Here is a 53,315-nt window from a genome sequence, read left to right as displayed (position 1 = left end):
GCAGTCCGCAGCACCTTTTCCGCCTTCTGTTCATCGCTATGAGTCCTTCCGCCACCAAGACAGCTCAACCGGACATCGTCCTGCTGGCCAATGCCAATGGAGAGCTGAAGGAGGTGACATCCGTCAGCAAGGCGGAGACGAAAAAGGCACCCGCGAAAGCACGGACCAGCCGATCAAAATCCAGTAGCAAGGATCTGAGCGCCGCCGCCGATGAGCTGCTGGCGGCAGCCGATCAGGCCTCGACCGACAAGGCCGCCAAGACGTCAACCTCCGTGAAGAAGGCAGCCTCCAAGACGGCGACGAAGAAACCCGCGGCCACGAAAGCTGCGGCAGCCAAAGCGAAGCCGGCCCGGAGTTCGGCCGCCAAGAGCAAAACCGGCGCCAAAGCCAGCGCAGCAACAGCCAAAGCCAAGGACGCCGCCTCCAAAGAAGCGGTAGCCACAGTTTCTCCAGAGGAGAAAGCGAAGGCAGCTGCTGCGGAAAAGGAGGCCAAAGCCAAGGCCCTGGCCAGCATCAAGATCGGTCCGAAGGGGGTCTACACCGAAGACTCCATCCGGGTTTACCTGCAGGAGATCGGCCGGATCCGTCTGCTGCGGCCGGACGAGGAGATTGAACTGGCGCGCAAGATCGCCGACTTGCTCCATCTCGAGGAGTTGGCAGCACAGTTCGAAAGCGACAACGGCAAGCATCCCGACACCAAGGAATGGGCTGCTCTGGTGGAGATGCCAGTGATCCGTTTCCGACGCCGGCTGATGCTGGGGCGTCGGGCCAAGGAAAAAATGGTGCAGTCGAACCTGCGCCTGGTGGTCTCGATCGCCAAGAAGTACATGAACAGAGGCCTGAGCTTCCAGGATCTGATTCAGGAAGGGAGCCTCGGCCTGATCCGTGCGGCTGAGAAGTTCGATCACGAGAAGGGCTACAAGTTCTCCACCTATGCCACCTGGTGGATCCGACAGGCGATCACCCGCGCCATCGCGGACCAGAGCCGCACCATCCGTCTTCCCGTTCACCTTTACGAGACGATTTCCCGGATCAAGAAAACCACCAAGGTGCTGTCCCAGGAATTCGGTCGCAAACCGACAGAAGAGGAGATCGCCGAATCGATGGAGATGACCATCGAGAAGCTGCGTTTCATCGCCAAGAGCGCTCAGCTGCCGATTTCCCTGGAAACACCGATCGGAAAGGAGGAGGACTCCCGCCTCGGCGATTTCATCGAAGCCGACATCGAGAATCCAGAGCAGGACGTGGCCAAGAATCTTCTTCGCGAAGATCTCGAAGGTGTGCTCGCCACCCTCAGCCCAAGAGAGCGCGATGTGCTGCGTCTGCGCTACGGCCTGGATGACGGCCGCATGAAGACCCTGGAGGAGATCGGACAGATCTTCGATGTGACGCGCGAACGGATCCGTCAGATCGAGGCAAAAGCCCTGAGAAAGCTGCGCCACCCCAACCGCAACGGCGTTCTCAAGGAATACATCAAGTGAAACGATCCGATTGACACGGATTCGATGCCACAAAAAAAGACCGCCAAATGGCGGTCTTTTTTTGTGGCTGACTGAAGTGGTCAGCCATCAGACGAGACTCACTCGTCGGTGGTCTCCTCTTCATCGGTACCACCAACGGGGATCAGACGGATCTGCTTGCGACCCAGCTTGATCTCAAACTCATCTCCGGGATTGAGCTCGAGCATGGCCGTGTAGGCCTTGCCGATCAGAAGGTTGCCATTGCCTTGAACAGTGGCGATGTAGGAGAGCTTGCGTCCACCCTTGCCGATACCAGCGGAACCACCGCCCAGGTCAATGCCCTTGGCATTGAGCAGAGCCTCGTAAAAGGCCGTGAAATTCACGCGATCGGAGCCATCCTTTTTCTTGGAGACATAACCACAGGCCGTGGCCAGGTCAGTCTTGGACACATCACCAAGTTCCTTGACCTTGGTGAGAAGATCAGCGCCGGTCAACATGAGAAACAAGCAGGAATAACGCAACCATACATCACATCTGGTGCCTGTCCAGAGGATCAACCACCAGATATGGCGTGTTACCAACTGATCAAAAACGCTGCGACTCCAACTCTCGAGCTCGCAGATCAACCCCGATCAACTTCATTCTGCAGCCTGACAACAAATCGTGCCAGCTGCGTTGTGGACAGTACAGCGCAGCGTTGCGTCGCCAACGCATTCGATCTGATTTGGGGAGCAGGATCTGATCGCCATGGCAATCAGAACATGCACCACTACCAACTGAACTGGAACTTCGCCTCCCAGGAAGACAGCTGGGCCGCCGGAGTCGCCTTCGCCGATTACATCCGAAGCGGTAGTCCTGCCGACCGTTTCGACGGATTTGAGGTGAAATATCGCGTCTGTGATCCTCAAGGCGGCTGGGGCACGGCGATTGTGTGCGCAGACCACATCAGCAAGGTCTGGCAACACACCGCTCCCTGGATCAAGCATTTCAAGGTTCAGATCGAAATCAACCCTGTGATGAGCGACGACGAATTCGTCGCCAACCAGGAAGCCGTCTACGCAGCAGCAGGCTGAAAATCACGTAAGTACATCTTCTGCTTCCATTCAGCAGGGCAACCCCCTATAAGGGTTGAGAGGGAATTGAGACGCCCTCCTCACACGGAAGAGATCACGCCCCGGCGAGACGTCGGGGTTTTTTTTGAGGCTCCGATCAGACGGTGAAACGCTTGGCTCAGACAGGCTCCTGCTGGTCTGCGTCGAAACTCTCCGTGAACTCCTGAAACGCCCGTTTCAGGCGCTCGACAGGGGTCTCTTCAAGCGGACATTCCTGATCGGTCATCTCCGCATAGATCTGGACGAGCCGGGAATCAGGCTCCAGCACAGACGCCAGGGCTGTCTTGAACAGAACGACATTGCGTTGAGGCGTCAGCCCCTCAAGAAACGGTTCCAGGCGCCACGGCAACGGCTGTCCTGGATCCGCCAGGCAGACCCGTCGTGGCCGGATCAATTGGTAAGCGGGATCTCCATCACGATCGGTGGTGTTGCGAAGACGCGCCATGAGCAGATCACCGCTCGTGAGCAGTAACAAGCGGATACTCCCCTCCGACATCAGGCTGAGATGGGTCTCCGAATCCGCTTCATCCATCAGCTTTTGATTCAGGGAAGCCGATTGACGCACTCCGCTCACCACTGGTCCCGGCATGACCGAATGTGCTTTGGGGAATGTTACGCAGTTTTCAGATCCCTTCGTCGCCACCTGATGGGTCGCCCCACCTTCACATTCGGGAAAGTCGTGACCCTGCCTGCGTAGTCTGACGGGCTGATTCGCCCTGTCCATGGCCCTCACCGAACTGCGCATCGCCTCCCGACGCAGCCAGCTGGCCATGGTGCAGACCAACTGGGTGAAGGCCGAACTTGAGAAGGCCCATCCCCAGCTCACCGTCAGCGTCGAAGCGATGGCGACCCAGGGAGACAAGATCCTCGACGTCGCCCTGGCCAAGATCGGTGACAAGGGTCTGTTCACCAAGGAGCTGGAGGCCCAGATGCTTGTGGGACGTGCTGACATCGCGGTCCATTCCCTCAAGGACCTCCCCACGAATCTTCCGGAAGGCCTGATGCTCGGTTGCATCACCGAGCGGGAGGACCCCGCCGATGCCTTGGTGGTGAACGCCAAAAATGCCGATCACACTCTCGAGACCCTTCCGGAAGGGGCCGTCGTCGGCACCAGTTCTCTGCGGCGCCTGGCCCAGCTGCGCCATCACTACCCACACCTGGAATTCAAAGACGTCCGCGGCAATGTGATCACCCGTCTCGAGAAGCTGGACAACGGTGGATACGACTGCCTGATCCTGGCCGCTGCAGGACTGGGTCGCCTTGGTTTCGCCGACCGCATTCATCAACTCATTCCTGGAGACATCTCTCTTCATGCCGTCGGCCAGGGAGCTCTCGGCATCGAATGCGTGGAAGGCCAGCCGGAAGTTCTGGAGATCATCAAGGTGCTGGAGCATGCCCCCACATCCCAGCGATGCCTGGCGGAACGGGCTTTCCTGCGGGAACTGGAGGGGGGCTGTCAGGTGCCCATCGGGGTCAACACCAGGTTCGAAGGCGATCAGCTCGTCCTGACCGGCATGGTGGCCAGCCTGGATGGACTGCGTCTGATTCGGGATCAAGCCAGCGGTCCTGCCGCTGATCCTGAGCCGATCGGCGTGGCCCTCGCCAACACTCTCAAGCAGCAGGGAGCCGGTGAGATTCTCCAGGAGATCTTTGAAGCCGTGCGGCCGGAAGCCTGATCAGTTTCTGATCTCCACGGTCGTCCCGACATCAACGACCTCAAACAGCTGACGCACGTGGTCGTTGAGCATGCGCACACAGCCCAGGCTGACCGCAGCACGGGTCCTGACCCAGTGGGGCCAAGGGGTGCCATGGATTCCAAACTCTCCCCGGCCGTTGCGATGGAACGCCAGATAACGATCCCCGATCGGGCTGGACGGACCCACCAACTCACGACGCTGTCCATTTTTGTGCGTCACATAAACCGGATTGACTTTTTTGGTGAGGATGGCGAATTCACCCAGTGGGGTGGGCGTCGAGGGATCACCGATGGCCACCGGCCAGGGGCCGAGCCTGCGGGCTCCGCTGACGACACTGATTTCACGCCGGCTGAGATCGAGAACAACCCGGGATGAGGAGGACGATCGGCGCATGGCCAGCTCAGCCGCTGCCGCGGAGACAGGGAGCGCTGCGATGGACGCCAGAGCGACCCCGGAGAGAAGCAGAGGAAGACGCATCTGCAGGACTCATGAGTCTTATTGGTCTCAAGTTATGCATCACTGGCGAGGTAGCCAGCCATTTTCAGGGCAGTTCGGCAACTCTTAAGGGTCTCTTCGTCTCAATCTGAGACAGTGCTGGGCGTCCGATGCTCTTCGCAGAACGCTGTACCCTTCCCAGGTCCGTTCCGGCAGAGGACGTCCGCCCTGGCCCACGCAGTGTCAGCTCTCCCGAACCAGGCCGCGCAGCCGACACTGCCGAGCCTGCTGAGCGGCGAGGACCGCCAACGTGAAACCGAAGCGATCTGTTTTCCGTTCGATGGCATCTGCCGAAGCAGGCGCCTGTTTCTCAAGGCAGCCTGGACCCTTCGTCGCCAGGGCATCATCCTGATCTCCGAGGTGCTGAACCCGGATCAGCTCGAACGCTTTCAAGGCCAGATCAATCTGCTGCTCGACGCCATCACCAACCACGAGACATCGGGTCTGGATGACATCGCGTATCTGAACCTGCCGGATCAGCGGGTGCTCAAGGGTTACAACACATTCGTGGATGCCGATCGCGCGGTGATCAATCACCGCATCAAGCGTGCCGACGGACGCAGCGGCAGCGACGCCGGCATGATCGATATCTTTCATCCCGAGCGGTTATCGGATGAGATCAAGGATCTGGTGGCCACGAGCCTCCAGGAACCGATCATCCGCCGCCTGGTGATGACCTCATGTCTCACACCCCTGCACGTGAAGTGCCGCAACCTCTACATCAACCGCGGCGTCCAGGACACCCGAAGCTTTCACTGCGATGGACGCTCCCTCAAGTACAAGTCCTTTCTCTTCCTGACCGAGGTCAACAGCCTTGCTGACGGCCCCTATTGCTATGTGAAGAGGTCCCACAGGGATCGAAGCAGCTGGAAGCGGAGCCGTCGTTTCAACCTGGAGAATGAAATCGGGCTGTACGAATACAGCCAACTCGGAGGCTGCGAAGCCCTGCCGATGTTTGCAAAAGCCGGCGACATGGTGATCTCCTCTCAGAGAGGAGCCCATCGCGGGCTGCCTCAGCAACCCGATGCCGAACGGGCCGTTCTGGTGAACATGTATCAGAGATGAAGGGCGGGGACAGCCCCGCCCTCGCTCCGCCGGATCAATCGACCAGTTTCGGTGCGATCTCCTGCATGTAGCGGGCTTCGCAGGACTTGATGATCTCAACGGCTTTCTCGGTTCCGAAGAACCCGTTCACTGTGCACGTGCCGGGCTTCTTCAGATCCTTGTAGTGCTCCCAGTAGTAGGTGGTCTCCTTCTTCCAGTGCTCACCGAGATCCTCGAAGCTTTTGATGTGGTCCATCCGCTTGTCATCGGCCAGGACGGCGATCACCTTGTCATCGACTTCACCGCCGTCATCAAAGGTCATCACCCCGATGATGCGTGCTTCAACGATCGAACCAGGGACAAGGGGCTCCGTGACACTGACGATCTCGATGTCGAGCGGGTCACCGTCCTCGTCCCAGGTGCGGGGTATGCAGCCGTAGGCAAAGGGGTAAGCCAGTGAGGAGTAGCCGACGCGATCCAGCTTCAGATGCCCGGTCTCGGTGATCAGCTCGTATTTGTTGATCGTGTTGGAGTTGAGCTCCACGATCGTGTTGAGGCGGAGCTCGGATTCGTCAGCGAAGGCCGGCAGCACGTGCAGCAGGTTGGGCATGCTGCGGCTGGGAGCCTGATCGAGGTTGGCCATGAACGGCGGTCAACAGCGCCGGGATCCTACGGGGGACCGCCGGCAAGCCCCCGGGACGGTCAGAACAGGGCAATCGCCCCCCTGTCTGCCAGGGTGCTCAGCTTGCCCTCGAGATAACGAAGGAAGGGAGCACTGCTCAGGGGGGCACCACTGACCTGCTCCACCAGATCCTCAGCATTGACGGCTCTGCCGACGGGATGAACGTGCTGACGCAGCCAACTCAGCAGGGGTCGCACATCACCACGGCCCACATGATCCTCCGGAGCTCCGATCTCAGCGGTCATCGCCTCGCCCAGCTGGGCACTGATCAGGTGACCCAGGAGGTAGGAGGGGAAGTAACCGAAGAGCCCTTCACTCCAGTGGACATCCTGTAGGCAACCTTCGGCGTCATTGACGGGAGTGACACCAAGCAGCTCGGTGTAACGGCGGTTCCATTCAGCCGGCAGGTCAGCCACCTTCAGACCCTGCTCAAGAAGAGCGATCTCAAGATCGGTTCTGATCAGGATGTGCAAGCCGTAGCTGAGTTCATCCGCTTCCACCCGATTCAGCCCGGGAGCGAGTGGATTCATCGAGCGCCAGAGATCTTCACCACAGGTCAGCGGCGCTCCCACGTCGGCGAAACGCGTCCACCACCGTTCCGCGAAGGATCGGCTGCGCGCGACCCGGTTTTCCCAGAACAGGGACTGGCTTTCGTGCACAGCCATGGATGTCGCCTGGCCGAGAGGCCAGGCGAACCATTGATGACTCTGATTCGGAAGACCCTGCTCATACAGCGAGTGCCCCCATTCATGAGCCGTTGCCAGAAAACACGAAAGCGGCTGACCGCTCACCACCCGGGTGGTGATGCGGTAGTCGGATGGGCCGAGGGTGATGGAGAACGGATGGGGAGAACGGGCCAGACAGGTGATCGAGGGATCTCGTCCCCACTCCTGCAGCAATTCCTCGCAGAGCCGCTGCTGAGCTTGCTCCGGCAGGTCCCAGCCAGCGGTGGACGGGCGCTGCTCCCGATCCAGACTGTCGATCAGTGCCGGGAGTCGCTCCCGCAGAGGTGCAAACAGCTGCTGCAGCCGGTCAAGGCTCAGATCGGGCTCAAACGGTTGTGCCAGCGTTTCCCAGCAGGAGCGAGGCTCCGCCAGCTGACGCGCCTGCTCCTGACGCAGATCGATCAGGGTTTGAAGCGCTCCACTGAACAGGCTGAAGTCCGAGCGCTGGCGTGCCACCTGCCAACGGGCGTAACCATCGGCCTTCGCTGTGGCCAGGGAGGCCACCAGGGAAGGATCCAGCGCTTGCTGCCGTCTCAGATCCTCTTCAAGCAGATCGAGATTCCGGCCATGCCCGCCACTGCCGTTGACATCGTCGGTACCGGACCATTCCGAGCGCGCATCGGCCAGCAGATCTGCATAGGCCTCTGAGCTCTGACGGGCATGCAGCTCGCTGGCCAGAAGCGTGAGCTGCTCACCGCGCCAGGTTGCCCCCCCACTCGGCATGCGGGTGTTCTGATCCCAGTAGAGCGCCGACTGGATCGATCCGAGCAGCTGGGTTTTTCTGAGATGGTCACCCAGGCGCTTCCAGGCCGTTGACGCCACGGGAGATCCACAACTGTTTCGACCCTAACCAGCCTGATCGACTCTCAAGGGCTGACAGCGATCTGCACACAGCACCTCCAGACTCTGGCGCCCGGTGACCTGCAGACGCCGTGCAGCCCAGACGCGATAGGCCCAATCCGCCAGGGTCCCGATCAACGGCCAGCGCGTGGGGGCATAGATCCAGCCCAGGCCGATCAGTCGATAGGCCTCGCGGAACACCGCCACATCCCGAAGGATGGTTCCATCGCCCGTGATCGCATGGATGCGGCCCATGGCCTCGCGATAACTGACTCCTTGATGAAGGTCCGGGTCGTAATCCGACGCATCGATGTCGACGAAAGCCATGCGTCCATCGCGGTCACGACGACGCAGAAAGTGAACCTCGCGAAGACAGAGAGGACAGCCGCCATCGAAGAGAAGTGTGAGATCCGCTGGCGTGGATGCGGACATGGACGGGGTGCGGAACGGCACCAGCCTGCAGCAGACAGGCGCTTGATCGCGAGCAGCGCCACGCTGAAGAGAGCATGTCCATTCCGTCATGACGTCTGGAATCACTCCCCTGAGCCATCAGGCACTGCAAACGCTGGACTTCAGCACCAACGGTCGTGGCTTTTCCCGGATCGATCCGGCCCTGAGCCGCTGGATCGCCACCAGTGGCATCGCCCGAGGGGTGCTGAACCTCACCTGCCTGCACACGAGTGCCAGTCTCACCATCAACGAGAACGCTGACCCCCGGGTTCTCAAGGACCTCGCCGCCTGGATGGATGACATGGTTCCGGAGTCCAGGGCTTACCTCCACGACGATGAAGGGCCGGACGACATGCCGGCGCACATCCGGACAGCTCTCACCTGTCAGGCCCTCAGTCTCAGCGTGGAGAACGGACGGTTGCTGCTCGGCACCTGGCAGGCGGTCTACCTCTGGGAGCACCGCCGAGCTCCCCATCAGCGCCGCATTGCCTGCCACCTCATCGGCACCCTGAAACCTGACGTGCAGCAGCCTTCCCGCTCCAGCGACACGACCACACTGCTGGCCCGTCGCAACAGCACGCGGCTCAACGAAGCGATCCAGGCCCGACATGACCCGGAGGCCTGGGCCGGCGACGGTGGTGTCAACACGGAGGTGGATCTGCTGGTGGACCGACTGCACGACCTGGCAGGAGAATGAACTCACCAGGATCCCCCTCTCGGCATGCCGACCCTGCTCACGCCTGAACAACGCCAGCAGCTTCAACAGGAGCGTCCCGCCTGGGAGGTGGGCGACACCGCCATGCGGCGCAGCGTTGTGTTCAGCGACTTTGTGGAAGCCTTCGGTTTCATGAGCCGCGTAGCACTGCTGGCCGAATCCCGTCAGCACCACCCCGACTGGAACAACGTCTACAACCGAGTGAAGATCGAACTCTCCACCCACGATCTGGGAGGCCTGAGCACGATGGACGCCGAGCTTTCGGCAGCCATCGACGCTCTGCTGCCAGCATGAGCTCAACAGGGCAGATCTCATGACTGCAGCATCAGCCCCGGTTGGGGTCCCGGTGACGATTCTCACGGGCTTCCTCGGTGCCGGGAAAACCACTCTGCTCAACCACATTCTCAGCAATCAGCAGGGCGTGAAGACCGCTGTGCTGGTGAATGAATTCGGTGAGATCGGCATCGATAACGAACTCATCGTCTCCACAGGAGAGGAGATGGTGGAGCTGAGCAACGGCTGCATCTGCTGCTCGATCAACGACGAGTTGATGCAGACGGTGGAGCGGGTGCTTGAACGCCCAGAGGCCTTGGACTACATCGTTGTGGAGACCACTGGTCTGGCCGATCCTCTGCCGGTGGCGATGACCTTCCTCGGCAGCGAGTTGCGCGATCAGACGCGACTGGACTCGATCATCACGCTGATCGATGCGGAGAACTTCGACCAGAGCGTTCTCGACACCCAGGTCGGGCGGGCCCAGGTGGTCTACGGGGACATCCTGATGCTGAACAAGTGTGACCTCGTGGAGGAGGAGCGGTTGCAGACCGTTGAACAGCAGCTCCGGGAGGTGAAGAACGATGCCCGCATCCTGCGGTCCACCCAGGGGGACGTGCCGCTGCCTCTGCTGCTCAGCGTCGGTCTGTTCGAGTCGGACAAGGTGTCGACGCAAGACGAGCATCACGACCACAACCATCACGACCACGACCACGACCACGACCACAGCCACGACCACGACCACGACCACAGCCACAGCCATCACGACCACGGCCACAGCCACTCGGATCACCTCGCCGTCGACGGTTTCACGTCGCTGTCGTTCCAGAGTGATGGGCCTTTCGCCCTGCGAAGGTTCCAGAACTTCCTGGACAATCAGCTGCCCGCTGAGGTGTTCCGCGCCAAGGGCATTCTCTGGTTCAACGAAAGCGAACGACGTCACGTGTTCCATCTCGCAGGAAAGCGCTTTTCGATTGACGACACCGACTGGACCGGCGAACGCAAGAACCAGCTTGTGCTGATCGGACGCGACATCGATCACGACACCCTGCGGCAACAGCTCCAGGCCTGCGTGGATGAGGAAGCCGCCGGTCACCCCTCCGCCGGATCGAGCGGAAACGGGCTGAACTGACTAGTGTGTCGTGATGGAGAACACCCCCATGGCAGAGCCCATCACCCTGGTTGCCCTTCTGCTGGTGACAAGTCTGCTGCTCTGGCTGCTGGCCGATTCCGACGATGACAACAGCGGTGGTGGCCTGCGGGAGCCTGTTCTGATTCCGATCCCGGTTCGCGACCAGCGTCGCTGATTCCTCGAAGCAATCAACTCGATTCACCACTCTTCCCTCGCCTCTGGCGGGGGATTTTTTTCGTCGTGTAACAGCCGAACGGAGAGACCGCGGAGCGGGGTATCGCTATTGCGTATCGTTCGCAAAGAGCAACGCCGCGAATGCATTTCATTCTCAATAAGTACCGCTTTTGCAAAGCGGCGGCACAGGCCTCTCTGGCCGTGTCCATCGCGATCCTGCTGATCGCCTGCGACAGCAAGGAATCGACGGAGATCGGTGTCTATTCAGGACGCCACTACAACACCGACAAGCAGCTTTACGACCGCTTCACGCAGGAAACAGGCATCCAGGTGAAGCTCCTGGAAGCCAAGGATGACGCCCTGATTCAACGTCTCGCCAAGGAAGGTGCGGACTCCCCTGCGGATGTCCTGATTCTTGCGGATGCGGCCCGTCTCGATCGCGCGACCGGGATGGATCTTTTTCAGCCCATCGAGTCGGAAACGCTCAACCGGTCGGTTCCGGCCGATCTGCGCGACAGCAAGAACCGCTGGTTCGGTTTCACACGCCGGCTGCGGGCGCCGATGTTCAATGCCGAGAAGGTGAAGGCCAACGAGGTGAGCCGCTATGAAGACCTGGCAGCTCCAGCTCTCAAGGGCAGGCTCTGCCTGCGAAACCGTCGCAGCGTCTACAACCAGTCGCTGGTGGCATTCATGCTGGACACCCGCGGGGAGCAGGAGACGACTCAATGGATTCAGGGAATGGTGGCCAACCTGGCTCAGCCGGTGTTCAGCAGTGACACGCCCATGATCCGGGCCGTCGCTCAGGGCGACTGCGGCGTCGCTCTGGCCAACAGTTACTACCTCGGCCGCATGCAGGCTGGTGACAAGGGCGACGCTGACTTGGCCCTTTCCAGCAAGGTGTCAGTGCGCTGGCCCGACCCCGTCCACGTGAACATCACCGGTGGTGGCGTGACCCGTGCCAGCCGCAACCCCGACGCCGCCCGACGCTTCCTGGAGTTCCTCAGCTCCGATCAGGCTCAGGAGGGCTACGCCACGGCCAATCATGAATATCCCCTGCGCGACCTCGGCAACAATCCTGTTGTGAAGGCCTGGGGCCCGTTCCAGCCGGCAGCGGTGTCGGCGCAGCGGCTCGGTGAGCTGAATGCCAAAGCCGTCGAGCTGATGGCTGCCAACGGCTGGCAATGAGTCGTCGGCTGCTGGGACTCACCGCTGCCGGGCTTGCTCTGCTGGCGATCTGGCCCCTGCTGAACCTCATCGGGGAGGGACTGCAGGGAATCCGCGACGGTCTCGGCAGCCTGGGCCCGGATGGTGGCCTTCAGATCCGCGGCACGCTGAGCTTGCTGCTGGGCAGTGCCATCGCCGGAACCTTGATCGGCACCGCCAACGGCTGGCTGCTGATCAACTGCCGATTTCCCGGCCGTCGCTGGCTGCGCATCGCTCAGCTGATCCCCCTGGCCACCCCGGCCTATCTGCTTTCAGCGACGCTGGTGGATCTGGGCAGCCGCCAGGGCTGGCGCATCCACGGCCTGGCCTGGGGCATCGCCGTCATGGCTCTGTCCACGTATCCCTACGTGTTTCTGCTCAGCACAGAAAGTTTCGCGATGAGCGGCAGACGGCAGCTGGAGGCCTGCCGCAGCCTCGGGATCGGTCCATGGGCCGCCTTTCGGCGGGTCGCGCTGCCGATCGCGCTTCCGGCGATCGGAGCCGGTGTCGCCCTGATGGGCATGGAGATCGTCAACGAGCTGGGAGCCGTTCAGCTCCTCGGCATCCCCAGCCTGTCGGCCGGCATCCTGGAGGCCTGGCAGGCCGAAAGCGATCCAACCGGTGCCATCACCCTGGCCCTGATCACCCTGGTGATCGTGCTGACTCTGGTGGTGTGCGAACGGCGGCTGCGGCGTCGCAGCCGCCGCTGGAGTGACGGTGTGGCCGGAGGCGATGCCACAGCCTGGACATTGCAGGGGCCTCGGGCACTCGTGGCCCAGCTGCTGACTCTGATTCCGCCTTTGCTGAGCCTGGGGACGCCGCTGATCTGGGCCGCCACGAATCTCGAACAGCTGGCAGGCAACCTGGAGGCCGACCTCTGGCAGCTCAGTCTCCGCAGCCTGTTGCTGGCGCTGGCCGCCGCCGTCCTGGCTGTGGTCACGGCCCTGCTGTTGGCGATCGCCAAGCGCTGGAGTGAAGCCCGCTGGCTGCAGAGCCTCACCTTCCTGGCCGGCATGGGCTACGCCGTGCCCGGCACCGTGCTGGCACTGGCTCTGCTGCTCACCGGCGGCCCCTGGCAGCTGGCCCCGCTGGTCCTGCTGCTCTGGGGCTATGGCGACCGTTTCCTGGCCGTGGCCAAAGGCGGCCTGGATGCCGCCCTGGAACGCATCAGCCCCAGTCTCGATGAAGCGGCCACCGGGATGGGGTTCAACTGGCAGCAGGTGCTGCAGCGGGTGCATCTGCCGCTCCTGCGGGGTCCCCTGACGGTGGGACTGCTGCTGGTGTTCGTGGACACCGTGAAGGAACTGCCGCTGACCTTCGCTCTGCGGCCCTTTGATTTCGACACGCTCTCCGTGCGTGTCTATCAGTACGCCAGTGACGAGCGGCTGGCGGAAGCGCTGCTGCCGGCACTGATGATCCTGGTGCTGGGGCTGGTGGCATCGATGGCCCTGGTGCCCAGCCTCGATCAGGCCTCCAGCAAAGGCTGACCGTTGAGGCGGCGGATCGCCACGACGCCCGGGCGGGGGGGCCGGCCCGGAGCCTGAGCCGGCCAGTTGGACCCCAGCGGCACTGTGCGCAGTTGCTGGAAAACGCCACCATCACGATCCTGCAGCTCGTGGGCCTGAACCTCCTCATCCCCCCGAGCCCGGCTGCCGTTCACCTCACCGGGATGCTGAACCGCCAGAAACAGCGACGACTCGGCCTGATCGAGGCACACCCCCGTCACCTCGCACTCCATCGGTCCCGTGGCAAAGCAGGCCGCCTGTTCCTCCTGGCTGCCCTTGCGGGGAACGAACCAGCAGCTGTTGTTGCCGAACACATCGCCCGCTGACGACTTCATCGAACGGTCGGTGACGATCCAGAGGTTTCCCTTGCTGTCGAGCGCGACATTGTCGGGATTGGTGAAACCGAGACCGCCGGCCCAGGGGGTTCCACCGGTCACAGCCATGCGCCAGGTGAAGCGGTTCTGGCCGGACTCACTCAGGCGCATCACCCATCCGTTGGGCCAGCTGCTCTGTCCGTCGGGTCCCTGGAACACGGCAGGGTCAGCACCCCCTGTCGATCCGGGGGATCCGGAGGTGAAAGCGATCAGCAGATCTCCACTGATCGGATCGATCTTGGTGTCCTCCGGACGGGCCGTGGGGGTCGCCCCGATCGCGCTGGCCGCCAGGTGGGCATCCACCAGAATCGCCCCCTGCAGCGCCTCGCCCTCACCCCGGTACAGATCCGACAGGGTGGCGAAACGGCGGCAGTAGTCCTCGACAGCCGCATCCTCCCGGAAGAGTTCCGCTCCCGCCTGACTGCGATCGCTGTGGGGCAGCTCCACAGGACAGCCGAGATCCGCATCGCTGAAACGGCTTGGACGGAAAGGATTCACCTCGGCCTCCGGTGTCACCGCCAGCCATTCACCACTGCCATCGGCACGGAAGCGCGCCACCTGAAGCTCGCCGGCCTCGAACAACCGTGAATTCCGCTTGTCCTGGACCGTTTCGACACGGTCCGTGCTGACGAAGCGATAGAGATGCCCACCGCGGCGATCACAGCCCGAATACACCTGAAGCGGCTTGCCGGCTTCAGCCCGGACCGCCACGGCTTCGTGGCGGAAGCGGCCGAGGGACGTGTGCTTCACCGCTGCCCGGCCAGCCGAGGTCGGATCCACCTCCACCATCCAGCCGTACTTGTTGCCCGCCAGTCCGTAGACATTGCCCAGCCCACCCAGTTTTCCTTTCCGGCAGACCAAGGGACGCTGTGAAGGTGCGGCCGCACTGCCATCGGCATAAACCGGTTCCGGCACCTGGGATTGGAAATTCTCCTCAGCGCTGAGCACCGTTCCCCAGGGCGTGATGCCACCGCCGCAGTTGGCGAAGGTGCCGACGATCCTGTCGCCCAGGCCATCGTCGTAGCCCTGCCGTTTACCGGCCGTGAACACCGCGGTTGCCGGACCGGTGCTGAGCAGCTGCTGCTTGGGGTCCTCAAGACCACTGATCCCCGTGATACGGCGATCCTGGGCGCCCTGCGCCCGTTGCCACTGACCCTGACCATCCCGCTGCAGGGTCATCACCCCGATCCCGAGATCGGTCATCGCTTCATCCGCGACCGCACGGATCTGCTGCAGACGTCGGTCGCCGGCCGGCAGTTCACCGCAGTCGATGACGCCATCGCTGGGCTGCAGAACAGACACGAGGTCTGCGAAGGGCAGAGGCTTACCCACCACCTCCTCGAAGCCCTGCACCCAGGGCACGGCGCTGATGTATTCGAAGTTCACCGTCATCGATGCCCGGTCCGGACCGTGCTGGACAAAGCCGAGGTGATCGTTGTTGAACCCGAAGCGGCTGTCGCCGAGTGGATCGCCCCATGCCGCCAGCAGCTGGGACCGAAATCCCTCCGGGACCGTCAGCCGGTCCTCCACCGCCAGCTCCCGGTAGGTGGCCCGCTGCTCCGAGGCGTTGAGGCCATCACTGTCCACCGGCAAGGGCACCCGCACCGGATGAAACGGAAATCCTTTGGCCGCACTGCTGTTGCCCCCTTGCACCATGCAGCCCGACAGTCCTTTGGCCGTCAACACACCGGCTCCGCCGAGGCCGAGCAGGGAGAGCACGGAACGACGGCGCATCGGTCAAGCCTCAATCGGTGCAAGCAGCGGTGCGGCGGGGAGTCAGCACCGCAATCCAGCTTGACTGAAGCGGATTGAAGTTGTCATCACTGGCCAACACCAGCGTCTGTCGTCCATCCGACAGCGTGGGGCCCACCGCCATGGCTTCCCAGTTATCTGGAGGCAGGCCAGCCTCCAGCAGGTTCCAGCCGATGATCGGCTGCAATGGAGGACCCTGCGGATCGGGAAAGGCGAACAGCTGAAGCCAGGCCGACCATTGATCCGGCATCTCAAACCCCCGCCGCAGTCCCAGCAGCTGCTGCCGAAGTGGCAGGGCGAGCAGTTCCGTCAGTCCGTCATGGCGGCCGTAGGCACCCGAATCAAGCGCCCCTGCGGAGCGGATCGCGTCACCGGGACGGCGGCGCATCAGGCTGATTCCATCTCCGGGTTGGTGCTGCAGCAACGGCGCCTCCGCCGCCAGCAGAAGGTCCCCGGGGCCGAGGGCCGTGAGTGATTCCGGGCCTTTGTTGGAGCCAAGGCCCTGCCCAGTGGTGGCCCGCCAGGCCTCGGGCATCGGCAGCTCCTGCCGCAGCCGACCGCTGCCGAGGTCAATTTGGATCAACCGGGGCGGACGTTCCAAGGAACGGCGCCCCTCACTGGCGATCCAGGCCTGACGGCCCTGAACCACCAGCCCCTCTCCATCGAAGTCCTCGGTCAGAGGCTGGCCATCGCCTCCCTTCAGCAGCACTCTGCGGCCGGGTCGCAGCAGGTCCCGTTGGCCCCGGAGCACCTGGGCGAGTCCACCCCAGGGCACCAGATGCCCCATGGGTGCATCGCTGAGCAACCAGAGGCGATCCTGCTTCCGCTGGTAGGCCGCCGCTGAGACCCCACCCAGGGGCCGACCATCAGCGAGGGTCCTGGGCAGCTCGATCGTCCGCACCAGCTCCCAGCCGGCCTGCAGCGGACAGGGGAGCGGCAGCGGAGGCGCGGCATCCATGGCAGTGATCAGGGATGGGCCTTCAACCGTCGCAGCAGGGCGCTGTCGGCGGCAACCGACAGCGCTGCGACGACATCCGCCAGGGTGGAGATCACCCGGTAACTGAGCACGGCGGCCAGGAGTGGAGCTTCCGGCACGGTGCTGCCGAGACGCAGCAGCAGCGTGGCTTCGAACACACCAAGTCCTCCAGGTGCCCCAGGCACCACCAGACCCACGGCATAGGCCAGAGCGAAGGCCGCAAGCCAGACAGGCAGGGAGGGTTGCTGCAGTTGAAATGCCTGAACGCAGCAGAGAAAACCGGCGAACCGGGTGAGCACGAATCCCAGCTGAGCAGCCAGCGGCGCCCAGGGGTAGTCGCCGCGCCCGCTTCCAGATGCATGCTCGGCAAGGTCTCCACCGGCAGAGCTCTGCAATTGCTCCGCCTTGCGACGTTCCAGTCTCTGCAGCAGCGGCTCCCGCCAGCGCGGCAGCATCAGCAGGGCCGGCAGCGGCGCCAGCAGCATCAGACCTCCCTGCCAGCCCCCGAGAGGCAGAAGCAGCAGCGACGCCACCACGATGAGCAGCGGATCCAGGATCACCGTCGCCAGGGCGGGGCCCGCCCCGATGGAGCCGCGCAGCACCCGGACCCGCTCCAGCAGATGCCAGATGCCACCTGGCAGGTACTTGAGAAGGTTGCTGCGGACGAACAGCGGAACCAGAGCGACTTCATCCGGCGGATGACCGAGCCAGGCCACCAGCACGCACCAGGCCAGACCGTTGAACAGGATGCTGGCCCAGGTCAGGCCCATCCCGAGCAGCAACCAGGCCCAACCCCGGCCATCAAGGCTCTGGTCCATCAGCTGGCCGGACTGCTGATGCAACGCCACGGCCATGAACCCGAGGCTGGCCAGGGTGATCCAGAGGCTGGGCTTGCGAAGCCAGCTCATGTCCAGGACCAGGGCTGATCACTGCTGAACGCCCAGCCAGCGTGGGAGGCCCGCAGGGCGGCGATGGTCTGTCCGCTGTCCTGACTGAGCCGCTGCAGATCATCTGCCTCCGGCTTGACCGTGCAACTGCCGTCCGGACGTCGGACCTGCTTGGCCCGGAGCGCGCCCCAGGGCGTGTGAAGGATGCCGTTTCGCCGGGGCAGCAGCCAGCGCCCCTGATCCCGTTCCCGCAGACCGATCGTGGGGCTGCTGCCGAACCAGATCTCACGCAGGGCGGCAGCCCGATCCGGAAGCACCAGAGCCGTGACCGACTGACCGGGGCGCCCCTTCTTCATCTGAAGCGGCGTCGAGGCCGCATCCACGGCACCTCCCCGCTGCAGCGCCGCCAGCAGCAGAGCGAGGTCCTCCGGTGTCGCATCATCGATCCAGGCTTCCTGCACCACCAGCGGCTGCCAGCGCGGGACCGGATCAGAGCCATCGGTTCCCGAGAATGCAGGCTCCTGCTCAGGGATCTGGGGCTTCAGCTGAATAAGCCGCAGCAGGTTGGGACGATCCAGTTCCCGATGGCCGAGACCGATGCCGATCGCCCCTGGTGTGAGCCGCTGGGGCGGGGAGAAGTGATCCACCAGCACCGACAGCAGGGCCAGACCGGTGGGTGTGGTGAGCTCACCGGCCGGCAGATCACCGTCATGACGCAGCGGGATCTGCCGGCGCCGGGCCATCTCCAGCACCGCCGGCACAGGAACAGGCAGCTGCCCATGGGCTGACCTCACGCTGCCGTGTCCTGCAGGAGGTGCCGTGCAGGTGACACGCAGGGGCGCCAGATGCTCCATGGCGGCACAGACCCCCACCACGTCCACCAGCGCATCCATGGCACCCACTTCATGGAAGTGCACCGATTCGGGGCTGGTGCCATGCACTGCGGCCTCCGCCTCCGCCAGAGCCTCGAACACCGCCAGCACGCGTTGCTGCAGAGCGGGAGTCAGCGGTGCTGCCTCGATCCGCTGACGGATGTCCGCCCACTGACGATGGGGGGGCTCCGGCTCGAGAGCCTTCACCGTGATGCGGAGACCCCGCAGGCCGGAACTGCGACTCTCCTCGCTCCGGAGCTGGTAGAGACCGGCGAGGCCCAGATCCGCCAGAGCCGTCTCGATCACCGCCTCAGGGACGCCAAGATCGAGCAGGGCCGCCAGCAGCATGTCCCCCGCCACCCCTGTCGGACAGTCGATGTGAAGAGGACGACCATGGAAGGGCGGGGAGCCGTTCATCGTCCGAGCCTCGGAGCCTCCGCCAGAAGCGTTCCGACGCGATCCTCCAGCTGGGAACGGTCCTGGCGCAGCTGCTGCTCGATTTCGCGGCGGGCGCGACGCTGCTCCCGCTGCGCCGTGGCGACGTCATGCCCCGAGAGCCCCCAGAGGCGGCCCAGCAGGGCCCTGTCATCGGCACCACCCCGAGCCGAGCCGTAGATCACGGTCTCAGCGGCGATGCCGGCCTGAAGGACACGGCTCCAGCGTCGTAGATCCTCCAGCGGCATCCGCACACTCTCCGGAACGGTGAACTCCGTGGCTCCACTGCTGCGCAGCCCCGCGCGCAGACACGCCAGGGTTCCCACCATCACCCGCTGTACCGGAAGCTCCTCCGCTTCGGCGATGAGCAGATGACCCGCCTCATGAACGGCGATGCGGCGCAGTCGCCCCTCACCACCGGGCATCGCTTCAGCAAGCAGATGACCACCCATCCCCTGCCAGCTGGCGGCATCGACACTGAGAGCCACCAGACCGCCTCCGACCACCACGACAATCCAGGCCGGGGAGATCCCCATCACCGGGCCGAAGGCACCGAGCCCCGTGATGGCTGCGACGACGATGGCGGCCCTGAGGGTGCCCGTGGATCCCTGGCCCTCCGCCATCAGCCGCGGGCCCGGGTGCTCCGGGGTGCCGCCGCACCGCGCCGCCCCCCCTGGCCGCGCCCCCCCTTGGTCTTGCCACCGCGCGTGGGCATCGGTGCGATCACCTCATGACGCTCGAGATGCAGCTCCTGCCCCTGCCGGCGGATGTCCAGACTGACGAAATGACGCAGATGCTCCAGGGGGAGTTCGCCCTTCATCTGCAGCTTGAAGGGAAGCGGGCGGGTTCCATCCGCACGGGGTTGCTGACGCACCTTCACCACAAGCTCACCCGTTTCGGGTTTGGTGAAGATCAGTTCACCTCGGATTGAGAAGTAGTCATCCCCTTCCGGCAGGGTGTCATCGGCATCACTCTGATCCGGGTCGAGGGTGCTGGGCTCCCAGATCCCGGCAATCTGCAGGTGCAGTTGATCGCTCTCCCTGCAGCGTGGGTAGACCACCCAGAGATGGGACTGATCCATGGCCAGATGCCGACGCATCAGGGTCAGCACCCGTCCGAGCACCACTGTCTCCAGTTCGACGCCGTTGCTGTCGAGCAAGGCTCCTCGCGTCAGTTGCTCGGGCTCTTTCGGGGTGTAAGTCCCGCGGACCAAACCGATCGCCCGGTACTGCAGCGGTTCGGTGACCGGGGGAATCGGGTGGTTGCGCATGAAATTGATTGGGGCGGCGGCAAAACCCGCAGGCCGACTGTAGCCAGCACCCTGAATCCTCTTCAGACTTCCACTCACAGACAGCGCTGTGATGCCCCGCCCGCTCCGCCTGATCCTGCTGGCGGGAGCTCTCCTGGGAGCCGGCCTGGTGGGCTGGCTCACGGCCGCATCATTCGCTCCGCAGACAGCAGCCCGCGGCAGCCGTCTGGTGGTGGACCGGGAGGTCAGCGATCTGATGCAGAAGCTCGGGGATGAGCAACTCGATGACGAGGGTCAGCGCCAGCTTCTGGAGAGACTTCTGGCCCTGGGCCGACTTCAGGAGGCGCAGCAGGTGCTGCACCCACTCCTGGAGAAGGAACCGGGATCCCTGGGACTGGCTCTGCTGATGGCGGACCTGCGTCGGCTGAACGGCGACAGCCGTGGAGCCCGAACGGACCTCGATCAACTGCTGCGGCTGCACCCCGATCATCCGGAGGTGCTCAAACTGCGCGTTCTCGTGGAGATCCAGGACGGACGCACGACCCAGGCGCTTCAGTTGCTCACACAACGCTTCCAGAACCTTGGGCCAGGGCGACGTGGGGACATGGGAATGCTCCTCGCGGACCTGCAGCGCCGGAGTGGGCAGGTCAACGCCGCTGCCGGGCTTTATCAACAGCTGGCTGAGGAGTCACCGACGGATGCCCGGCCGCTTCTGGCTCTGGCCATGCTGCGCCAGGAACAGGGGAAGGCGGATGAGGTGAGTGATCTGCTTGAGAAGGCACGCGAGAGACGAGGCAACGATGGTGACGCCGATGAGCTCATCGACACGCTGGCCTCATCCTGGGGATTGAGTGCCCTGCGGATCAGGGCTGGGCGACCTGCTTCTCTTCCACAGGCTGCAGTTCCAGCGCCTTGAGCGCGGCATCGATGGCGTCGGCAGGGGGTGTGGCGTCGTCGAGAGAACCTGCCTGTCGGATGCGGTTGATCAGATCCATGGGGTTGGTGGCATCGAGGATCGAACCGCTTTCGGAACCCTGAGCGCCGTTTCCGTAGATCTCACGCTCCTCCCTGTTCTGGTACTGGGTTTCCACCTGGGCCTGAACCGCAGGGACCTGGGCGAGCAACACCAGAGCGACGGAGGTGAACCGGAGGATCATCCCTGCAGATAACGATCGTTGAATGCTAAGCGTCTCGACCAGACGCCACAGCGCCGTGCAGATCGCCTCCTGGAATGTCAATTCCGTGCGCACCCGGCTTGACCAGGTGCTGAGCTGGCTGGAGACCAACCAGCCCGATCTGCTCTGCCTGCAGGAAACCAAGGTGGATGATCCGCAGTTTCCCCTCAAGGCCTTTGAAGCGGCGGGGTGGCGGGTGAGCATCCATGGTCAGAAGGCCTACAACGGTGTGGCCATGGTGAGTCGCGAGGCGCTTGAGGACGTCCGCTGCGGATTCATCGGCGAGCTTCCCGATGATTCCGACGCCAGAACCCTGAGCGAACAGAAGCGGGTGATCAGCGCCAGGCTTGACGGTGTCCGGGTGCTGAACCTCTATGTGCCCAACGGTTCAGGGCTCAAATCGGAGAAATACCCCTACAAACTGAGCTGGCTGGCCTGCCTGCGTCGGTATCTGGACGCGCAGGCGGAACGGGGAGAGCCCCTGTGCATGGTGGGGGACTTCAACATCGCGATGGAGGCCCGCGATATTCATGACCCCGACCGACTGACGGGGGGGATCATGGCCAGCTCAGCCGAGCGCGAGGCACTCAAGGCCGCTCTCGGTGACCGGCTGCAGGATGTCTTCCGGGTCTTCGAACCCGACAGCGGCCACTGGAGCTGGTGGGACTACCGCACCGGAGCCTGGGACCGGGACCGCGGCTGGCGCATCGACCACATCTATCTGTGTGATGAACTGCTGGAACTGGCACGCTGCTGCGTCATCCACAAACAGGAGCGGGGCAACGAGCAGCCCAGTGATCATGCCCCCGTGTCCGTCGATCTCGACTGGCCACCCGCCGATGAGGAGGACGAAGACGACCTGCTGATCTGAACGGACAGCAGGGGAATCAGAAGACCTCAACCCCGGTGGGAAGCGTCACCGATCGCTTCGCGGACTCGCCGCAGGTCCTCGGAGTCGGAAGGACCTTGCCCGGATTGGCCCGGCCATCCGGATCGAAGGCGCTGCGCAGCAGAGCCATGGTCTGGAGATCGTCCGGCTCGAACATCCAGTCGAGGTAGCACCGCTTGTCCGCCCCGATCCCGTGCTCGCCGCTGATGCTGCCACCCACTGCCAGACATTCCTTCAGGATGGCGGCGCCCAGCTGCTTCACCCGCGACTCCGCCTCCGGCTCACCGGCGTCGTAGAGAATCAGGGGGTGAAGGTTGCCGTCGCCGGCGTGAAAGACATTGGCGACGGGAAGTCCGTGATCCTGGCTCAGGCGTTCGATGGCGGCCAGCACGGACGGCAGGCTGCTGCGGGGAACAACACCATCCTGAACGTAATAGGTGGGAGTGATCTTTCCCACGGCGGAGAAGGCCGACTTGCGCCCTTTCCAGAGCACCGCGCACTCCGTGGGGTCCTGAGCAAGGCGCAGGCCGCGGGCCCCGGCATGACGACACAACTGCTCAGCCCGCTCCGCTGAGGCCTGCACTTCCGCCACCTGGCCATCCAGCTCGATCAGGAGCACCGCGGCCGCATCGCGGGGGTACTCGTCGTAGCCGAAGAAATCGTCCACGGCGTTGATCGTGACGTTGTCCATGATCTCCATGCCCGCCGGAAGCAGTCCTTCCGCGGTGACGGCCCGCACCGCCTCGCCGGCAGCCTCCATCGTCTCGAAGTCCGCCAGGAGAACATTCACGCACTCCGGCGCCCGCAGAAGACGCAGCGTGATCGCCGTCGCGATCCCGAGGGTGCCCTCGCTGCCGATGAAGGCCCCTCGCAGATCCAGCTCAGCTGATTCCGCCAGTCCATTGCCGAGCTGCGTCACCGTTCCATCGGGAAGCACCACTTCCAGGGAGAGGACGTGGTTGCTGGTGACCCCGTACTTCAGGCAGTGGACCCCGCCGGAATTCTCCGCGACGTTGCCACCGATGCTGCAGACCACCTGACTGGACGGATCGGGCGCGTAGTAGAACCCATCTCCCGCAACCGCCCGGGTCACCCAGCTGTTGATCACGCCGGGTTGAACGGTGATGCGCTGGTTCTCCAGATCGAGATCAAGAATCCTGCGCATGCGGCTGGTCACCACCAGCAGGGCCTGCTGATCGACCAGAGCGCCTCCTGAAAGACCGGTTCCACTGCCGCGGGCCACGAAAGGAACCTGGTGATCCCGGCACAACCGCAGCACGTGAGACACCTGTTCGGTGGTCTCCGGGAGCACTGCCAGCGGGGGCCGATGGCGTTCAAGTGTCAAACCGTCACAGTCGTAGCTGAGCAGGTCCTGACGCTTCGCCAACACGGCTCGCGACGGCAGATGACGGCGGAGATCCCTCTCCAGCGCTGTCCAGTCGTGGGGCACACCTCAACCTGCGCTGGGGTCAAGCTAAACAGCTTCGGGGTGCCGCGGCCGCGATCGAGACACACTCCAGACGCATCCGGACGTTCCTGGGTCAGGATGTTGCACGGTTTGCATCAGCCTCTTGGCGTCGGTTCCCGTGACAACTTCCGTGTTGAACACCAGCCGCTCCCAGGCCATCTTCGGCGAAGCCCAGGGCCTGATGCCCGGTGGAGTCAGCTCGCCGGTGCGTGCGTTCAAGTCCGTGGGCGGACAGCCGATCGTGTTCGATCGCGTCAAGGGCCCCTATGCGTGGGACGTGGATGGCAACAAGTACATCGACTACATCGGCAGCTGGGGACCGGCGATCTGCGGGCATGCCCACCCCGAGGTGATCAGTGCCCTGCAGGAAGCGATCGAGAAGGGAACCAGCTTCGGAGCTCCCTGCGCCCTGGAAAACACCCTCGCCGAGATGGTGATCGACGCCGTCCCCAGCGTGGAGATGGTCCGCTTCGTGAACAGCGGCACCGAAGCCTGCATGGCGGTGCTCCGCCTGATGCGGGCCTTCACAGGCCGGGACAAGGTGATCAAGTTCGAAGGTTGCTACCACGGCCACGCGGACATGTTCCTGGTGAAAGCGGGCTCGGGGGTGGCGACCCTCGGACTGCCCGATTCACCCGGAGTGCCGCGCAGCACCACGGCCAACACCCTCACCGCCCCTTACAACGATCTGGAGGCGGTCAAACAGCTGTTCGCCGAAAACCCTGACGCCATCTCCGGGGTGATTCTCGAGCCGATCGTCGGCAACGCCGGATTCATCCAGCCGGAGCCCGGCTTCCTGGAGGGGCTGCGGGAGCTCACCAAGGAGCACGGCGCCCTGCTGGTGTTCGACGAGGTCATGACCGGCTTCCGGATCAGCTATGGAGGAGCGCAGGCCCACTTCGGCGTCACGCCGGACCTCACCACCATGGGCAAGGTGATCGGCGGCGGCCTTCCCGTCGGTGCCTACGGAGGCCGGGCCGACATCATGGCGATGGTCGCTCCGGCCGGGCCGATGTATCAGGCCGGCACGCTGAGCGGCAATCCTCTGGCGATGACCGCGGGCATCAAGACCCTCGAACTGCTCCGCCAGCCAGGCACCTACGAGAAGCTCGCGGCCACCACGGAGACCCTGATCAACGGCATCAAAGCCGCCGCCGCCGAGGCCGGGCTGCCGATCACCGGCGGAAGCGTCAGCGCCATGTTCGGCTTCTTCCTCTGTGAAGGCCCTGTCCGCAATTTCGAGGAAGCCAAGGCCACCGACTCCGAACGATTCGGCAAGCTGCATCGCGCCATGCTCGAGCGCGGGGTCTATCTGGCACCCAGCGCCTTTGAAGCGGGCTTCACATCCCTGGCCCACTCCGACGCAGACATCGACGCAACCCTGAATGCATTCCGCGAGAGCTTCGCGGCTGTTGCCTGACCGCTTCCGATGCTTCTGGCGGCGACTCCTGCGGTTCCTCCGCTTCTCTGCACCATCGAGGCCGTCCAGAGCCGATGGTCGCCCGGCCCCATCCCAGGGGTGCGTGTGGTGCAGGGCCAGACCTTTGAGGTGCATCGGGAGGGAGCTGTTCACGTTTCACCCCGCTACGTCATCGAGAGCAGGCTCTCTGTGCTGGCCGACGACCTGCTCGCACCGAACGGGGTCGTTGCAGAGGACGGAACCGTCAGCTACCGCTGGTCATTCCAGGCCCTGATCGGCCCTGTCGCCACCGCCGTCAACCAGCAGCCCCGCGATGCCAAGGCCGTCGTGGAGGGCGATCTGAGCATCGGGTCGGATCTGCGGTTCAGTCTCCGCAACAGATCCACGCTGGTGGCGATCGGCCAGCACACACCCTTCACCCGTCTGGATGAAACAGCATCAGGTCGCTGCCTTGACCGATCCTGAACAGCTGCTGATCCGCGCCCGCTCTGCAGCACAGCGGGCCCATTGCCCCTACTCCAATTTCCGGGTGGGTGCGGCGGTTCTCTGTGCTGACGGCAGCGTCGTCGATGGCTGCAACGTGGAGAACGCCAGCTACGGGTTGAGCATCTGCGCCGAACGGGTGGCTCTGACGAGCGCTCTTGCCCAGGGAAAGCGGCCCACATCCCTTGCGGTGAGCTGCATCGATGCCAGCGACGAAACGGATGATCAGGCGGACACCGCAGCCCTGCGCATGCCCTGCGGAGCCTGCCGGCAGGTGATGCTGGAACTGCTGCCCAGCGATGCGGAGATCCACATCGACGGCGTCGGAAGCCGCCGCCTTGCAGCGTTGATCCCTCAGGGATTCCGTCTCAGCTGACAGCGGCCGTTGAAAGAGATCCGTCGTTCCGGGCCCAGCGTGCAAGGGCTTTGGAGGGATCGCCGATGGACGCCAGGCTCTCGTGAACATGGGCCTGCCAGTCCTGCTCCGGCAGGCCTGCGAACAGCATCAGATTGAGCGGGTAATGCTCGGAGTCCGTGCAGCGGCGGAAGTCGTCGCGGAACAGAAAGATCGGCTTGCCGAGAGCGATTGCGACGCCCAGTTCCACCATCACCCCCTCATCGGGAGGCGTTCCGTTCACGATGGCGAACAGCGCATCGGCATCCCGCACGTCCTGAACATCACGCTGGGCCACGCGATAGGCCCAGCCGGGTTCCGCCAGATCCACCTGACCGTTGCGGGAGAAGGGCTCCCAGACCTCCAGCCCAAGGGCTTCAAGCGCCTGGATGAATTCCGGCAGCAGCAGTCTCTTCCACTGTTCGGAGAACCCATACGGCGAGGCGAGGTAAATGGTCTTTGCCGCCATCACACCAGTCCACGAGCCCGTCGATAGGCCTGTTCGTCCACTCCGGCACGCTCGGCGTTCTCCCAAGGGAACACCAGCCAGTCATCGCGATCCGTGACTTCCACCGCCTCCCACCACTGCGTTGGCTGCTTGCTGACCCAGACCGCGAAGACTGCATCGGGCAGCTCCTGCCGCATCGCCGCCAGGGTCTTCCCTGTTTCATAGACCTCATCCACCACCAGACATGCCGAATCCGGGGTGGACAGCATCGGGAGTTCCAGCGCGTGGCTGAGGGCGACCGCAAGACACAGTCCACCCCGTGGAATCCCATGCACACCAGTGAAAGGATGTCCCTGAAAACGCTTGCTCAGAACGAGCACAGCCTGATCAAACTCGTTCCAGGTGAGCCGCCTCATGGCCGGAGCATGGCACAAGTCAATCTGAGATCAAGACGGCGAGCCGTCCTGCTTTTGGTGGGAACGTTTCTGATCATCCCCACCGTCAAAGCAGGGCCAACGCTGGGCCCGGACACGTGGCAGGACTTCATGGCCATGGCTGCAGTTCTGGAGCAGCAGGGGAACCAAAGGGATGCCTGTCGAACCGCCATGGCCATCGGCAGGAGCCTTGATGAGCATGAGGAAACCGAGCTGGAGCTGGCCTGGATGCCATCCGTCGGCCGGTACTGCGGTGCGATGCCGGCCGTTGAGACCCCGTCGAAGTGATCGGGATCAGCGGTAGTTCTCGAACTGCAGAGGGACATCCAGTTCATCCTCCTTGCTCTTCACCAGCTGGATCGCCACCTGGAGGTCGTCCTTGCTCTTGCCGGTGATGCGAACGCTTTCCCCCTGAATCGCCACAGTGACCTTCTTCAGCTCATCGCGCACGATCTTGCTCAGCTTCTTGGCGATCTCCTGGCTGAGTCCCTTGCGAAGCTTCACCACCTGCTTGACCCGGTTGCCACCGACGCTCTCCGGGTCCTGAAAGTCGAAGATCTTCAGCGAAAGATTGCGCTTGGTCGCCTTGGCGCGAAGCACGTCCTCCACCGCCTGAAGCGTCATATCACTGGCGGTGGTGATCACCAGTTCGGTCTCCTCGAGGTCGATCTCGGTCTTGGAATCCTTGAGGTCGTAGCGGGTTCCCACATCCCGACGCACCTGATCAAGGGTGTTCACCAGCTCCTGCCGGTCGAAATCGGACACCACATCAAAGGAGTAGGTGCTGGCCATGGCTCGCGTTTGCTCGACTCTTCAGCTTAGAAACCCTCCTGTTACGGGACCGCTCTCCATGTCGCTGCTGCAGTTGTTCACCGCCACGGATGCCGCGCCCTACGCCTGGTCCCTGGTGCTCGCAGGAGGGACGGTGCTGGCCAGCCTGATTCCCCTGGGCGCTGCCCGCTCAGCTGCCGACTTCGAGATCCAGGACATGGCGGCTCCCCGCGCCATGTTCGAACGCTTCCCGGACTGGGGGAAGCGGGCCAGCTGGGCTCATCAGAACAGCTTTGAAGCGTTCACCCTGCATGCGCCGGCTGCGCTGCTGGCTCTGATCGGCTCCCTCCATAGCGGAGCGCTTCCCGCTGCTGCCATCGTTGCCGCCTTCGCCCACCCAGCGCTTCGGGTGGCCTACATCGCTGCTTACGTCGGCAATGTTCCGCCCCTGCGTGGACTCTGCTGGGCCAGCGGACTCATCTGCAGCGGGCTTCTCTACAGCGAGGGACTGAAAGCGCTGATCAGCAACTGATCAGTCGAAATAGAGCAGACTCACCACCTTGCCCATGTCCTCGGCGGTGCGACAGCTGGCCAGAAGGGTTTCACTGTCGTGAAAGGCCAGACAGATCAGCTGATCGCAGCGGTTGATGATCTCCTGATTGCAGAGGCTGCTGGCCATCGGCAACGGCAGATCATCCTGCTCGGGCTTCTCGATCAAGTGCAGCACCCGATCCAGCAGATCACGGATTTCGACCGGCTGACGATCCAGGCTCTGGGGAAGCAGAACCGTGAGCTGGGACGGTTCGATCTCCAGAACGCCACGGATGACGGCCGCATTGACCCCCTGCGAGCCGGACGTGATCAGCGAATGCCCCTCCTGTACAAGGGAGCGCGCCACAAGCTCGATCAAATGGATCGCAACCACCGGCACATGGCGGCTGCCGAGCACAGCGATGCGGCGCTTTCCCTTGTCCTGCAGCAGCGCCAGCTCCTGAGCCAGGGTGTCCACCCGATCAAGAGAAGGAAGATCTAAAGACTGACCCAAGGACAACCCACCGGTCCTCATCGGAAACTAGCAACGTTCAAACCGTTGCTGCCTGCAGGTTCAGTGCTGCGAACAGACGATCCAGGCGGCAGTGCTCCTCGACGAGCCGGAAGGCATAGGTGGCTTTCACCGCTTCATGCAGCCGCACATGGCCGAAGGCCTGCTCGATCACCTCGACCGTCGCCAGCGTGTCGTGCTCAACCTTCAGCAGCGGAACATCCAGTTCTTCTGCCCGGCTGATCAGCTGTGGCAACGGTTCTCCAGCACCGGTGAGAATCAGACACTGGGTCGAGGCCTCGAGAGCCGCCAGCTGGATATCCGTGCGGTCAGCCCCGGTCACCACCGCCATGTTGCGGCGCCTCCGGAAGAACTCCATGGCGGAATTCACATTCATCGCGCCGATGCTCAGCGTCTCCACCAGCAGCTCCTGACGATCGGCGCAGCAGATCACCCGCGCCTCCAGACGTCGCACCAGTTCTCCGACGGTGACGCTGCGCAGCAGCGGCGAGCGGGGCATGACTCCAAACACCACCAGGCCGAGATTCGCCAGAGCCGGCACCACCTGCCGCTCGAGGCTTTCCACCTCATCAGGGGTGACGGCGTTGAGCACAACTCCCACCAGGCGGTCGCCGAGGATCTGTTTCGCCGCCAGCAAGGGCTCCACGCTGCGGCTGTCCTGCCAGAGATGCACCAGCACCACCTTGGCTTCGAGACCCTCGGCCAGCTGCGGCAGGCTCAGTCCGTAGAGCAGACCTTCCTGCAGGGACCCGGCGCACTCCAGCAGGGTCAGGCCTGGATCGTTCGCGACCTGTTGACGCAGTTGGTCGAATCCTTCACCAGGGTTCAGCTGACCCTGACCGAGACGAAGGGTGGCCGTCGTCGGTGACAGCAGATGGAGCGAGGAGATCAGTCGATCGGAGGACAGCCCCAGGGTGTCACCGACGAAACGCACGTCATCGTCGATCAGGGGCTGAGGTAGAGGTCCCTTGTCGGGGTCCCAGTCGAGGCTGGTGGCCAGGGGCTTGCCAAAACGGATCGGAAGTCCGGATTGAATCAGCTGCTGGGCGATGCCCAACACCAGGGCCGATTTGCCGCTGAAGGGTTCACAGGATCCGATCAACAGAGTCGTTCCCATGAACTGATGCCGATCCGCCTTCCGTATCGAATCTAGGCGTCAGCTGCGGAAGGATCAGCACCCGTCAGCAACCATCTCCAGAAGCTGTCGGGCAGATCCGAGCCTGCCCCCCCGGAATCGGAACGATCCATCAGCCAGTCCACGAGCTGATGGGTGAGCAGCTCGAAGCGGTACGTGATGTCGGGCTGATCGGGGAACGCCAGGTCACAGTGCGCGATCTCCAGCGGCGCATGCACGGCGCTCCAGCTCAACCGGAAGCGATGACCACGCCCCCCATGAACGGGACGCAGGCCGTCCAGACGGCGACCCGCCATCACCTGGAGGGCCTCCTGCAAGTCCTGTTCCCTGGAGAGGCCTCCGCAGTAGGGAGCGAACAGTGCCAGCAGGGCGGCATCAGACAATCGCGGCGCCATCTGCGTACTGATGAGCCAAGGATGCCCCAAGCTGATGCCATGGCCCAGACCCTGCGATCCGAGACGCGCTGGAGCGGACGCCGCATCGGCATCACCGGGGCCCGGGGCAGGCTTGGACAAGCTCTGGGGCTGGAACTCCAGGCCCGTGGGGCCCATGTGGTCGGCCTCACCCACAGTCCTGAGCGCTCATCCTCCGCATCCGCTCCTGACTTCGAGTGGGTGGTGTGGCGGTGCGGGGAGGAGAAGGCACTTGATGACTGCCTGGCTGCACTGGACATCCTTGTCATCAATCACGGCGTCAATCCGCAGGGTGCACAGGACCCGGAGACCTTGAACCGGGCGATCGAGGTCAATGCCCTCAGTGCCTGGAGACTGATGCAGCGGTTCGAAGCCTGCGCGAAGGCATCGGCAGGGGGGAACCGCCGCGAAGTGTGGGTGAACACCTCGGAGGCTGAAATCCAGCCGGCGGTGAGTCCCGCCTATGAGCTGAGCAAGCGCCTGATCGGTCAGCTGGTGAGCCTGCGCGGCGCCAACCTCGACCCGAACCTGCGGGAGCATCTGGTGATCCGCAAGCTGGTGCTGGGTCCATTCCGATCGGAGCTCAACCCGATCGGCGTGATGTCAGCGGAGTTCGTGGTGCGCCAGGTGCTGATGCAGGTCGGTCTCGGTCTGCGGCTGGTGATCGTCACACCGAACCCGTTGACCTATGTGCTGATGCCGCTGACGGAACTCGGGCGATGGGTGTACAGCCGTTCGCTCAGTCGCCACGGTCCGTGAGGATCTCGCAGCCATCACTGGTCACGAGGACCGTGTGCTCCCACTGGGCGGACAGCGACCCGTCACGGGTGACCACGGTCCAGCGGTCCCGGAGGGTGCGGCAGACCTTGCTGCCCGCGTTGAGGATCGGCTCGACCGCGAGGGTCATGCCAGGCCGCAGGGTGAGGTTCGGCAGTTCATCGGTACGGAAGTTGAACACCGAAGGCTCTTCATGCAGATTCCTGCCGACCCCGTGGCCGGTGTAGTCCTCCACCACGCTGAAACCGTTGGCCCTCACGTGATCTTCGACGGCACCTGCGATATCGAGAAGGGTGTTGCCGGCCTTGATCTGGCCGAGACCGGCCATCAGAGACTCCCGCGCGACGCGACTGAGGGTCTGAGCCTCGGGAGAGGCCTCCCCGACGCAGATCGTGACGCAGCTGTCGCCGTGGTAACCCTCGAAATAAGCACCTGTGTCGACCTTCAGCAGATCACCCTTGTGAATCACCCTCTTGGGGCTGGGGATGCCATGCACCACTTCGTTGTTGATGCTGGCGCAGATGCTTGCGGGGAACCCGTGGTAACCCTTGAAACTGGGGGTGGCTCCCATCTCGCGGATGCGGCGTTCGGCGAAGGCGTCGAGATCGCCAGTGGTCTGACCGGGCTCCACCATCGCCATCACTTCGCGGAGCACGGTGGCCACGATGCTGCTGGCCTGGCGCATGATCTTCACTTCCCGGGCCGATTTGATCTCCACACCCCGGCGTTTCTGGATGCGTGGACCGGTGGCGGTGGCACGGGAGGTCTGCGTGGTGCTGAGCAATTCGGCGAACAGGTTCATCACCCAACTCCATATCCGTCACGCTATCAACAGCGATTGAAGCGGTGACAGTCATGAGCCTGCTTGTGCGCGTGCGCGAACTGCATCGGCGCATCGCCCCCCTTGTGGTGCTGCCCCTGCTGATCACCGTGTGCTCCGGTGTCAGCTATCGACTGGCCCGGGACTGGTTCGGCGCCAGCCGCGACCAGGTGCACTGGCTGATGGCTCTGCATGAAGGTGAATGGCTCGGGGCGACGCTGGAGCCGGTGGTGGTCCTCCTCAACGCCATCGGTCTGCTCTGGATGCTGGTGACCGGTGCAGGAATGCTGATCGGGCAATGGCGCCGGAAGGTACACTGATTGTTTGGCGATTCAACGCGGAGCTGGGATGGCAGCCGATCCGAAGGACACGACGGTGGCGGACGAGAGCACGGAGACCTCGGAAGAGGTGGTGACCACCGAGGCGCCGGCGGAAGCCAGTGCGGCACCAGCCCGCAGACTCAGCCCGGAAGAGCTGATCCGCGGTTTCGAGGCAGACCAGCTGAAGGCGGAACTTCCCGACATCTACGTGGGTGACACGGTGCGGGTGGGCGTGCGCATCAGCGAGGGCAACAAGGAGCGGGTGCAGCCCTACGAAGGGGTGGTGATCTCCAAGCGCCATGGCGGCATGAATGAAACGATCACCGTGCGCAGGATCTTCCAGGGCATCGGTGTGGAAAGGGTCTTCATGCTGCACAGCCCCCAGGTGGCCTCGATCAAAGTTGAGCGGCGCGGTAAAGTACGCAGGGCGAAGCTTTTCTATCTGCGGGAACGGGTGGGCAAGGCCACCCGCGTGAAGCAGCGCTTCGATCGCTGAGGTTTCGACCTCGTTCAATCCAGTCGCCATCACATTGATGATGGTCAGGGGGTTCATCGCCTTGCGCCGTTAGTTCAGTTGGTAGAACGCAGGTCTCCAAAACCTGATGTCGGGGGTTCGAGTCCTCCACGGCGCGTCCGATGACCCCCAGTGCAGTTTCCCGGTTCTGAGCATGGAGTTGGATCTTCAACCAGGTGATGTTGTGAAGGTGCTCGAGTCAGCCGCCCTCGGCTGGGTCCGTGCCCGCGTCATCCGCGTCAAGTCAGGTGGTCGTGTGGTCGTGCAGAGCGACCAGGGTCGGGAATTCACGGCCCGTGGAAACCAGGTGCGCCTCATCGAGCCCGCTGGATTCAGGCCCTGAGGTCTGCTCGACAACGTTCACACGCATGATCCCGATGGCCGTGCCATCGGGATTTTTCTGTTGCAACGGCGTCGACATGGCTTCGCTGACACACTCCGTTCGCGTGCTGAAACGTGTTGACGGAGGGCATGCCGACAGTCGATACTTCTGATGTCGCGCAGGCGACACAGTTCAGGTTTCGCCGGGCGAGCTCCGGTTCCGAGGCCGATCTGGGACCGTAGTTCAACCGGTTAGAGCACCGCCCTGTCACGGCGGAAGTTGCGGGTTCGAATCCCGTCGGTCCCGTTCTCACCATCCTGTGTCGCCATGGTGCGCGTTCGTCTGGCCCCCAGCCCCACGGGCACGCTTCACATCGGCACGGCAAGAACTGCAGTTTTCAACTGGCTTTTCGCCAGAAATCAGAAGGGCAGCTTCCTGCTTCGCATCGAGGACACCGACAAGGAGCGCTCCAAACCCGAATTCACCCAGAACATCCTCGAAGGCCTCCAGTGGCTTGGCATCGACTGGGACGAGGAACCCGTGATCCAGAGCGAGCGGGTGGAGCAGCATCGCGACGCCATCCGGATCCTGCTCGAGCAGGGGCTCGCCTATCGCTGTTACGCCAGCGAGCAGGAGCTGGAGGCCATGCGGGAAGCCCAGAAGGCCGCCAACCAAGCGCCTCGGTATGACAACCGTCACCGGCACCTCACGCCGGAACAGGAAGAGGCCTTCCAGCTTGAGGGTCGGGAAGCCGTCATCCGCTTTCGCATAGATGACTCCGCGGAGATCCGCTGGACGGATCTCGTGCGAGGACCGATGAGCTGGCGCGGAGCCGACCTCGGCGGCGACATGGTGATCGCCCGCAGAGCTGCTGCGGATCAGATCGGCGACCCTCTTTACAACCTCGTCGTGGTTGTCGATGACGCCGCCATGGCCATCACCCATGTGATCCGTGGTGAAGACCACATCGCCAACACCGCCAAACAGCTGCTGCTCTATCAGGCTCTGGGACTGGCAGTTCCGGCCTTCGCCCACGCGCCGCTGATCCTCAACGCGGAGGGCCGGAAACTGTCCAAGCGGGACGGTGTGACATCGATCAACGACTTCCGCGCGATGGGCTACACCCCTGAAGCGATCGCCAACTACATGACCCTGCTGGGCTGGTCCGTGCCCGAAGGGATGGAGGAACGCTTCACCCTGCCGGAGGCTGCTGAGGTGTTCAGCTTCGAGCGGGTCAACAAGGCGGGCGCGCGCTTTGACTGGGACAAGCTCAACTGGCTCAATGCCCAGGTGCTGCATGGCCTGAGCAGCGAACTGCTGCTCAGCTGCCTCAGGCCTCTCTGGGAGCAGCGCGGATGGCAGCTGCCCGCATCGGCCGACTGGGGGCTTGACCTCTGCACCCTCCTGGGGCCGTCCCTGACCCTGATCGAGGACGGTGTCGATCAGGCCCGCCCCTTCTTTGAACGCCCTGGCCTGGAGGCTGATGCGGAGAAACAGCTGGAGGTGGAGGGGGCCGCAGCGGCGATCAAGGCCCTGGCGGACGCTCTGCACGCCTCCCCCTGGAACGGGGATGACCCGGCACGGGGGCAGATCCTGCTCGCAGACGCCGCCAAGGCTGCAGGCGTGAAGAAGGGCGTGATCATGAAATCCCTACGTGCCGCGCTGCTCGGTCGCCTGCAGGGGCCTGATCTGCTCACGACCTGGTCGCTACTGGCCAGGATCGGCGAGGACCTGCCCAGACTTGAACGCTGTCTCAGCTGAGGCCACGGGTTCGTCCGGCTCCGGCTCCGGCTCGATCAGTCCAAGGGCCCGGGCAAGCGGCTGGGCCGTCAAGCCCTGCAGACCCACCGTCATCAGGATGGTCAGGAACACAAGGCCCTGAAGTCGGCCGGCCCCAAGGATCCCGGCCTGTTCCAGGCGGATCGAGAACAGCGAGGCCACCGACGCGGTGACGATGCCCCGTGGTGCAAGCCAGCCCAGGAAGAATCTCTGACGACCGTTCAGAGGGAGTCCGGCAGTGGCCACCCCCACGGAGATCGGACGCACCACCAGCATCAGGGCCAGGACACAGCTGATGCCGCCCCAGCCGAGAGGACTCAACTCCGCCCAGGAGACGTCTGCGGCCAGCAAGGGAAACAGCATCGTGATCGCCAGCTGGGCCAGCTCCTGGATCAGAACATCCAGATCCGCAGTGTTCGTGGCTGGCCGTCGGCCCACGACGATGCCGGCAGCGACGGAGGCCGGCAGAGCGGATTCCGGCAGCAACCATTCACTGACGCCGTACATCAGGAACAGCATCCCCAGCGTGAGCTGCAACGGCAGACCGGACGCCTGATCGGGTTTCAGCCGGCGCAGCATCTCCGAGAGCAGCCAGCCGACACCGGCACCGATCAGCACCCCGCCGCCGAGGCGCAGCAGCAGACCGACCACCAGCTCCCGCCAGCCGTGCAGATCCCCCAGCACCAGCTCAAGCAGCAGCAGCGCCAGCACCGCTCCGATCGGCTCCAGAACGAGACCCTCTGCCTCGAGAATGTCCCCGAGCGGTGAGGCCAGACGCATCTGACGCACCAGAGGCGTCACCACCGTCGGCCCTGTGGCCAGGACGATGGCACTGAACACGGCAGCCACTGACCAGTTCAATCCGGCCAGCCAGTGAGCTGCCATGAGCCCCGCTCCCAGAGAGATCAGCAGGCGCAGAACAGCGATCCGCTGCACCGTGGTCTTGATCGTCTCGCCAGGGAAACGCAGGTTGAGTCCACCATCGAAGAGCACCAGGCTCACCAGCAACCCCACCACGGTTCCCAGACCGGAACCCAGATCCAGCGGCTCCACCAGTCCGAGGCCGGAGCGTCCGATCAGCAGTCCGGAGAGCAGAAGCAGCACCACTCCAGGCAGTTTGGACACAGCCGCCAGCAGCCTTGCCCCGGCGCCGGCGAAGACGGTCACTCCCCAGAGCAGGCCAAGCCGTTCAGGCGTCATCGACCGAGGAGAACTGAGGTTCAACACGGACGCCGATCACTGCTTCCGGACGAACCACCAGATACTCGCCCTCCAGATCACTGATGGGAACGTTGACGAAACCGGCCTGACCACTCGCGTTCACGATGCCCTGGTACCACTCCTGAAAGGTCTCGAGTTTGGGGAAGTGGACCCGTTCGGTCTGCCCGCCGACCAGGTGGAGATGCACGGCGTAGCGGCGGGGTTTGCGGGGCATCAGCGAGGTCGTCGGACCGCGGAGGTGGTCTCAGGATGACGGATGATCTGGGCCTCTGCCCAGGCGAACGGCTTGAGCACAGCCTGGGACGGTGAATAGAGGGGATGGCGGGGATGACCGCCCCGGGTGAGAGCGATGGTCAACGGGCCCGACGCCGTCGGATGACATCTCTGCCGTTCCGCCATGCAGGGCAGCAACAGGGAACGCACGGCCTGATCCCGGTGCCGCCAGCATCCACCGGCCCCCCAACCGCACCAGAGATCCCATTCAGGCCGCTGCGTCCAGCCTGAGCACCACTGCTCCAGCACGGCATCATTCCTGGCCCCGACAGGATCCTGGACGCGGCGCAGCGCCGCCGGCGATGGAGAGATCCGAGCGAACAGGTTGAGCACCAGAAGCTCCCGGTAGCCCCACCCCCGGGCGAAACCGATCAGTCGCCGCAGGGTGGGGTCATCGCGGCGGCCATCTGCCCGCGAGGGATTCAGGCCGATGAACAGCAGCAGGCCATCCCCCTGCTCCCAGCGCCTGCGAAGCCACCATCTGTAGTGACCGTCGTCGCTGATGAACGCCTCAGACGCCGAGATGCTCGCGGCAGAGAGACAGGATTCTGACGCTGGCCTGGCCGTCCCCGAAGGGATTGACCGCCCGCGACATCGCTCCGTAGGCATCGGCATCGTCAAGGAGACGGGAGGCCTCTTCCAGGATGGCGGAGGGCTCGGTTCCAACCAAGCGGGCTGTTCCCGCTTCCACCGCCTCGGGGCGTTCCGTGGTCCGGCGCAGCACCAGAACCGGCTTGCCAAGAGCAGGCGCTTCTTCCTGCAGGCCTCCGGAGTCAGTGAGCAGCAGCGTGCAGCCCCTCATGGCCGCCACCAGTCGGTCGTAATCCAACGGCTCCGTCAGCACCACGCGGGGGTGATCCCCGAGCATCTCCCGCAGTGGTTCCCGCACGGTCGGATTGCGATGAAGCGGTAGCAGCAGGGCGGTATCGGGATGGCGATCAAGCACCTGAAGCATCCCGCTGGCGATGTCCCTGAGGCGATCGCCCCAGTTCTCCCGTCGATGAACCGTGGCGAGGATCACGCGCTGGGTCTGCCAGTCGAGCCCGTCGAAACAGACATCGGGGGCCGATTCCGCCATCAGCAGCAGTGCATCGATGACCGTGTTCCCGGTGACACTGACGCGCCCCACGACACCCGAGGCCTGCAGATTCAGCTCCGCCTTGGGCGTCGGGGCGAAATGGAGGCTGGCGATCTGGGAGATCAGTCGACGGTTCGCCTCCTCCGGGAAGGGGTCGAGCAGGTTGTCGGTGCGCAGGCCGGCTTCCACGTGACCGACGGGGATCTGCTCGTAGAAGGCCGCCAGTCCGGCAGCGAATGCCGTCGTTGTATCCCCCTGCACCAGCACCAGCTGAGGCGGATATGCCTGGAAGTCATCCCGCAGGCCGTTCAGGGCAGCACAGGTCACATGGGTGAGCGTCTGACGGGGGGCCATCAGATCCAGATCACGATCTGCCTTGAGACCGAACAGATCCATCACCTGCGTCACCATCTCGCGATGCTGACCGGTGAGCACCACCCGGGTGCGCAGAGCCTCGCAGGCCTGAAATGTGCGGATCACGGGTGCCAGCTTGATCGCCTCCGGGCGGGTGCCCAGAACGATCGTGACCCGAGGCTGATCAGCCATGACGGTCGACGGTTCGTGCGGATCTTACGGGCGTTTGTCGGCATCCTTGAGACACCGGAACGGTGTTGCCGTGGCTCAGCCCGTCTTTCCTCCCAGCTTTCCGCCGCGGCCTGCGGTCACCTCGAGCGCACCGGCGGCAGCCACGGACGGATCCCCCAGCCTGGAAGCGATCGTGCGAGTGGCCCATGAGGAAGGTCATTCCGATGTGCATCTCGGTGTCGGGGAATCTCCCCGGTACCGGGCTCGTGGCGAGATGCAGCAGACAGACTGGCCGGTCACCGATCAGAGCGTGTTTCAACGCTGGCTGGGGGAGATCCTCTCGCCGCAGCAGATCGATGCCTTTTTCCGGGAGAAGGAGTTCGACGGCTCCCATGCCTTTCCGTTCGTGAGGGTCAGGATCAACCTGCTGGATTCACTGCGGGGACCGGCGATGGTGCTGCGGCTGATCCCCCAGACGATCCTCACCATGGAGCAGCTGAACCTGCCGACGATCCTGCAGGAGCTGGCGGGGCGTCCAAAGGGGCTGATCCTGGTGACCGGCCCCACCGGGTCCGGCAAGAGCACGACCCTGGCAGCGATGATCGACTGGATCAATCGCAACGAAACCCGTCACATCCTCACGATTGAGGACCCCGTGGAATTCGTGCACGAAAGCCGGAGATCACTGATCCGGCATCGGGAGGTGGGATTGCACACCCTGAAGTTCCACAACGCCCTGCGGGCCGCGCTGAGGGAGGACCCTGACGTGATCCTGGTCGGCGAGATCCGCGACCGGGAAACCCTCTCCACGGCTCTGGAGGCTTCCCAGACCGGTCACCTGGTGTTCGGCACTCTGCACACCAATTCGGCGGTCAAGACGGTGGAACGGGTGCTGGGCATGTTCCCGCCCGAAGAGCAGGACAGCATTCGTCGGTCTCTCTCCGAGTCGTTGCTCGGGGTGATTGCCCAGGGGCTGATCCGCACCACGGATGGCAAGCGTGCGGCGTTCCACGACATCCTGATCAACACAGACGCCTGCAAGGACTACATCCAGCGGGGCGCTCTCGATGAAGTCGAGGAAATCATGGAGCGCAGCGGGTTCGACGGAATGGTGACCACCAATCAATCGCTGCAGGTTCTGGTCGAGGCAGGACGTGTGGAGGCTGAACAGGCGGTTGCCGTGAGCCTCAGGCCGAACGAACTGGCTCAGGCCCTCCGAGGGCGCAGCTGAACCATCAGGCTCCGAACAGGCGCACCAGCAGCAGCACCGCGATGCCTGCCGAGAGACCGATCATCGCGAGGCGACCGTTCCAGATCTCCGCCTGAGGTGTGAAACCTCGGCGCCAGGCGTTCAGTTCATCGGAACCGACAGGTTCCTGCGTCGCGTTGCCGGTCTGTTCCGCCATGGGGATGGAACGTTTGCGCCACCTTAAGGGGATTCTTCAGAAAGCCGGCACGTCTCCGTAGAGCTCATCGGCGCGCTGCAGTGGCCAGCGGGCCGAAACGCCGGTCTCAGGAGAACTGAACCGCCGCCCCCTGGACAGACGCTCCAGCGCAGCGGCTCCGATCATCGCCGCGTTGTCGGTGCAGTAGGCCAGCGGAGCGATGGAGATCGAAACCCCGACGGCCTTTGCCCTTTCCTGCATCTTCAGGCGAAGCCGACGGTTGGCGGCAACCCCTCCGACCATCACAAGACGTTGAAGCCCATGATCCCGGGCACAGCGCAGGCTGCGTTCCACCAGCACATCAGCGACCACGGCCTCGAAGCTGGCGGCGAGATCGGCGAGCGGCAGAGGTTCCCCCGATGCCCGAAGCGTCTGCACGCTGCGCAGCATCGCCGTCTTCAGACCGCTGAAGGAGAAGTCGTAGGGGTGAAACCCGCCTCCCGGAAGCGAGATACGACCCTTCGGCAGAGCGAAGCGGGAGGCGTCACCGTCGGTGGCCAGCTCCTGGATCGCCGGTCCTCCGGGGTATCCGAGCCCGAGCAGGCGGGCGACCTTATCGAAGGCCTCACCGGCCGCATCGTCATGGCTGCGGGCCAGACGGTCCATGGCACCTGTCTGATCGACCTGGATCAGCTCGGTGTGGCCTCCGCTGACAAGCAACACCAGATAAGGGGGACGCGGAGCCAGCTCACTCAGCTGCACGGAGGCCAGATGCCCCTCGAGGTGATGGATGGCGAGGAAGGGGCGATCGTGCAGGGCCGCAAGGGTGCGGCCGGTGACGGAAGCCACCATCAGCGCTCCGGCCAGGCCGGGCGTGACCGTCGCGGCCACGGCGTCGAGCTGATCGAAGCCGATCCCGCTGTCGGTGACAACGGCTTCAATCAGCTGCGGCAGAGCTTCCACGTGGCGGCGCGATGCAATCTCAGGGACGACACCACCCCATTGCGCGTGCTCCTCGACCTGGGAGGCGATCCGAGAGGAACGGACCTCCACAACTCCGTTCTCGCTCCGCGTGACGATCGCCGCGGCCGACTCGTCACAACTTGTTTCGAGGGCCAGCACCGAGGTCATGGTGGTCAGGACCCTCCCCTACTGTCCGCAAGTGACATCCTGCCCCCTTGGGCAACTAACCACACAGGAATCGATCCGATGCGTCGTCTCTTCGCCGTTGTGCTTTCGGCCCTCCTGGTGTTCGGCTTCGCCCCCGTCGCCAAGGCGGATGTGGCCGGTCTGACGCCCTGCTCAGAAAGCGCCCGCTTCCAGCAGCGAGCCGCTGCTGCCGACACCCCACAGGCCAAGGCCCGCTTTGAGATGTACAGCCAGGCCTCCTGCGGTGAAGACGGCCTGCCCCACCTGATCGTTGACGGACGCTGGAGCCATGCAGGCGACTTCGTCTATCCCGGCATCATGTTTCTCTACGTGGCTGGCTGCATCGGCTGGGCCGGTCGGGAATACCTGAAGGCCACCCGTGGCAAGAACGCCGCCATGAATGAGATCCAGATCGATCTCTCCATCGCCCTCAAGAGTCTTCTGGCCGCCGCCACCTGGCCTCTGGCCGCCTTCGGCGAGTTCACCAGCGGAAAACTGCTGGAGGACGACAACAAGGTCACCGTCTCCCCCCGCTGATTCAGATCCCGACACCACCCCTTACCGAACTCATGCAGAAATTCCTCACCACCGCTCCTGTCGTCGCCGCCATCTGGTTCACGCTGACCGCCGGAATCCTGATCGAGTGGAACCGATTCTTCCCTGACCTCCTCTTCCACCCTCTGGGTTGATCGACGTCTAGATCCCTACGGAAGGGGCCCCTGGGCCCCTTTTTTGCTGTCAGCTGAGACCCATCAGTCGCTCCAGCTCGGCAAGAGCCGTGTCGAGAGCGTCGTTGATCACCACGGCATCGAACTCATCCTGAGCCTTCAGCTCCTGCTCAGCTCTGGCCAGCCGACGACGAATGGCATCCTCTGCATCCGTGCCGCGGCCACGGATGCGACGCTCCAGTTCCGAGAAGCTTGGCGGCGCCAGAAAGATCTGAAACCCGCTCGGGAAACTGCGCCGCACCTGACGGGCCCCCTCCAGTTCGATCTCCAGCAGCACCGCCCGGCCACTCGCCAGCTGCTCCTCGACAGGCGCGCGAGGGGTGCCGTAACAGTTGCCGGCGAATTCAGCCCATTCCAGCAGTCCCCCCTGGGTCACAAGGGCATCGAATTGATCCCTGGTATGGAAGAAGTAGTTGACGCCGTCCTGTTCCCCCTCACGGGGAGCACGGGTTGTGGCGGAAACCGACAACCACACCGAGGGGTGACGTTCCAGAAGACGGCTGACCAGAGTCCCCTTCCCAACTCCACTGGGACCGGTGATCACGGTGAGGCCGCCACGACTGCCGCTCATGCCCTGCATCTGCGTCGGCCAGCAGAGTAGGAAGACCTCTGAATGCCAGCTGATGGCGGCGGCGAGCCTGCAGCTGATGGATCTCACCAGCCTCAGGGCCGTGCTGTGGGATCTGCGCCGACAACTTGTGCCAAGCCGTTTCGAAAAGGCGCAGCAGCCTGATGCCGCTCGCCTGCAGCTCGGCTTCCGCAGCCTCAGTGGCATGACCTGGGTCGAGCTGAGCTGGCTGGCGGAGGCTCCGCATCTGATCCAGATCCCCCCTCCGGCAAGACAGGGGGCTGGCAGCACGCTGGCCCAGCAGCTGCAGCACAGCCTGCGCCAGCTGGCCCTCGTGGAGCTGCACCAGCCTGGTTTCGAGCGGGTTGTGGAGTTCCGTCTGGCGGCACGCCCCGGGGAACGGGTGCAGCGGGTGCTGGTGCTCGAGCTGATGGGTCGCCACAGCAATCTGCTGCTGCTTGATGACCAGCGACAGGTCATCACTCTGGGCAGACAGGTGCGCGATCACCAGTCACGGGTACGTCCGATCGGGACCGGCGACGCATACGCACCACCACCACCGCTTCAGGGTCAGCCTCCGGATCCGCAGGAATCCGACGAGCGCTGGCGGGAGCGTCTGCAACTGCTGCCGGTCCCGCTCCGCAAAGCCCTTCAGCAGAGTTATCAGGGGATCAGTCCACCTCTGATTCGACAGCTGGCGGGAAGCCTGGCGGATTCCGGCGTGCAGGATCTGGAACCGGATCAGTGGCAGCAGTTGCACCGCTCCTGGCAGTGCTGGCTGAAAGCTCTGGAGCAGGAATCCTTTCGGTTGCAGCTGCAGGAGGACGGCCGGTATCGGGTGTGGGGAACAGGCCAGGACAGCGGGGAGCCCGGCCTGGCCCTGGTGCTTGGACGCTGGTACCGGGAGCAGCTGGACCAGCGAGCCCTCAGCCGGAGAAGTGATGAAGTGCGCCAGCGCCTCGAGCGGTGGCGCGGCAAGGAGGAGCTCGCCCTGGAGGACCAGATGCAGCGGCGGGCAGCCACGGCGGGAAGCGACGACCTGCAGCAGCAGGCCGATGCACTGCTCTGCCTGCCATCCCCCAGCCGGGAGCAGGTGGAGCAGGCTCAGAAGCTGTATCGGCGTGCCCGCAAGCTGCGCCGATCAGTGGCCGTTCTGGAGGAACGTCTCACCCACCACCGGCGGCGGCTGGATCTGATCAATGGCAGTGAGGCCTTCATCGAAGACCTGCAGATCGCCCATTGGCAGGAGGTCGCGCCACGGTTGACAGCGCTGCAGGAGCTGCGCAGCGAACTGGAGGAGCTGCTCAATCCCGGAGGCCGCCAGCAGGAGCGGCGCCAGCAGCGTCAGAGCACGCCGCAGCCGCTGGAGCTGGTTTCACCTGGAGGCCTGCTGATTCAGGTGGGGCGAAACCATCGCCAGAATGACTGGATCAGTCTGCGCCAGGCGCGCAGTGGTGACCTTTGGTTCCATGCCCAGGAGTGCCCGGGAAGCCATGTGGTCCTGAAGGCCTCCAGCGGTCTGCCCGAGGACGGCGATCTGACACTCGCCACGGATCTGGCCGCTCACTTCAGTCGTGCGCGCGGCAACAGCCGGGTTGCGGTTGTGATGGTGCCGACCATGCAGCTGCAACGCATCCCGGGAGCCGGCCCAGGCACGGTGCGTCATCGCGGCGGCGAAATCCGCTGGGGTGAGCCGCATCGGGCCGAACAGCATCTTCATGACAGCGCGGCTTCTAGCCTTGCTTCAACAAGCGTCTGATGTTCAGACCTTTTCCCGCCCCCCATCCTTGCCCGAGAGTCCCGACGGTCCACTCCTGAAACCTCCTCCACCGATCCGGATTGGTGGGGGGGCCAACGCCGGCGATCTGCCGGACGAGGTGGAAATGCCGCTGGTGGACCACCTCGAAGAGCTGCGTCAGCGGGTTCTGCGCAGTCTTCTGGCCGTTGTCGTGGGAGCCGCTCTCTGCCTGGTGGCGGTGAAACCGCTCGTGCGCATGCTGGAGGCACCGGCCAGCGGCATTCACTTCCTGCAACTCGCCCCGGGCGAGTTCCTGTTCGTCTCCCTCAAGGTGGCGGGCTACGCCGGCCTGACCCTGGCCCTTCCCTACGTGCTGTATCAGGGCCTTGCCTTCGTGCTGCCGGGCCTGACCCGACGTGAGCAGCGGCTGATCGCTCCCGCGGTGGCAGGCTCGGCGGTGTTGTTCGTCGCAGGCCTTGCCTTCGCCTGGTGGGCCCTCGTGCCGGCGGCGCTGCGCTTCCTGGTGAGTTACGGCGCCGATGTGGTCGAACCGCTCTGGTCGATCGAGCGCTATCTCGACTTCGTGCTGCTGCTGATGCTGGCCACGGGTCTGGCCTTTCAGCTGCCCGTGCTGCAGCTGCTTCTCGGTGTGCTCGGGCTCGTGCGCTGGCGAGCGATGCTCGGGGCCTGGCGATGGGTGGTGCTCAGCGCAGCGCTGGCAGGAGCCGTGCTCACTCCCTCCACGGATCCCATCACGATGCTGTTGCTGGCCGGCGCCATCACCGCACTGTTTCTGGTGGGAGTCGCCCTCGTGGCCCTGGCGGAATCCCTCAGACCAGAAACTCCCTGAGCAGATTGCGGGCCTCGGGTCCCTCCACCTCCAGATGCAGGCTGAGGGCCTTGCCGAGACGAGGTTTGTCACGGGTATCCCACAGCCATCGGCGCACTTCCGTGGCCAGACCAAGACGATTCACAACATCTAGAACTTCGGCGATGTGCTCCCGATAGGCGGATTCGTCCATCGGAAAGGACTGCTGCTCCAGATAGGCCCACATCACCTGCAGGTAGAGACGCTGCCTGCGCACCACCAGCTGAAGGTCGTAAGTCGCTTTCCAGCGCTGGCGGAGACAGCTGATCAGCTCCTCCACCCCGAGGGGACTGTCGGCTGATTCGAACGGATTCACAAGCACAGATCGGGTGTCGCCGGGGCGGGGCAAAGGCCAGTCGTTGCAAAGCGTGACAGGCACTTAAGCGTCCATAATGATCGCCATTCCGTGCTGGATGAACGTCCGCCATGACCCAACTTTCCTCGAGCGATGTGCCCGGAATGGGTCGTCGGCAGTTCATGAATCTGCTGACCTTTGGATCCGTCACAGGCGTCGCTCTCGGGGCTCTGTACCCCGTGGCCAACTACTTCATCCCGCCCAAAGCCGCCGGCAGCGGCGGTGGCACGAGTGCCAAGGATGAACTCGGGAACGACGTCAGCGCCAGCGGCTGGCTGGCGTCTCACCCCGAGGGAGACCGCAGCCTCGTTCAGGGCCTCAAGGGAGACCCCACCTATCTGATCGTGGAGGGTGAAGACGCCATCGGCAGCTACGGCATCAATGCGATCTGCACCCATCTGGGCTGCGTGGTGCCCTGGAACAGTGGCGCGAACAAGTTCATGTGCCCCTGCCACGGCAGTCAGTACGACGCCACCGGAAAGGTGGTCCGCGGCCCAGCCCCCCTGTCCCTCGCCCTGGCGAATGTCAGCGTCGAGAACGACAACGTCTTTGTCAGCCAGTGGACCGAGACCGACTTCCGCACGGGCGACAAGCCCTGGTGGGCCTGACCTTCCTCCCCCTTCGCCCGAACCCCCTCCCACACCGTTCCATGCGTCGCCACCTCTCCCTCCTGATCGGATCGCTGGTTCTCGGCCTGGCTCTTCTGATCGCACCGGCCGCCAGCTGGGCCTATCCCTTCTGGGCTCAACAGAACTACGACAGTCCCCGTGAAGCCACCGGCAAGATTGTTTGCGCCAACTGCCACCTCGCTCAGAAGCTGACCCAGGCGGAAGTTCCCCAGTCGGTGCTCCCCGACAGCGTGTTCAAGGCCAGCGTCAAAATTCCCTATGAGGAAGGCATCCAGGAGATCGGAGCAGACGGCAGCCAGGTTCCGCTCCAGGTCGGTGCCGTGGTGATGCTGCCCGACGGCTTCACTCTCGCCCCTCAGGACCGCTGGACCGACGAGATCCGCGAGGAGACCGAAGGCGTCTACTTCAGCCAGTACAGCGACGACCAACCCAACATTCTTCTGGTGGGGCCCATTCCGGGTGATCAGCATCAGGAGATCGTTTTCCCGGTGCTCTCCCCCGATCCCGCCACCGACAGCAGCATCCACTTCGGTAAGTACCAGATTCACGTGGGTGGCAACCGCGGCCGCGGCCAGGTTTATCCCACCGGTGAGAAGAGCAACAACGCCGTCTACACCGCTCCAGCAACAGGCACCGTCGCCGGCATCGAGGCCGGCGACAACGGTTCCAGTGTGGTGACCATCACCGGTGCCGATGGCGCCTCGGTTGCTGAGACCGTTCCCGTCGGTCCCGCACTGCTGGTGAATGTCGGCGACAGCATTGAGGCCGGAGCAGCACTCACCGATGATCCCAACGTCGGCGGCTTCGGCCAGGTGGATGCCGAGGTGGTTCTTCAGAACCCTGTCCGGATCTACGGTCTGCTGGCCTTCTTCGCCGCGGTCGCTCTGGCTCAGATCATGCTGGTGCTGAAGAAGCGTCAGATCGAGAAGGTTCAGGCTGCTGAAGGCATCTGAGGCGATGTTCACCTCACCGGGGCCTGAGCTGATCCAGCTGGGGCCCCTCACCCTCCGCTGGTATGGCCTGCTGATCGCTCTAGCGGTGCTGATCGGCCTCAACCTCTCCAGTCAACTGGCCAGATCCCGGCAGCTCGAAAACGGGCTGATCAGTGACCTGCTTCCACTGCTCGTGCTCACGTCGGTGATCGGAGCACGCATCTATTACGTCGCCTTCGAGTGGCGCAACTACGCCGACCAGTGGACCAAGGCCCTGGCCATCTGGGAAGGGGGGATCGCCATCCATGGAGCGCTCTTGGCCGGGACCCTGACGCTGATCCTTTTCTGCCGCTGGAGACGTCAGCCCTTCTGGGATGTTCTGGATGTGCTGGTTCCCTCCGTCGCCCTCGGCCAGGCGATCGGCCGATGGGGAAACTTCTTCAACTCCGAGGCCTTCGGAGTTCCCACAGACCTTCCCTGGAAGCTTTTCATTCCCTTTGCGAATCGGCCGGCGGTCTATGCCGATTCGGAGTTCTTCCATCCCACCTTTCTCTACGAGTCGATCTGGAACCTGGTGTTGTTCCTCGTTCTGATCGTGTTGTTCCGCCTGGGGAGCCGAGGCAGCATCCGCCTGCCCTCCGGAGCACTGAGTTGTGTCTACCTGATGGGATACAGCCTTGGTCGCGTCTGGATCGAAGGACTTCGCATCGACCCGCTGTGCATCGGAGCCCTGCCACCGGCCTGTGAGGGCGGCCTGCGAATCGCCCAGTTGATGAGCGGCCTGCTGATGGTGGCCGGAGGCATCGGCCTGGCCTGGCTGTACTCCCGCGGTCCATCCCATCGGGAGCCATCCCAGACGGGACCCTCCGGCTCCAATGGATGATGAAGGGATGCTGAGATCACCGGTCTGTTTCATCGGAGGAGGTCCTGGAGCCCCGGATCTGCTGACGCTCCGCGCCGCCGAGCGGCTCAAACGGGCCGACGTTCTGGTCTGGACTGATTCCCTGGTCTGCCCGGCCATTGCTGCCCTGGCGCCGGAGCACTGCGAGCGGATCCGCACCAGCACGCTCACTCTGGAGGAGGTGATCCCTGTGCTGATCGAACGGCACCGGCAAGGCCATCAGGTGGTTCGCCTGCATGATGGGGACACGTCGCTGTACAGCGCGATTCATGAGCAGATCGCCGCGCTCTCCGATGCGGAGGTTCCTGTGGAGGTCGTTCCCGGGCTCAGCGCCTACCAGGCTGCCGCTGCCCGGCTCGGCCAGGAGCTCACCGTCCCAGGACTGGTGCAGACCATCGTTCTGGGACGTGCCGGCGGCCGAACAGGGGTTCCTGAGCGGGAGGATCTCAACAGACTCGCTGCTCTGGGGGCCAGCCTCTGCCTGTATCTGAGTGCCCGACACGTTGACGAGGTTCAGGAGATCCTGCTGCGTCACTATCCAGCCGACACCCCCGTCTGCATCGGACACCGGATCAGCTGGCCGGATGAATGGATCGACGTCGTTCCGCTCTCGACCATGGCAGAGGTCAGTCAGGCCCGGTCACTGATCAGAACGACCCTTTACATCGTCAGCCCCGCACTCAGCGGCAGCGCACGGAGATCGAGGCTCTATTCGCCGGATCACGATCATCTCTTCCGCCCGAACCAACAGAACCCTGTGGTTTAAGATCGGGTTGTGCGGGCGATTAGCACAGTGGTAGCGCACTTCCTTCACACGGAAGGGGTCACTGGTTCGAATCCAGTATCGCCCATCTGAATGAACACTTCCTTCCGAACATTTGATCGGAATCAGATGCTGATCATCACTTTGACAGTCAAATCATCCAAAAGGCATTACGTTCATATCCAATCCTTCTGATTCGCCTTTTTCGTGGCTGTCAGTGATCACAGAGATACTGATTCCGGGGGCACTGCCCCAGGTGGCCTCGTCGACGTCGGACGGACCATCCAGGAGCGCAGGGAGGCGCTGGGACTGAGCGCGGAACAACTGGCAGGCAATCTTCATCTCGGCGTGGAGCAGCTCCGTTCCCTGGAGCTCGGAGACCTGCAGGGACTCCCGGAACCGGTCTTCATCAAAGCGATGGTGCGCCGGATCGCCGGTCATCTCAAACTTGACGCGGATGCCCTGGCGGAGCAGCTGGGAACGATCAGCAGCACTCCAACGCGCACCACCATCAACATCACCGCACCGGCCTCGACAGCGGCCTCTCCCGCCAGGGGGCGCTGGAGCTTCATGCTGCCGATCGTCCTGGTCATCGCAGCCGGCGGTGGTGGGGCCATGCTTCTGCGCACCAGAACGTCCATGCCCCCGGTGCAGAAACCGGCTGAAATGACGGAGGAGCCGATGGCCACTCCCGCACCGAAGCCGTCTGTTCCCGAAGCGGAACCCGTCAGCGCAGCCCCTTCGGAACCACTCGCTTCATCTCTCACGATCAGCAGTCGCGAACCCAGCTGGATCGCGCTGCGTCGCAACGGCAACCTCGAGTTCCAGGGAACTCTGGTGAACGACCGCACGGTCGACGACCCGGAAAGCGTGGAGATCTACGCGGGCAGGCCCGATCTGGTGATGGTGAAACGACCTGGCGGCGAAGCGGCTGCCCTCGGCCCGATCGATGCTGTGCGCTGGTATCGCCTCAGCCCTGAACTCTGATCATCAGCTTCATCCCCGACGCTTCCCACACCACATCAGCACAGCTTTCGAGGCTCCACTGCTCGAGACTGAGATTCTGGTTCAGGCGCTCGGGAATCAGCTCAAGCTGAAGTTCTCCCGGAGCAGCTGAAACGCGCAGCGATGCCACGACGGGTTCCGGACGTCGGTCCAGTGCTGCGGCGAGTCGCAGCAGCAGTGCCATCTCCGAGACCAGCCGGCGATGCTCCCGGGTGGTGATGGCCTGCCAGGACTCATGACGCTTCTTGGGAAGGCTGCGGCGGTGATACCGGGCGATCGCCGCCACCATCAGGTGTTCCGCTTCGGAGTAACCCAGCAGTTCACCGTGGCGGATCAGGTACCAGGAGTGCTTGTGATAAGCACTGAGGTTGATGTGCTGCCCACAGGAATGCAGCATCGCGGCTGCCCAGAGCAGCTCGCGTCCCTGACCATCGTCATGGTGCATCACGCCATGGGTGTTGTCGTAGAGGCTGAGGGCATGAAGAGCGACGCGCTCAGCGCGGCGCTGATTCACGGCGAAGCGCTGCACCTGATGGATCACCGTGCGTTGACGGATGCTGCTCTGGAAGCTGAAACGGTCCTCGAGCAGACCGTGACGCAGCATCCAGTCGACGATCAATCCTTCACGGAGGGCCCGCTCGCTCAGCGCGAGCTCGTCCACCCCGAGCATCTGCATGGTGGTCTGCAGGATCAGCGCGCCAGGAACGATGATCTCGGCGCGGCGATCGTTGATCGGGGAGAGCTCCCTGCGCTGTTCAGGCGTCATCGCCACCAGCTTCTCGACAACACGATCGAGGCGCTGACGGGACACCCGGTACCCGTGCAGCTTCAGAGGCGGTCGATCGTCCTCACTGGCAGCCAGCGCACCGATCGCCATGGCCGTGCCGCTGGTGGCGACCAGCACAGGAATCTCGCCCGGTTTGATCCGGCGGTGCACCTTGTCCACCGCCGGCTCGAGGGATCCCTGAATGAACGCCTGGAGGAACGCGCGGCGCTGGGGTGGAATCGGATCGTCCTTGACGAAATCCCGCTGCAATCGGACGGCCCCCACCCGGGTGCTGGTGAGCGCGCGGGCATCACGTCCATCCGCGAGGATCAGTTCGGTGGAGCCGCCGCCGATGTCGAGCAGCAGATGCGGACGATCGCCGAACGACATGCCTGAGAGCACGCCCAGATAGATCAGGCGCGCCTCCTCCGGCCCGCTCACCAGATCCACCTCGAGGCCGAGAACGTCCTGGATGCGCTGCAGGAAATCCCTGCCGTTGGGAGCTTCCCGGACTGCACTGGTAGCAGCAGTGACCACTTGCTCCACCGCATGGCTGGCCGCCAGGTCTCGGAAACGACGCAGGGTCTCAACACCGCGCTGCATCGCCTCAGCGGTCAGTTCGCCGCTTTCCGGATCCCGCTCCCCCAGCCGAGTGGTGGATTTCTCAGCCTGAACGATGCTGAACGTCCGCAGGGTCGTGTCCACCGATGCCACCAGCAGATGGGTGGAATTGGTGCCGATATCGATGGCGGCGATTCTCCGCCGCTGACCGGACAGGCCCTCCGCGCTGCTGGCCCCCAGCTGCTGGGTGGACGAAGAGGCGGTCGACGCAGACGGAGTGGACTCAGCACCCAGCATCGGCAGCCCCGACCCGAAGTCGAACCACTCTGCCACCCATGGCTGATGCAGACAGACCCTGACTAGGGTTTTGTAAATCTGTGACCCTGTGATCAGTCACCCTCCCAGCACGTTGCCCTGGCTTCAGCTTCTGCGCTGGAACAAGCCCACAGGGAGACTGATTCTGCTGGTGCCGGCGGGCTGGGCCCTCTGGCTGATGCCGTCTGCACCGCCATCGGCATCTCTGGTTCTGCGCATCGTGGTCGGCGGCCTGGCGGTGAGCGGAGCCGGGTGCATCGCCAACGATCTCTGGGACCGCCGGTTCGACGGCGAGGTGGAGCGGACCAGCAGCCGCCCGCTGGCCCGTGGAGCCATGAGGGTCAGCACTGCTGCCGCACTGTTGATCGGCATGCTGATCCTCAGCCTTCTGGTGGTGCTCAGCCTGCCGCAGGCGAGCCTGCTGCTCTGTCTTGCCCTTGCTGTTGCGGCATTGCCACCGATCCTTCTCTACCCCTCAGCCAAGCGCTGGTTCCCCTTCCCTCAGGCCGTCCTCGCGCTCTGCTGGGGCTTCGCCGTTCTGATTCCCTGGGCTGCGGCTGAAGCGGAGCTGACCGCGGATGCCCCCCTGCTCGGGTGCTGGCTCGCCACCATGCTCTGGACCTTCGGCTTCGACACCGTCTATGCGATGGCGGACCGACGGGACGACGCCAGGCTTGGCCTGCGCAGCAGCGCTCTCACCCTGGGTGGCTCGGCGGTGCCTGCGGTTCGTGTCTGTTACGGGGTCACCTGCATCCTGCTGGCCATCGCCGCCGCGGCGAGCGGCATCGGCTGGATCTTCTGGCCGCTCTGGGCCATCGCCAGTTGGCTGATGCAGGCCAGTTGCACGCCGCTTGAGCAGGGCCAGACAGGCATGGCGGTGTTCGGTCGTCACTTCAGTCGCCAGGTCCAGCTCGGATCACTCCTGCTCATCGCTCTGATGCTCGGAAGAGCGTTCGCCTGATGGCAGAGCAGACAGCAGCACCTCTGCGGCCCGGTGATGCCATGGCAGTGGTGGCCGCCAGTTCTGCCCTCGCGGATGCCGAGCGCCTGCATCAGGGAGTGAGCCTGCTGGAGAGCTGGGGGCTGCGCTGCCGACCTCACTCCGTTGTTGGACGTCACTGGGGATATCTGGCAGGCCGGGATGAGCAGCGGCTCGATGATCTGCTCCAGGAGACTCCGGTCAGCCTGCTGGCCTGTGCCAGGGGTGGATGGGGGGCTGCCCGTTTGCTGGAGCGGCCTATCCCCTGGCAACCAGGCTGGCTGCTGGGGTTCTCCGATGTCACGGCACTGCTGTGGGGTCGGCTCGCCGCCGGTTTCGATGGAGGGATTCACGGCCCCCTGCTCACCACCCTGTCCTCGGAACCGGAGTGGAGCCAGCAGCGGCTGCGACAGCTGCTGTTCGGAGACGCTCTGCAGGATCTGCAGGGACGAGGGCTCGGAGGAGGAATCGCCAGCGGTCCGTTGCTGGTGGCCAATCTCACCGTGGCCAGCCATCTGCTGGGATCGCCATGGATTCCCGATCTCGATGGAGCGATCCTGATCCTCGAGGACGTGGGTGAGGCGCCCTACCGCATCGATCGCATGCTCACCCACTGGCGGCTTTGCGGTGCCCTGCATCGACTGGCGGGTCTCGGTTTCGGAAGCTTCAGCGACTGCGAGGACGATCGCCCTGATCAGCTGAACTTCACGGTGAGTCAGGTGCTGGAGGAGCGCACAGCGGATCTGAACATCCCCAGGGTGATGGATCTGCCGGTCGGACACCAGCCCGGCAACGCGGCTCTCCCCCTCGGCCGTCAGGCACGCCTCGACGGAGACACGGGTCAGCTCAGCCTGCTCTCCTGAGCTGGAGCACTGCCTCGGCCACCGTCAGGTCGAAGGGCGTCGTCACCTTGATGTTCGAGGGGCCCGCATCCAGCACCTGCACAGGCCAGCCGAGGCGTTCGTAAAGGGAGGCATCGTCCGTGACGTTCCAGCCCTGCTCCCTGGCCCGGTCATGGCCCTGTTGCAGCTGCTGAACCTGAAACCCCTGGGGCGTCTGGGCAGCCCACAGTTCGGAACGGTCCGGCGTCTCCCTGATGCAACCTTCGGCATCCACCCGCTTGATCGTGTCCGTCACCGGTGTGGCAGCGATCAACGCCATCCCCGCCTCGACCCGCTCGGCGCACCGATCGAAGAGCGCAGGCTCCGCAAGGCAGCGGGCTCCGTCATGAATCAGAACGTGCTCGGCCCCGGGAGGCAGTCCCGCCAGACCTCGCAGCACCGAGTCCTGACGCGTGCTGCCCCCCTGGATCCAAACCACCGGCTTGGGCGCACCCTGCACCAAGGCGAGGATCTCCTCGCGATCGATCTCCTGACCGACGATGCCGATCCAACGGATCCGATCGGCCGCCATCGCCGCGTCCAGGGTCCAGGCGATCACGGGGCGTCCCGCCAGCGGCAGCAGCAGCTTGTTGCGATCCGCCCCCATGCGGCGACCACTCCCCGCTGCGGCGATCAACAGATGCACAAGCGACTCCTGCCCCCAGCAGGCTGAAACGGTCTCCATACAATCAGCCCAGACGCTCTCCGCAGCGGTTCGATGCGAGTCCTTGCCCTCAGCCCTGGCCCGGTTCTGGCCCAGCTGGAGCGTCTTCCCGCTCTTGCGGCTGTCGCCGAAGCACTGGGAGCGATGGTTCAGGTGGCCTGTGATCCCAAATGCCGCGCGGCATGGGAGCTGATGCCGGGTTTCGAAAAGCTGATTCCCTTCAGCTTCGAATCCAACCCATCACTGGCCGACTGGACGAACCTTCTCGGCTGCGTCCGAGAACCGGACTTCCAGGCCTGCCTCAACTTCGCGGAAGGTCAGTCGGTCAATCTGATGCTGTCGATGAGCCACATC

At 63.9% G+C, this 53,315-nt stretch carries 66 protein-coding genes and 3 tRNA genes (1 of these 69 running past the window's edge); 38 read left to right on the top strand and 31 right to left on the bottom strand.

Features of this window, described 5'->3' with window-relative positions; genetic code table 11:
• Positions 1-38 precede the first annotated feature (38 nt).
• Positions 39-1,481: an RNA polymerase sigma factor RpoD gene (gene rpoD, locus KR49_RS11560; RefSeq protein ID WP_043695595.1), complete on the top strand. Its 1,443-nt coding sequence runs from the start codon at positions 39-41 to the stop codon at positions 1,479-1,481.
• A 98-nt stretch (positions 1,482-1,579) separates the two neighbouring features.
• On the opposite strand, the gene KR49_RS11555 is transcribed toward rpoD, so the two are convergent.
• On the bottom strand, positions 1,580-1,957 hold the full coding sequence (locus KR49_RS11555) for an AbrB family transcriptional regulator (RefSeq protein WP_043695592.1): 378 nt from the start codon (positions 1,955-1,957) through the stop codon (positions 1,580-1,582).
• Positions 1,958-2,221: 264 nt separating this feature from the next.
• Here KR49_RS11555 and KR49_RS11550 point away from each other — a divergent pair, with 264 nt between their 5' ends.
• Complete coding sequence (locus KR49_RS11550; RefSeq protein ID WP_043697440.1) at positions 2,222-2,533, top strand: DUF3303 domain-containing protein; 312 nt, start codon at positions 2,222-2,224, stop codon at positions 2,531-2,533.
• Positions 2,534-2,690: 157 nt separating this feature from the next.
• Here KR49_RS11550 and KR49_RS11545 read toward each other — a convergent pair whose 3' ends face one another.
• Complete coding sequence (locus KR49_RS11545; protein ID WP_043695589.1) at positions 2,691-3,161, bottom strand: DUF6561 domain-containing protein; 471 nt, start codon at positions 3,159-3,161, stop codon at positions 2,691-2,693.
• Between the two features lie 133 nt (positions 3,162-3,294).
• On the opposite strand from KR49_RS11545, the gene hemC reads away from it, so the two are divergent.
• Positions 3,295-4,248 (top strand): hydroxymethylbilane synthase, encoded by a 954-nt coding sequence (gene hemC / locus KR49_RS11540; protein ID WP_043695586.1) that lies wholly within the window; start codon positions 3,295-3,297, stop codon positions 4,246-4,248.
• Here hemC and KR49_RS11535 read toward each other — a convergent pair whose 3' ends face one another.
• A complete protein-coding gene (locus KR49_RS11535; RefSeq protein ID WP_043695583.1) occupies positions 4,249-4,746 on the bottom strand; it encodes a L,D-transpeptidase in 498 nt (165 codons plus the stop codon).
• 198 nt (positions 4,747-4,944) lie between these two features.
• On the opposite strand from KR49_RS11535, the gene KR49_RS11530 reads away from it, so the two are divergent.
• Positions 4,945-5,829, top strand: coding sequence for a hypothetical protein (locus KR49_RS11530; protein ID WP_043695580.1), 885 nt, complete (start codon positions 4,945-4,947; stop codon positions 5,827-5,829).
• A 34-nt stretch (positions 5,830-5,863) separates the two neighbouring features.
• Here the strand turns inward: KR49_RS11530 and KR49_RS11525 are convergent, their stop codons facing one another.
• Genes KR49_RS11525 through KR49_RS11515 form a run of 3 tightly spaced genes read right to left on the bottom strand, consistent with a single transcriptional unit; the run spans position 5,864 to position 8,487 of the window.
• A complete protein-coding gene (locus KR49_RS11525) occupies positions 5,864-6,451 on the bottom strand; it encodes an inorganic diphosphatase (protein ID WP_043695577.1) in 588 nt (195 codons plus the stop codon).
• A gap of 59 nt (positions 6,452-6,510) precedes the next feature.
• A complete protein-coding gene (locus KR49_RS11520) occupies positions 6,511-8,037 on the bottom strand; it encodes a carboxypeptidase M32 (protein ID WP_043695574.1) in 1,527 nt (508 codons plus the stop codon).
• Positions 8,038-8,061: 24 nt separating this feature from the next.
• Entirely contained in the window at positions 8,062-8,487 is a 426-nt protein-coding gene (locus tag KR49_RS11515) for a thiol-disulfide oxidoreductase DCC family protein (protein ID WP_043697436.1), read from the bottom strand.
• An 88-nt stretch (positions 8,488-8,575) separates the two neighbouring features.
• Here KR49_RS11515 and KR49_RS11510 point away from each other — a divergent pair, with 88 nt between their 5' ends.
• From KR49_RS11510 to KR49_RS11490, 6 genes are all read left to right on the top strand, one after another.
• On the top strand, positions 8,576-9,202 hold the full coding sequence (locus KR49_RS11510) for a secondary thiamine-phosphate synthase enzyme YjbQ (protein ID WP_043695571.1): 627 nt from the start codon (positions 8,576-8,578) through the stop codon (positions 9,200-9,202).
• A gap of 24 nt (positions 9,203-9,226) precedes the next feature.
• Positions 9,227-9,514 (top strand): 4a-hydroxytetrahydrobiopterin dehydratase, encoded by a 288-nt coding sequence (locus KR49_RS11505; protein ID WP_043695568.1) that lies wholly within the window; start codon positions 9,227-9,229, stop codon positions 9,512-9,514.
• Between the two features lie 19 nt (positions 9,515-9,533).
• Positions 9,534-10,625 (top strand): GTP-binding protein, encoded by a 1,092-nt coding sequence (locus tag KR49_RS11500; RefSeq protein ID WP_052378248.1) that lies wholly within the window; start codon positions 9,534-9,536, stop codon positions 10,623-10,625.
• A gap of 13 nt (positions 10,626-10,638) precedes the next feature.
• Positions 10,639-10,800: a hypothetical protein gene (locus KR49_RS14330; protein ID WP_173402151.1), complete on the top strand. Its 162-nt coding sequence runs from the start codon at positions 10,639-10,641 to the stop codon at positions 10,798-10,800.
• A gap of 140 nt (positions 10,801-10,940) precedes the next feature.
• Positions 10,941-11,984 carry an extracellular solute-binding protein gene (locus KR49_RS11495; RefSeq protein WP_043695565.1) on the top strand — a complete coding sequence of 348 codons (1,044 nt, stop codon included), beginning with the start codon at positions 10,941-10,943 and terminating at the stop codon, positions 11,982-11,984.
• The gene (locus KR49_RS11490; RefSeq protein WP_043695562.1) at positions 11,981-13,489 is read left to right on the top strand and encodes an iron ABC transporter permease; all 1,509 of its coding nucleotides are present in this window, start codon (positions 11,981-11,983) and stop codon (positions 13,487-13,489) included. Before KR49_RS11495 ends, KR49_RS11490 begins: the two co-directional genes overlap by 4 nt.
• Here the strand turns inward: KR49_RS11490 and KR49_RS11485 are convergent.
• Genes KR49_RS11485 through KR49_RS11460 form a run of 6 tightly spaced genes read right to left on the bottom strand, consistent with a single transcriptional unit; the run spans position 13,468 to position 20,073 of the window.
• Positions 13,468-15,615, bottom strand: a complete 2,148-nt coding sequence (locus tag KR49_RS11485) for a PhoX family phosphatase (RefSeq protein WP_043695558.1) — start codon at positions 15,613-15,615, stop codon at positions 13,468-13,470. The two genes, KR49_RS11490 and KR49_RS11485, sit on opposite strands and share 22 nt — an antisense overlap.
• Before the next feature lie 10 nt (positions 15,616-15,625).
• Entirely contained in the window at positions 15,626-16,591 is a 966-nt protein-coding gene (locus KR49_RS11480) for an esterase-like activity of phytase family protein (RefSeq protein WP_043695553.1), read from the bottom strand.
• Positions 16,592-16,599: 8 nt separating this feature from the next.
• Positions 16,600-17,517 carry a lysylphosphatidylglycerol synthase domain-containing protein gene (locus tag KR49_RS11475; RefSeq protein WP_043695550.1) on the bottom strand — a complete coding sequence of 306 codons (918 nt, stop codon included), beginning with the start codon at positions 17,515-17,517 and terminating at the stop codon, positions 16,600-16,602.
• On the bottom strand, positions 17,514-18,785 hold the full coding sequence (gene larC, locus KR49_RS11470; protein WP_043695547.1) for a nickel pincer cofactor biosynthesis protein LarC: 1,272 nt from the start codon (positions 18,783-18,785) through the stop codon (positions 17,514-17,516). Before larC ends, KR49_RS11475 begins: the two co-directional genes overlap by 4 nt.
• Positions 18,782-19,426 (bottom strand): hypothetical protein, encoded by a 645-nt coding sequence (locus KR49_RS11465; RefSeq protein WP_043695544.1) that lies wholly within the window; start codon positions 19,424-19,426, stop codon positions 18,782-18,784. Before KR49_RS11465 ends, larC begins: the two co-directional genes overlap by 4 nt.
• On the bottom strand, positions 19,426-20,073 hold the full coding sequence (locus tag KR49_RS11460) for a hypothetical protein (protein WP_043697430.1): 648 nt from the start codon (positions 20,071-20,073) through the stop codon (positions 19,426-19,428). The genes KR49_RS11465 and KR49_RS11460 overlap by 1 nt, the downstream gene beginning before the upstream one ends.
• A gap of 91 nt (positions 20,074-20,164) precedes the next feature.
• Here KR49_RS11460 and KR49_RS11455 point away from each other — a divergent pair, with 91 nt between their 5' ends.
• Entirely contained in the window at positions 20,165-20,968 is an 804-nt protein-coding gene (locus KR49_RS11455; RefSeq protein ID WP_043695540.1) for a lipopolysaccharide assembly protein LapB, read from the top strand.
• Here the strand turns inward: KR49_RS11455 and KR49_RS11450 are convergent.
• Positions 20,916-21,209, bottom strand: a complete 294-nt coding sequence (locus tag KR49_RS11450; protein WP_043695537.1) for a hypothetical protein — start codon at positions 21,207-21,209, stop codon at positions 20,916-20,918. The genes KR49_RS11455 and KR49_RS11450 overlap by 53 nt on opposite strands.
• A 55-nt stretch (positions 21,210-21,264) precedes the next feature.
• Here KR49_RS11450 and xth point away from each other — a divergent pair, with 55 nt between their 5' ends.
• A complete protein-coding gene (gene xth, locus KR49_RS11445) occupies positions 21,265-22,098 on the top strand; it encodes an exodeoxyribonuclease III (RefSeq protein WP_173402172.1) in 834 nt (277 codons plus the stop codon).
• Positions 22,099-22,114: 16 nt separating this feature from the next.
• Here xth and KR49_RS11440 read toward each other — a convergent pair whose 3' ends face one another.
• On the bottom strand, positions 22,115-23,566 hold the full coding sequence (locus KR49_RS11440; protein WP_043695532.1) for an FAD-linked oxidase C-terminal domain-containing protein: 1,452 nt from the start codon (positions 23,564-23,566) through the stop codon (positions 22,115-22,117).
• A gap of 136 nt (positions 23,567-23,702) precedes the next feature.
• On the opposite strand from KR49_RS11440, the gene hemL reads away from it, so the two are divergent.
• Genes hemL through KR49_RS11425 form a run of 3 tightly spaced genes read left to right on the top strand, consistent with a single transcriptional unit; the run spans position 23,703 to position 25,863 of the window.
• Positions 23,703-25,004 (top strand): glutamate-1-semialdehyde 2,1-aminomutase, encoded by a 1,302-nt coding sequence (gene hemL, locus KR49_RS11435; RefSeq protein ID WP_043695529.1) that lies wholly within the window; start codon positions 23,703-23,705, stop codon positions 25,002-25,004.
• 9 nt (positions 25,005-25,013) lie between these two features.
• On the top strand, positions 25,014-25,469 hold the full coding sequence (locus KR49_RS11430) for a hypothetical protein (RefSeq protein ID WP_043695526.1): 456 nt from the start codon (positions 25,014-25,016) through the stop codon (positions 25,467-25,469).
• Positions 25,456-25,863 (top strand): cytidine deaminase, encoded by a 408-nt coding sequence (locus KR49_RS11425; RefSeq protein WP_253912760.1) that lies wholly within the window; start codon positions 25,456-25,458, stop codon positions 25,861-25,863. Before KR49_RS11430 ends, KR49_RS11425 begins: the two co-directional genes overlap by 14 nt.
• Here KR49_RS11425 and KR49_RS11420 read toward each other — a convergent pair.
• The gene (locus KR49_RS11420; protein WP_043695520.1) at positions 25,856-26,350 is read right to left on the bottom strand and encodes a nucleoside 2-deoxyribosyltransferase; all 495 of its coding nucleotides are present in this window, start codon (positions 26,348-26,350) and stop codon (positions 25,856-25,858) included. The genes KR49_RS11425 and KR49_RS11420 overlap by 8 nt on opposite strands.
• On the bottom strand, positions 26,350-26,745 hold the full coding sequence (locus KR49_RS11415; RefSeq protein ID WP_043695516.1) for a phosphoribosyltransferase: 396 nt from the start codon (positions 26,743-26,745) through the stop codon (positions 26,350-26,352). The genes KR49_RS11420 and KR49_RS11415 overlap by 1 nt, the downstream gene beginning before the upstream one ends.
• A gap of 57 nt (positions 26,746-26,802) precedes the next feature.
• Between KR49_RS11415 and KR49_RS11410 the strand changes: the two genes are divergently transcribed.
• Positions 26,803-27,051, top strand: coding sequence for a hypothetical protein (locus KR49_RS11410; RefSeq protein WP_156957188.1), 249 nt, complete (start codon positions 26,803-26,805; stop codon positions 27,049-27,051).
• A gap of 6 nt (positions 27,052-27,057) precedes the next feature.
• On the opposite strand, the gene KR49_RS11405 is transcribed toward KR49_RS11410, so the two are convergent.
• Positions 27,058-27,555: a YajQ family cyclic di-GMP-binding protein gene (locus KR49_RS11405; protein WP_043695511.1), complete on the bottom strand. Its 498-nt coding sequence runs from the start codon at positions 27,553-27,555 to the stop codon at positions 27,058-27,060.
• Between the two features lie 58 nt (positions 27,556-27,613).
• Between KR49_RS11405 and KR49_RS11400 the strand changes: the two genes are divergently transcribed.
• The gene (locus KR49_RS11400; protein WP_043695508.1) at positions 27,614-28,066 is read left to right on the top strand and encodes an MAPEG family protein; all 453 of its coding nucleotides are present in this window, start codon (positions 27,614-27,616) and stop codon (positions 28,064-28,066) included.
• Here KR49_RS11400 and KR49_RS11395 read toward each other — a convergent pair whose 3' ends face one another.
• The 3 genes from KR49_RS11395 to ebsA are packed head-to-tail and all read right to left on the bottom strand — an operon-like array spanning position 28,067 to position 30,127.
• A complete protein-coding gene (locus KR49_RS11395; RefSeq protein ID WP_043695505.1) occupies positions 28,067-28,600 on the bottom strand; it encodes a DNA recombination-mediator protein A in 534 nt (177 codons plus the stop codon).
• Between the two features lie 16 nt (positions 28,601-28,616).
• Complete coding sequence (locus tag KR49_RS11390; protein WP_043695502.1) at positions 28,617-29,714, bottom strand: phosphotransacetylase family protein; 1,098 nt, start codon at positions 29,712-29,714, stop codon at positions 28,617-28,619.
• Positions 29,715-29,746: 32 nt separating this feature from the next.
• Positions 29,747-30,127: a type IV pilus biogenesis protein EbsA gene (gene ebsA / locus KR49_RS11385; RefSeq protein ID WP_043695499.1), complete on the bottom strand. Its 381-nt coding sequence runs from the start codon at positions 30,125-30,127 to the stop codon at positions 29,747-29,749.
• A 21-nt stretch (positions 30,128-30,148) separates the two neighbouring features.
• Here ebsA and KR49_RS11380 point away from each other — a divergent pair, with 21 nt between their 5' ends.
• Positions 30,149-30,904, top strand: coding sequence for an SDR family oxidoreductase (locus KR49_RS11380; protein ID WP_043695496.1), 756 nt, complete (start codon positions 30,149-30,151; stop codon positions 30,902-30,904).
• On the opposite strand, the gene map is transcribed toward KR49_RS11380, so the two are convergent.
• Positions 30,885-31,724 carry a type I methionyl aminopeptidase gene (map, locus tag KR49_RS11375; RefSeq protein WP_043695492.1) on the bottom strand — a complete coding sequence of 280 codons (840 nt, stop codon included), beginning with the start codon at positions 31,722-31,724 and terminating at the stop codon, positions 30,885-30,887. The two genes, KR49_RS11380 and map, sit on opposite strands and share 20 nt — an antisense overlap.
• 53 nt (positions 31,725-31,777) lie before the next feature.
• Here map and KR49_RS11370 point away from each other — a divergent pair, with 53 nt between their 5' ends.
• From KR49_RS11370 to gltX, 6 genes are all read left to right on the top strand, one after another.
• Positions 31,778-32,062, top strand: a complete 285-nt coding sequence (locus KR49_RS11370; RefSeq protein ID WP_043695490.1) for a hypothetical protein — start codon at positions 31,778-31,780, stop codon at positions 32,060-32,062.
• 28 nt (positions 32,063-32,090) lie between these two features.
• Positions 32,091-32,558 (top strand): 50S ribosomal protein L19, encoded by a 468-nt coding sequence (gene rplS / locus KR49_RS11365; RefSeq protein ID WP_043695488.1) that lies wholly within the window; start codon positions 32,091-32,093, stop codon positions 32,556-32,558.
• Between the two features lie 63 nt (positions 32,559-32,621).
• Positions 32,622-32,694: transfer RNA gene (locus KR49_RS11360), tRNA-Trp, on the top strand.
• Between the two features lie 36 nt (positions 32,695-32,730).
• Entirely contained in the window at positions 32,731-32,919 is a 189-nt protein-coding gene (locus KR49_RS11355) for a hyperconserved protein Hcp (RefSeq protein WP_006043540.1), read from the top strand.
• Between the two features lie 211 nt (positions 32,920-33,130).
• Positions 33,131-33,204, top strand: a tRNA-Asp gene (locus KR49_RS11350).
• A 21-nt stretch (positions 33,205-33,225) separates the two neighbouring features.
• Positions 33,226-34,659, top strand: coding sequence for a glutamate--tRNA ligase (gene gltX / locus KR49_RS11345; RefSeq protein ID WP_043695485.1), 1,434 nt, complete (start codon positions 33,226-33,228; stop codon positions 34,657-34,659).
• On the opposite strand, the gene KR49_RS11340 is transcribed toward gltX, so the two are convergent.
• Genes KR49_RS11340 through wecB form a run of 4 tightly spaced genes read right to left on the bottom strand, consistent with a single transcriptional unit; the run spans position 34,606 to position 37,795 of the window.
• Complete coding sequence (locus tag KR49_RS11340) at positions 34,606-35,877, bottom strand: sodium:proton antiporter (protein ID WP_043695482.1); 1,272 nt, start codon at positions 35,875-35,877, stop codon at positions 34,606-34,608. The two genes, gltX and KR49_RS11340, sit on opposite strands and share 54 nt — an antisense overlap.
• Entirely contained in the window at positions 35,867-36,112 is a 246-nt protein-coding gene (locus KR49_RS11335; RefSeq protein WP_043695479.1) for a hypothetical protein, read from the bottom strand. Before KR49_RS11335 ends, KR49_RS11340 begins: the two co-directional genes overlap by 11 nt.
• A complete protein-coding gene (locus KR49_RS11330; protein ID WP_253912759.1) occupies positions 36,112-36,786 on the bottom strand; it encodes a DUF1643 domain-containing protein in 675 nt (224 codons plus the stop codon). The genes KR49_RS11335 and KR49_RS11330 overlap by 1 nt, the downstream gene beginning before the upstream one ends.
• Complete coding sequence (gene wecB, locus KR49_RS11325; protein WP_043695476.1) at positions 36,683-37,795, bottom strand: non-hydrolyzing UDP-N-acetylglucosamine 2-epimerase; 1,113 nt, start codon at positions 37,793-37,795, stop codon at positions 36,683-36,685. The genes KR49_RS11330 and wecB overlap by 104 nt, the downstream gene beginning before the upstream one ends.
• 70 nt (positions 37,796-37,865) lie before the next feature.
• Here wecB and KR49_RS11320 point away from each other — a divergent pair, with 70 nt between their 5' ends.
• Positions 37,866-39,005 (top strand): type IV pilus twitching motility protein PilT, encoded by a 1,140-nt coding sequence (locus tag KR49_RS11320; RefSeq protein WP_043695473.1) that lies wholly within the window; start codon positions 37,866-37,868, stop codon positions 39,003-39,005.
• A gap of 4 nt (positions 39,006-39,009) precedes the next feature.
• Here the strand turns inward: KR49_RS11320 and KR49_RS11315 are convergent, their stop codons facing one another.
• Both KR49_RS11315 and tsaD read right to left on the bottom strand, forming a co-directional pair.
• Entirely contained in the window at positions 39,010-39,180 is a 171-nt protein-coding gene (locus KR49_RS11315; RefSeq protein ID WP_043695470.1) for a chlorophyll a/b-binding protein, read from the bottom strand.
• A gap of 36 nt (positions 39,181-39,216) precedes the next feature.
• A complete protein-coding gene (tsaD, locus tag KR49_RS11310) occupies positions 39,217-40,290 on the bottom strand; it encodes a tRNA (adenosine(37)-N6)-threonylcarbamoyltransferase complex transferase subunit TsaD (protein ID WP_043695466.1) in 1,074 nt (357 codons plus the stop codon).
• Between the two features lie 78 nt (positions 40,291-40,368).
• Between tsaD and KR49_RS11305 the strand changes: the two genes are divergently transcribed.
• Together KR49_RS11305 and psaJ are read left to right on the top strand one after the other, a co-directional pair.
• The gene (locus KR49_RS11305) at positions 40,369-40,845 is read left to right on the top strand and encodes a photosystem I reaction center subunit III (RefSeq protein ID WP_043695463.1); all 477 of its coding nucleotides are present in this window, start codon (positions 40,369-40,371) and stop codon (positions 40,843-40,845) included.
• A 32-nt stretch (positions 40,846-40,877) separates the two neighbouring features.
• Entirely contained in the window at positions 40,878-40,997 is a 120-nt protein-coding gene (gene psaJ, locus KR49_RS11300) for a photosystem I reaction center subunit IX (RefSeq protein WP_043695460.1), read from the top strand.
• 49 nt (positions 40,998-41,046) lie between these two features.
• On the opposite strand, the gene gmk is transcribed toward psaJ, so the two are convergent.
• Entirely contained in the window at positions 41,047-41,607 is a 561-nt protein-coding gene (gene gmk / locus KR49_RS11295; protein WP_043695456.1) for a guanylate kinase, read from the bottom strand.
• A gap of 52 nt (positions 41,608-41,659) precedes the next feature.
• On the opposite strand from gmk, the gene KR49_RS11290 reads away from it, so the two are divergent.
• Positions 41,660-43,363 carry an NFACT family protein gene (locus KR49_RS11290; RefSeq protein WP_052378333.1) on the top strand — a complete coding sequence of 568 codons (1,704 nt, stop codon included), beginning with the start codon at positions 41,660-41,662 and terminating at the stop codon, positions 43,361-43,363.
• Positions 43,364-43,487: 124 nt separating this feature from the next.
• Complete coding sequence (tatC, locus tag KR49_RS11285; RefSeq protein WP_253912876.1) at positions 43,488-44,192, top strand: twin-arginine translocase subunit TatC; 705 nt, start codon at positions 43,488-43,490, stop codon at positions 44,190-44,192.
• Here tatC and KR49_RS11280 read toward each other — a convergent pair.
• Positions 44,173-44,589, bottom strand: a complete 417-nt coding sequence (locus KR49_RS11280; RefSeq protein WP_043695453.1) for a DUF3067 family protein — start codon at positions 44,587-44,589, stop codon at positions 44,173-44,175. The two genes, tatC and KR49_RS11280, sit on opposite strands and share 20 nt — an antisense overlap.
• A 47-nt stretch (positions 44,590-44,636) precedes the next feature.
• Here KR49_RS11280 and petC point away from each other — a divergent pair, with 47 nt between their 5' ends.
• The 6 genes from petC (at position 44,637) to KR49_RS11250 (ending at position 48,777) form a co-directional block, all read left to right on the top strand.
• Positions 44,637-45,173, top strand: a complete 537-nt coding sequence (petC, locus tag KR49_RS11275) for a cytochrome b6-f complex iron-sulfur subunit (RefSeq protein WP_043695450.1) — start codon at positions 44,637-44,639, stop codon at positions 45,171-45,173.
• 41 nt (positions 45,174-45,214) lie between these two features.
• On the top strand, positions 45,215-46,147 hold the full coding sequence (gene petA, locus KR49_RS11270) for a cytochrome f (RefSeq protein ID WP_043695445.1): 933 nt from the start codon (positions 45,215-45,217) through the stop codon (positions 46,145-46,147).
• A 4-nt stretch (positions 46,148-46,151) separates the two neighbouring features.
• A complete protein-coding gene (gene lgt, locus KR49_RS11265; protein WP_043695442.1) occupies positions 46,152-47,009 on the top strand; it encodes a prolipoprotein diacylglyceryl transferase in 858 nt (285 codons plus the stop codon).
• Positions 47,010-47,016: 7 nt separating this feature from the next.
• Positions 47,017-47,793: a precorrin-4 C(11)-methyltransferase gene (gene cobM, locus KR49_RS11260; RefSeq protein ID WP_043697417.1), complete on the top strand. Its 777-nt coding sequence runs from the start codon at positions 47,017-47,019 to the stop codon at positions 47,791-47,793.
• A gap of 13 nt (positions 47,794-47,806) precedes the next feature.
• A tRNA-Val gene (locus tag KR49_RS11255) sits at positions 47,807-47,878 on the top strand.
• Between the two features lie 119 nt (positions 47,879-47,997).
• Positions 47,998-48,777 (top strand): RodZ family helix-turn-helix domain-containing protein, encoded by a 780-nt coding sequence (locus KR49_RS11250; protein WP_043695439.1) that lies wholly within the window; start codon positions 47,998-48,000, stop codon positions 48,775-48,777.
• On the opposite strand, the gene KR49_RS11245 is transcribed toward KR49_RS11250, so the two are convergent.
• The gene (locus KR49_RS11245; RefSeq protein ID WP_084188142.1) at positions 48,761-50,419 is read right to left on the bottom strand and encodes a Ppx/GppA phosphatase family protein; all 1,659 of its coding nucleotides are present in this window, start codon (positions 50,417-50,419) and stop codon (positions 48,761-48,763) included. The genes KR49_RS11250 and KR49_RS11245 overlap by 17 nt on opposite strands.
• Before the next feature lie 88 nt (positions 50,420-50,507).
• Between KR49_RS11245 and KR49_RS11240 the strand changes: the two genes are divergently transcribed.
• Together KR49_RS11240 and KR49_RS11235 are read left to right on the top strand one after the other, a co-directional pair.
• Entirely contained in the window at positions 50,508-51,398 is an 891-nt protein-coding gene (locus KR49_RS11240; RefSeq protein WP_043695436.1) for a 4-hydroxybenzoate polyprenyltransferase, read from the top strand.
• Positions 51,398-52,279 (top strand): LD-carboxypeptidase, encoded by an 882-nt coding sequence (locus tag KR49_RS11235; protein WP_043695433.1) that lies wholly within the window; start codon positions 51,398-51,400, stop codon positions 52,277-52,279. The genes KR49_RS11240 and KR49_RS11235 overlap by 1 nt, the downstream gene beginning before the upstream one ends.
• On the opposite strand, the gene ispD is transcribed toward KR49_RS11235, so the two are convergent.
• Positions 52,263-52,943: a 2-C-methyl-D-erythritol 4-phosphate cytidylyltransferase gene (gene ispD, locus KR49_RS11230; RefSeq protein WP_043697411.1), complete on the bottom strand. Its 681-nt coding sequence runs from the start codon at positions 52,941-52,943 to the stop codon at positions 52,263-52,265. The two genes, KR49_RS11235 and ispD, sit on opposite strands and share 17 nt — an antisense overlap.
• Positions 52,944-53,015: 72 nt before the next feature.
• Between ispD and KR49_RS11225 the strand changes: the two genes are divergently transcribed.
• Positions 53,016-53,315: the beginning of a glycosyltransferase family 9 protein gene (locus KR49_RS11225; RefSeq protein ID WP_043695430.1), read on the top strand. Its footprint extends 534 nt past the window's final position; 300 of the gene's 834 nt are visible here — the first part of the coding sequence; the start codon lies at positions 53,016-53,018; its stop codon lies beyond the right edge, outside the window.

The sequence above is a fragment of the Synechococcus sp. KORDI-49 genome (assembly GCF_000737575.1).
Classification (GTDB): Bacteria; Cyanobacteriota; Cyanobacteriia; order PCC-6307; family Cyanobiaceae; genus Parasynechococcus.
Note: the sequence above shows the minus strand (reverse complement) of the source record. Positions and strands in the feature narration are given on the sequence as shown.

Coding starts and splice junctions, on each gene's coding strand:
- rpoD (WP_043695595.1), top strand. CDS start 39: ATGAGTCCTTCCGCCACCAAGACAGCTCAACCGGACATCGTCCTGCTG.
- KR49_RS11555 (WP_043695592.1), bottom strand. CDS start 1,957: ATGTTGACCGGCGCTGATCTTCTCACCAAGGTCAAGGAACTTGGTGAT.
- KR49_RS11550 (WP_043697440.1), top strand. CDS start 2,222: ATGCACCACTACCAACTGAACTGGAACTTCGCCTCCCAGGAAGACAGC.
- KR49_RS11545 (WP_043695589.1), bottom strand. CDS start 3,161: ATGCCGGGACCAGTGGTGAGCGGAGTGCGTCAATCGGCTTCCCTGAAT.
- hemC (WP_043695586.1), top strand. CDS start 3,295: ATGGCCCTCACCGAACTGCGCATCGCCTCCCGACGCAGCCAGCTGGCC.
- KR49_RS11535 (WP_043695583.1), bottom strand. CDS start 4,746: ATGCGTCTTCCTCTGCTTCTCTCCGGGGTCGCTCTGGCGTCCATCGCA.
- KR49_RS11525 (WP_043695577.1), bottom strand. CDS start 6,451: ATGGCCAACCTCGATCAGGCTCCCAGCCGCAGCATGCCCAACCTGCTG.
- KR49_RS11515 (WP_043697436.1), bottom strand. CDS start 8,487: ATGTCCGCATCCACGCCAGCGGATCTCACACTTCTCTTCGATGGCGGC.
- KR49_RS11510 (WP_043695571.1), top strand. CDS start 8,576: ATGACGTCTGGAATCACTCCCCTGAGCCATCAGGCACTGCAAACGCTG.
- KR49_RS11505 (WP_043695568.1), top strand. CDS start 9,227: ATGCCGACCCTGCTCACGCCTGAACAACGCCAGCAGCTTCAACAGGAG.
- KR49_RS11500 (WP_052378248.1), top strand. CDS start 9,534: ATGACTGCAGCATCAGCCCCGGTTGGGGTCCCGGTGACGATTCTCACG.
- KR49_RS14330 (WP_173402151.1), top strand. CDS start 10,639: ATGGAGAACACCCCCATGGCAGAGCCCATCACCCTGGTTGCCCTTCTG.
- KR49_RS11495 (WP_043695565.1), top strand. CDS start 10,941: ATGCATTTCATTCTCAATAAGTACCGCTTTTGCAAAGCGGCGGCACAG.
- KR49_RS11490 (WP_043695562.1), top strand. CDS start 11,981: ATGAGTCGTCGGCTGCTGGGACTCACCGCTGCCGGGCTTGCTCTGCTG.
- KR49_RS11485 (WP_043695558.1), bottom strand. CDS start 15,615: ATGCGCCGTCGTTCCGTGCTCTCCCTGCTCGGCCTCGGCGGAGCCGGT.
- KR49_RS11480 (WP_043695553.1), bottom strand. CDS start 16,591: ATGGATGCCGCGCCTCCGCTGCCGCTCCCCTGTCCGCTGCAGGCCGGC.
- KR49_RS11475 (WP_043695550.1), bottom strand. CDS start 17,517: ATGAGCTGGCTTCGCAAGCCCAGCCTCTGGATCACCCTGGCCAGCCTC.
- larC (WP_043695547.1), bottom strand. CDS start 18,785: ATGAACGGCTCCCCGCCCTTCCATGGTCGTCCTCTTCACATCGACTGT.
- KR49_RS11465 (WP_043695544.1), bottom strand. CDS start 19,426: ATGGCGGAGGGCCAGGGATCCACGGGCACCCTCAGGGCCGCCATCGTC.
- KR49_RS11460 (WP_043697430.1), bottom strand. CDS start 20,073: ATGCGCAACCACCCGATTCCCCCGGTCACCGAACCGCTGCAGTACCGG.
- KR49_RS11455 (WP_043695540.1), top strand. CDS start 20,165: ATGCCCCGCCCGCTCCGCCTGATCCTGCTGGCGGGAGCTCTCCTGGGA.
- KR49_RS11450 (WP_043695537.1), bottom strand. CDS start 21,209: ATGATCCTCCGGTTCACCTCCGTCGCTCTGGTGTTGCTCGCCCAGGTC.
- KR49_RS11430 (WP_043695526.1), top strand. CDS start 25,014: ATGCTTCTGGCGGCGACTCCTGCGGTTCCTCCGCTTCTCTGCACCATC.
- KR49_RS11420 (WP_043695520.1), bottom strand. CDS start 26,350: ATGGCGGCAAAGACCATTTACCTCGCCTCGCCGTATGGGTTCTCCGAA.
- KR49_RS11415 (WP_043695516.1), bottom strand. CDS start 26,745: ATGAGGCGGCTCACCTGGAACGAGTTTGATCAGGCTGTGCTCGTTCTG.
- KR49_RS11405 (WP_043695511.1), bottom strand. CDS start 27,555: ATGGCCAGCACCTACTCCTTTGATGTGGTGTCCGATTTCGACCGGCAG.
- KR49_RS11400 (WP_043695508.1), top strand. CDS start 27,614: ATGTCGCTGCTGCAGTTGTTCACCGCCACGGATGCCGCGCCCTACGCC.
- KR49_RS11395 (WP_043695505.1), bottom strand. CDS start 28,600: ATGAGGACCGGTGGGTTGTCCTTGGGTCAGTCTTTAGATCTTCCTTCT.
- KR49_RS11390 (WP_043695502.1), bottom strand. CDS start 29,714: ATGGGAACGACTCTGTTGATCGGATCCTGTGAACCCTTCAGCGGCAAA.
- ebsA (WP_043695499.1), bottom strand. CDS start 30,127: ATGGCGCCGCGATTGTCTGATGCCGCCCTGCTGGCACTGTTCGCTCCC.
- KR49_RS11380 (WP_043695496.1), top strand. CDS start 30,149: ATGCCCCAAGCTGATGCCATGGCCCAGACCCTGCGATCCGAGACGCGC.
- map (WP_043695492.1), bottom strand. CDS start 31,724: ATGAACCTGTTCGCCGAATTGCTCAGCACCACGCAGACCTCCCGTGCC.
- KR49_RS11370 (WP_043695490.1), top strand. CDS start 31,778: ATGAGCCTGCTTGTGCGCGTGCGCGAACTGCATCGGCGCATCGCCCCC.
- rplS (WP_043695488.1), top strand. CDS start 32,091: ATGGCAGCCGATCCGAAGGACACGACGGTGGCGGACGAGAGCACGGAG.
- KR49_RS11355 (WP_006043540.1), top strand. CDS start 32,731: ATGGAGTTGGATCTTCAACCAGGTGATGTTGTGAAGGTGCTCGAGTCA.
- gltX (WP_043695485.1), top strand. CDS start 33,226: ATGGTGCGCGTTCGTCTGGCCCCCAGCCCCACGGGCACGCTTCACATC.
- KR49_RS11340 (WP_043695482.1), bottom strand. CDS start 35,877: ATGACGCCTGAACGGCTTGGCCTGCTCTGGGGAGTGACCGTCTTCGCC.
- KR49_RS11335 (WP_043695479.1), bottom strand. CDS start 36,112: ATGCCCCGCAAACCCCGCCGCTACGCCGTGCATCTCCACCTGGTCGGC.
- KR49_RS11330 (WP_253912759.1), bottom strand. CDS start 36,786: ATGCCGATGCCTACGGAGCGATGTCGCGGGCGGTCAATCCCTTCGGGG.
- wecB (WP_043695476.1), bottom strand. CDS start 37,795: ATGGCTGATCAGCCTCGGGTCACGATCGTTCTGGGCACCCGCCCGGAG.
- KR49_RS11315 (WP_043695470.1), bottom strand. CDS start 39,180: ATGGCGGAACAGACCGGCAACGCGACGCAGGAACCTGTCGGTTCCGAT.
- tsaD (WP_043695466.1), bottom strand. CDS start 40,290: ATGACCTCGGTGCTGGCCCTCGAAACAAGTTGTGACGAGTCGGCCGCG.
- KR49_RS11305 (WP_043695463.1), top strand. CDS start 40,369: ATGCGTCGTCTCTTCGCCGTTGTGCTTTCGGCCCTCCTGGTGTTCGGC.
- psaJ (WP_043695460.1), top strand. CDS start 40,878: ATGCAGAAATTCCTCACCACCGCTCCTGTCGTCGCCGCCATCTGGTTC.
- gmk (WP_043695456.1), bottom strand. CDS start 41,607: ATGAGCGGCAGTCGTGGCGGCCTCACCGTGATCACCGGTCCCAGTGGA.
- KR49_RS11290 (WP_052378333.1), top strand. CDS start 41,660: ATGGCGGCGGCGAGCCTGCAGCTGATGGATCTCACCAGCCTCAGGGCC.
- tatC (WP_253912876.1), top strand. CDS start 43,488: ATGCCGCTGGTGGACCACCTCGAAGAGCTGCGTCAGCGGGTTCTGCGC.
- petC (WP_043695450.1), top strand. CDS start 44,637: ATGACCCAACTTTCCTCGAGCGATGTGCCCGGAATGGGTCGTCGGCAG.
- petA (WP_043695445.1), top strand. CDS start 45,215: ATGCGTCGCCACCTCTCCCTCCTGATCGGATCGCTGGTTCTCGGCCTG.
- lgt (WP_043695442.1), top strand. CDS start 46,152: ATGTTCACCTCACCGGGGCCTGAGCTGATCCAGCTGGGGCCCCTCACC.
- cobM (WP_043697417.1), top strand. CDS start 47,017: ATGCTGAGATCACCGGTCTGTTTCATCGGAGGAGGTCCTGGAGCCCCG.
- KR49_RS11245 (WP_084188142.1), bottom strand. CDS start 50,419: ATGCTGGGTGCTGAGTCCACTCCGTCTGCGTCGACCGCCTCTTCGTCC.
- KR49_RS11235 (WP_043695433.1), top strand. CDS start 51,398: ATGGCAGAGCAGACAGCAGCACCTCTGCGGCCCGGTGATGCCATGGCA.